The sequence below is a fragment of the Halobacillus sp. BAB-2008 genome (assembly GCF_000328325.1).
Classification (GTDB): Bacteria; Bacillota; Bacilli; order Bacillales; family Halobacillaceae; genus Halobacillus.
The window spans coordinates 1-57,671 of record NZ_ANPF01000080.1 but is presented as its reverse complement, the minus strand read 5'-3'; the positions used below and the strand labels follow the sequence as shown (position 1 = coordinate 57,671).

Annotated in this window: 57 protein-coding genes, 1 pseudogene, 2 riboswitches and 1 other annotated feature (1 of these 61 running past the window's edge); of the genes and pseudogenes, 8 read left to right on the top strand and 50 right to left on the bottom strand. The window is 47.5% G+C overall.

What is annotated here, in order from left to right:
• From D479_RS16795 to D479_RS20830, 12 genes are all read right to left on the bottom strand, one after another.
• Window positions 1–392: the 5' portion of a DUF1538 domain-containing protein gene (locus tag D479_RS16795; RefSeq protein WP_008639360.1), read on the bottom strand. The gene continues 301 nt to the left of window position 1, outside the view; only the first 392 of its 693 coding nucleotides appear in the window; its start codon is at window positions 390–392; its stop codon lies off the left edge, out of view.
• 140 nt (window positions 393–532) lie between these two features.
• Window positions 533–1,189, bottom strand: a complete 657-nt coding sequence (locus tag D479_RS16790; protein ID WP_008639358.1) for a DUF429 domain-containing protein — start codon at window positions 1,187–1,189, stop codon at window positions 533–535.
• A complete protein-coding gene (locus D479_RS16785) occupies window positions 1,177–2,265 on the bottom strand; it encodes an MFS transporter (RefSeq protein WP_277422412.1) in 1,089 nt (362 codons plus the stop codon). Before D479_RS16785 ends, D479_RS16790 begins: the two co-directional genes overlap by 13 nt.
• Window positions 2,266–2,270: 5 nt before the next feature.
• On the bottom strand, window positions 2,271–2,432 hold the full coding sequence (locus tag D479_RS20835; protein WP_008639353.1) for a hypothetical protein: 162 nt from the start codon (window positions 2,430–2,432) through the stop codon (window positions 2,271–2,273).
• Between the two features lie 66 nt (window positions 2,433–2,498).
• Window positions 2,499–2,759: a binding site (T-box leader), on the bottom strand.
• A 53-nt stretch (window positions 2,760–2,812) separates the two neighbouring features.
• Complete coding sequence (locus D479_RS16775; RefSeq protein ID WP_008639343.1) at window positions 2,813–3,664, bottom strand: VOC family protein; 852 nt, start codon at window positions 3,662–3,664, stop codon at window positions 2,813–2,815.
• A 111-nt stretch (window positions 3,665–3,775) separates the two neighbouring features.
• On the bottom strand, window positions 3,776–4,279 hold the full coding sequence (locus D479_RS16770; RefSeq protein WP_008639341.1) for a GNAT family N-acetyltransferase: 504 nt from the start codon (window positions 4,277–4,279) through the stop codon (window positions 3,776–3,778).
• A 50-nt stretch (window positions 4,280–4,329) separates the two neighbouring features.
• Window positions 4,330–5,346, bottom strand: a complete 1,017-nt coding sequence (locus tag D479_RS16765; RefSeq protein WP_039871690.1) for a ThiF family adenylyltransferase — start codon at window positions 5,344–5,346, stop codon at window positions 4,330–4,332.
• The gene (locus D479_RS16760) at window positions 5,346–6,107 is read right to left on the bottom strand and encodes a thiazole synthase (protein WP_008639336.1); all 762 of its coding nucleotides are present in this window, start codon (window positions 6,105–6,107) and stop codon (window positions 5,346–5,348) included. Before D479_RS16760 ends, D479_RS16765 begins: the two co-directional genes overlap by 1 nt.
• 7 nt (window positions 6,108–6,114) lie before the next feature.
• The gene (thiS, locus tag D479_RS16755) at window positions 6,115–6,318 is read right to left on the bottom strand and encodes a sulfur carrier protein ThiS (protein WP_008639334.1); all 204 of its coding nucleotides are present in this window, start codon (window positions 6,316–6,318) and stop codon (window positions 6,115–6,117) included.
• Window positions 6,302–7,423: a glycine oxidase ThiO gene (gene thiO / locus D479_RS16750; protein ID WP_008639333.1), complete on the bottom strand. Its 1,122-nt coding sequence runs from the start codon at window positions 7,421–7,423 to the stop codon at window positions 6,302–6,304. The genes thiS and thiO overlap by 17 nt, the downstream gene beginning before the upstream one ends.
• Window positions 7,420–7,995 carry a thiamine phosphate synthase gene (locus tag D479_RS20010; RefSeq protein ID WP_008639332.1) on the bottom strand — a complete coding sequence of 192 codons (576 nt, stop codon included), beginning with the start codon at window positions 7,993–7,995 and terminating at the stop codon, window positions 7,420–7,422. The genes thiO and D479_RS20010 overlap by 4 nt, the downstream gene beginning before the upstream one ends.
• An 89-nt stretch (window positions 7,996–8,084) precedes the next feature.
• Window positions 8,085–8,194: riboswitch (TPP riboswitch) on the bottom strand.
• Between the two features lie 79 nt (window positions 8,195–8,273).
• Window positions 8,274–8,435: a hypothetical protein gene (locus tag D479_RS20830; RefSeq protein WP_193743894.1), complete on the bottom strand. Its 162-nt coding sequence runs from the start codon at window positions 8,433–8,435 to the stop codon at window positions 8,274–8,276.
• 167 nt (window positions 8,436–8,602) lie between these two features.
• Between D479_RS20830 and D479_RS16740 the strand changes: the two genes are divergently transcribed.
• Window positions 8,603–9,613, top strand: coding sequence for an LLM class flavin-dependent oxidoreductase (locus tag D479_RS16740; RefSeq protein ID WP_008639330.1), 1,011 nt, complete (start codon window positions 8,603–8,605; stop codon window positions 9,611–9,613).
• A 44-nt stretch (window positions 9,614–9,657) separates the two neighbouring features.
• Here the strand turns inward: D479_RS16740 and panF are convergent, their stop codons facing one another.
• The 16 genes and pseudogenes from panF to D479_RS16665 form a co-directional block, all read right to left on the bottom strand.
• Entirely contained in the window at window positions 9,658–11,124 is a 1,467-nt protein-coding gene (gene panF, locus D479_RS16735; RefSeq protein WP_008639328.1) for a sodium/pantothenate symporter, read from the bottom strand.
• Window positions 11,121–11,402, bottom strand: coding sequence for a YhdT family protein (locus D479_RS16730; protein ID WP_008639326.1), 282 nt, complete (start codon window positions 11,400–11,402; stop codon window positions 11,121–11,123). Before D479_RS16730 ends, panF begins: the two co-directional genes overlap by 4 nt.
• Window positions 11,403–11,682: 280 nt before the next feature.
• The gene (locus D479_RS16725; protein ID WP_008639324.1) at window positions 11,683–12,897 is read right to left on the bottom strand and encodes a NupC/NupG family nucleoside CNT transporter; all 1,215 of its coding nucleotides are present in this window, start codon (window positions 12,895–12,897) and stop codon (window positions 11,683–11,685) included.
• A 124-nt stretch (window positions 12,898–13,021) separates the two neighbouring features.
• Window positions 13,022–13,960, bottom strand: coding sequence for a nucleoside hydrolase (locus D479_RS16720; RefSeq protein WP_008639322.1), 939 nt, complete (start codon window positions 13,958–13,960; stop codon window positions 13,022–13,024).
• 105 nt (window positions 13,961–14,065) lie between these two features.
• Window positions 14,066–14,889 (bottom strand): annotated as a pseudogene (locus D479_RS16715) (hypothetical protein).
• Window positions 14,890–15,003: 114 nt separating this feature from the next.
• Window positions 15,004–16,146 carry a mannitol-1-phosphate 5-dehydrogenase gene (locus tag D479_RS16710; RefSeq protein WP_008639318.1) on the bottom strand — a complete coding sequence of 381 codons (1,143 nt, stop codon included), beginning with the start codon at window positions 16,144–16,146 and terminating at the stop codon, window positions 15,004–15,006.
• A gap of 5 nt (window positions 16,147–16,151) precedes the next feature.
• Entirely contained in the window at window positions 16,152–18,230 is a 2,079-nt protein-coding gene (locus tag D479_RS16705) for a PRD domain-containing protein (RefSeq protein WP_008639316.1), read from the bottom strand.
• An 89-nt stretch (window positions 18,231–18,319) separates the two neighbouring features.
• Window positions 18,320–20,224, bottom strand: a complete 1,905-nt coding sequence (locus D479_RS16700; protein WP_008639314.1) for a PTS mannitol transporter subunit IICBA — start codon at window positions 20,222–20,224, stop codon at window positions 18,320–18,322.
• A gap of 235 nt (window positions 20,225–20,459) precedes the next feature.
• Complete coding sequence (locus D479_RS16695) at window positions 20,460–21,785, bottom strand: 2-hydroxycarboxylate transporter family protein (protein ID WP_008639313.1); 1,326 nt, start codon at window positions 21,783–21,785, stop codon at window positions 20,460–20,462.
• 128 nt (window positions 21,786–21,913) lie between these two features.
• Window positions 21,914–22,621, bottom strand: a complete 708-nt coding sequence (locus D479_RS16690; protein WP_008639312.1) for a response regulator — start codon at window positions 22,619–22,621, stop codon at window positions 21,914–21,916.
• Window positions 22,614–24,224, bottom strand: a complete 1,611-nt coding sequence (gene dcuS / locus D479_RS16685; RefSeq protein ID WP_039871680.1) for a DcuS/MalK family sensor histidine kinase — start codon at window positions 24,222–24,224, stop codon at window positions 22,614–22,616. The genes D479_RS16690 and dcuS overlap by 8 nt, the downstream gene beginning before the upstream one ends.
• Before the next feature lie 124 nt (window positions 24,225–24,348).
• Window positions 24,349–25,377 (bottom strand): aryldialkylphosphatase, encoded by a 1,029-nt coding sequence (locus D479_RS16680; protein WP_008639310.1) that lies wholly within the window; start codon window positions 25,375–25,377, stop codon window positions 24,349–24,351.
• A 131-nt stretch (window positions 25,378–25,508) separates the two neighbouring features.
• A complete protein-coding gene (locus D479_RS16675; RefSeq protein WP_008639309.1) occupies window positions 25,509–26,234 on the bottom strand; it encodes an exonuclease domain-containing protein in 726 nt (241 codons plus the stop codon).
• Between the two features lie 2 nt (window positions 26,235–26,236).
• A complete protein-coding gene (locus D479_RS20005; protein WP_051989404.1) occupies window positions 26,237–26,596 on the bottom strand; it encodes a putative nucleotidyltransferase substrate binding domain-containing protein in 360 nt (119 codons plus the stop codon).
• Window positions 26,593–27,198, bottom strand: a complete 606-nt coding sequence (locus tag D479_RS20000; protein ID WP_051989403.1) for a DUF294 nucleotidyltransferase-like domain-containing protein — start codon at window positions 27,196–27,198, stop codon at window positions 26,593–26,595. Before D479_RS20000 ends, D479_RS20005 begins: the two co-directional genes overlap by 4 nt.
• A 22-nt stretch (window positions 27,199–27,220) precedes the next feature.
• Complete coding sequence (locus D479_RS16665) at window positions 27,221–28,477, bottom strand: ammonium transporter (RefSeq protein ID WP_008639306.1); 1,257 nt, start codon at window positions 28,475–28,477, stop codon at window positions 27,221–27,223.
• A gap of 392 nt (window positions 28,478–28,869) precedes the next feature.
• Between D479_RS16665 and D479_RS16660 the strand changes: the two genes are divergently transcribed.
• Window positions 28,870–30,393 carry a BCCT family transporter gene (locus tag D479_RS16660; RefSeq protein WP_008639305.1) on the top strand — a complete coding sequence of 508 codons (1,524 nt, stop codon included), beginning with the start codon at window positions 28,870–28,872 and terminating at the stop codon, window positions 30,391–30,393.
• Window positions 30,394–30,419: 26 nt separating this feature from the next.
• Here the strand turns inward: D479_RS16660 and D479_RS16655 are convergent, their stop codons facing one another.
• From D479_RS16655 to D479_RS16640, 4 genes are all read right to left on the bottom strand, one after another.
• On the bottom strand, window positions 30,420–30,788 hold the full coding sequence (locus D479_RS16655; protein ID WP_008639304.1) for a hypothetical protein: 369 nt from the start codon (window positions 30,786–30,788) through the stop codon (window positions 30,420–30,422).
• 142 nt (window positions 30,789–30,930) lie between these two features.
• A complete protein-coding gene (locus D479_RS16650; RefSeq protein WP_008639303.1) occupies window positions 30,931–31,134 on the bottom strand; it encodes a hypothetical protein in 204 nt (67 codons plus the stop codon).
• A gap of 98 nt (window positions 31,135–31,232) precedes the next feature.
• Window positions 31,233–33,371: a type IA DNA topoisomerase gene (locus tag D479_RS16645; protein ID WP_008639302.1), complete on the bottom strand. Its 2,139-nt coding sequence runs from the start codon at window positions 33,369–33,371 to the stop codon at window positions 31,233–31,235.
• 108 nt (window positions 33,372–33,479) lie between these two features.
• A complete protein-coding gene (locus D479_RS16640) occupies window positions 33,480–34,103 on the bottom strand; it encodes a putative glycolipid-binding domain-containing protein (protein ID WP_008639300.1) in 624 nt (207 codons plus the stop codon).
• 263 nt (window positions 34,104–34,366) lie between these two features.
• Between D479_RS16640 and D479_RS16635 the strand changes: the two genes are divergently transcribed.
• Window positions 34,367–35,488, top strand: coding sequence for a DUF2515 family protein (locus D479_RS16635; protein WP_008639299.1), 1,122 nt, complete (start codon window positions 34,367–34,369; stop codon window positions 35,486–35,488).
• A gap of 20 nt (window positions 35,489–35,508) precedes the next feature.
• Here D479_RS16635 and D479_RS16630 read toward each other — a convergent pair whose 3' ends face one another.
• The 15 genes from D479_RS16630 to D479_RS16560 all read right to left on the bottom strand — a co-directional run bounded on the left by D479_RS16630 (window position 35,509) and on the right by D479_RS16560 (window position 46,719).
• Entirely contained in the window at window positions 35,509–35,901 is a 393-nt protein-coding gene (locus D479_RS16630) for a VOC family protein (protein WP_008639298.1), read from the bottom strand.
• Between the two features lie 46 nt (window positions 35,902–35,947).
• On the bottom strand, window positions 35,948–36,706 hold the full coding sequence (locus tag D479_RS16625; RefSeq protein WP_008639297.1) for a class I SAM-dependent methyltransferase: 759 nt from the start codon (window positions 36,704–36,706) through the stop codon (window positions 35,948–35,950).
• Window positions 36,684–37,181 (bottom strand): hypothetical protein, encoded by a 498-nt coding sequence (locus D479_RS16620; RefSeq protein WP_008639294.1) that lies wholly within the window; start codon window positions 37,179–37,181, stop codon window positions 36,684–36,686. Before D479_RS16620 ends, D479_RS16625 begins: the two co-directional genes overlap by 23 nt.
• A gap of 121 nt (window positions 37,182–37,302) precedes the next feature.
• Window positions 37,303–38,595: an NCS2 family permease gene (locus D479_RS16615; protein ID WP_008639293.1), complete on the bottom strand. Its 1,293-nt coding sequence runs from the start codon at window positions 38,593–38,595 to the stop codon at window positions 37,303–37,305.
• 72 nt (window positions 38,596–38,667) lie between these two features.
• A riboswitch (purine riboswitch) is annotated at window positions 38,668–38,768 on the bottom strand.
• A 126-nt stretch (window positions 38,769–38,894) separates the two neighbouring features.
• Window positions 38,895–39,119, bottom strand: coding sequence for a YqkE family protein (locus D479_RS16605; RefSeq protein WP_008639291.1), 225 nt, complete (start codon window positions 39,117–39,119; stop codon window positions 38,895–38,897).
• A complete protein-coding gene (locus D479_RS16600) occupies window positions 39,116–39,445 on the bottom strand; it encodes an iron-sulfur cluster biosynthesis family protein (protein WP_008639289.1) in 330 nt (109 codons plus the stop codon). Before D479_RS16600 ends, D479_RS16605 begins: the two co-directional genes overlap by 4 nt.
• 64 nt (window positions 39,446–39,509) lie before the next feature.
• Window positions 39,510–40,784 (bottom strand): UV-damage repair protein UvrX, encoded by a 1,275-nt coding sequence (locus D479_RS16595; RefSeq protein WP_008639287.1) that lies wholly within the window; start codon window positions 40,782–40,784, stop codon window positions 39,510–39,512.
• A gap of 144 nt (window positions 40,785–40,928) precedes the next feature.
• Complete coding sequence (locus D479_RS16590; protein ID WP_008639285.1) at window positions 40,929–41,114, bottom strand: hypothetical protein; 186 nt, start codon at window positions 41,112–41,114, stop codon at window positions 40,929–40,931.
• Window positions 41,107–41,313, bottom strand: coding sequence for a hypothetical protein (locus tag D479_RS16585; RefSeq protein ID WP_008639283.1), 207 nt, complete (start codon window positions 41,311–41,313; stop codon window positions 41,107–41,109). The genes D479_RS16590 and D479_RS16585 overlap by 8 nt, the downstream gene beginning before the upstream one ends.
• 58 nt (window positions 41,314–41,371) lie before the next feature.
• A complete protein-coding gene (locus tag D479_RS20825) occupies window positions 41,372–41,524 on the bottom strand; it encodes a hypothetical protein (protein WP_008639281.1) in 153 nt (50 codons plus the stop codon).
• Between the two features lie 27 nt (window positions 41,525–41,551).
• Window positions 41,552–42,619, bottom strand: a complete 1,068-nt coding sequence (locus D479_RS16580) for a hypothetical protein (protein ID WP_008639280.1) — start codon at window positions 42,617–42,619, stop codon at window positions 41,552–41,554.
• A 2-nt stretch (window positions 42,620–42,621) separates the two neighbouring features.
• Window positions 42,622–44,091 (bottom strand): HAMP domain-containing sensor histidine kinase, encoded by a 1,470-nt coding sequence (locus tag D479_RS16575; RefSeq protein ID WP_008639278.1) that lies wholly within the window; start codon window positions 44,089–44,091, stop codon window positions 42,622–42,624.
• Window positions 44,088–44,792, bottom strand: coding sequence for a response regulator transcription factor (locus D479_RS16570; RefSeq protein WP_008639276.1), 705 nt, complete (start codon window positions 44,790–44,792; stop codon window positions 44,088–44,090). The genes D479_RS16575 and D479_RS16570 overlap by 4 nt, the downstream gene beginning before the upstream one ends.
• Window positions 44,793–44,954: 162 nt before the next feature.
• Window positions 44,955–45,749: an SDR family oxidoreductase gene (locus D479_RS16565; protein ID WP_008639274.1), complete on the bottom strand. Its 795-nt coding sequence runs from the start codon at window positions 45,747–45,749 to the stop codon at window positions 44,955–44,957.
• A 4-nt stretch (window positions 45,750–45,753) separates the two neighbouring features.
• Window positions 45,754–46,719, bottom strand: a complete 966-nt coding sequence (locus D479_RS16560) for an MBL fold metallo-hydrolase (protein WP_008639272.1) — start codon at window positions 46,717–46,719, stop codon at window positions 45,754–45,756.
• Between the two features lie 215 nt (window positions 46,720–46,934).
• Here D479_RS16560 and D479_RS16555 point away from each other — a divergent pair, with 215 nt between their 5' ends.
• The gene (locus D479_RS16555) at window positions 46,935–48,464 is read left to right on the top strand and encodes an AbgT family transporter (protein ID WP_008639270.1); all 1,530 of its coding nucleotides are present in this window, start codon (window positions 46,935–46,937) and stop codon (window positions 48,462–48,464) included.
• 58 nt (window positions 48,465–48,522) lie between these two features.
• On the opposite strand, the gene D479_RS16550 is transcribed toward D479_RS16555, so the two are convergent.
• Window positions 48,523–50,145 (bottom strand): M20/M25/M40 family metallo-hydrolase, encoded by a 1,623-nt coding sequence (locus tag D479_RS16550; protein WP_008639268.1) that lies wholly within the window; start codon window positions 50,143–50,145, stop codon window positions 48,523–48,525.
• Window positions 50,146–50,224: 79 nt separating this feature from the next.
• Here D479_RS16550 and D479_RS16545 point away from each other — a divergent pair, with 79 nt between their 5' ends.
• The 4 genes from D479_RS16545 (at window position 50,225) to D479_RS16530 (ending at window position 54,566) form a co-directional block, all read left to right on the top strand.
• Window positions 50,225–50,971, top strand: a complete 747-nt coding sequence (locus D479_RS16545; protein ID WP_008639260.1) for a glycerophosphodiester phosphodiesterase — start codon at window positions 50,225–50,227, stop codon at window positions 50,969–50,971.
• 156 nt (window positions 50,972–51,127) lie between these two features.
• Window positions 51,128–52,144 carry an NADPH dehydrogenase NamA gene (gene namA / locus D479_RS16540; protein WP_008639257.1) on the top strand — a complete coding sequence of 339 codons (1,017 nt, stop codon included), beginning with the start codon at window positions 51,128–51,130 and terminating at the stop codon, window positions 52,142–52,144.
• Between the two features lie 121 nt (window positions 52,145–52,265).
• Window positions 52,266–53,192 (top strand): ribonuclease Z, encoded by a 927-nt coding sequence (rnz, locus tag D479_RS16535; protein WP_008639255.1) that lies wholly within the window; start codon window positions 52,266–52,268, stop codon window positions 53,190–53,192.
• 12 nt (window positions 53,193–53,204) lie between these two features.
• Window positions 53,205–54,566 carry an aldehyde dehydrogenase gene (locus D479_RS16530; protein WP_008639253.1) on the top strand — a complete coding sequence of 454 codons (1,362 nt, stop codon included), beginning with the start codon at window positions 53,205–53,207 and terminating at the stop codon, window positions 54,564–54,566.
• A 97-nt stretch (window positions 54,567–54,663) separates the two neighbouring features.
• Here D479_RS16530 and D479_RS16525 read toward each other — a convergent pair whose 3' ends face one another.
• Window positions 54,664–56,898 (bottom strand): ABC transporter permease, encoded by a 2,235-nt coding sequence (locus D479_RS16525; RefSeq protein WP_008639251.1) that lies wholly within the window; start codon window positions 56,896–56,898, stop codon window positions 54,664–54,666.
• The gene (locus D479_RS16520) at window positions 56,895–57,596 is read right to left on the bottom strand and encodes an ABC transporter ATP-binding protein (protein WP_008639249.1); all 702 of its coding nucleotides are present in this window, start codon (window positions 57,594–57,596) and stop codon (window positions 56,895–56,897) included. The genes D479_RS16525 and D479_RS16520 overlap by 4 nt, the downstream gene beginning before the upstream one ends.
• Window positions 57,597–57,671: the final 75 nt, after the last annotated feature.

The following is a 57,671-nucleotide window of genomic DNA, read 5'->3' as shown; positions in this document are numbered from 1 at the left end:
AACAGGGCCACACCAAGAGCTACGGCTACTATGAGGATATTCCTCGGAATGTCACCTCCGGATACTTGATCGACCTGTGTAGCGAGAACGCGGACATCCGGCTCCGCCACGGTCACAACTAAACCGAGGATGAAGCCAAAGCCTACGATTACCCCTACCTTCTTTGTTTTCGACAAAGCAGAACCGATCCACTCACCAACAGGCAACAGTCCGATCTGCACACCAAGCAGAAAAAGGATAAGACCAATGCCTACAAAGACGACACCAGCGAGGAATTGAAAGAAAACTTCCATAGGAAGCCAGATGAGGGAAAACTGGAGAATGGTTACAACCAAGGTTATGGGAAGAATCGACAGAGTCACTTCCATCACGGTCTCTTTAATATTGTCCATCGCAAACCTCCTTAATTCCGAATATTCAGTAAATTAACGGCGTACGTTTGATAAGAATTTATCTTATTATATCATGAAAAGAATGGAAACATGACCGGATATACTAAATACCTGCCTATCGATGGATAGGCAGGCGATTTTTAAATGCAGTAATCATAGGGATGAAGAGGCGGTTCTGCCGGATACAGCCATGGAGAGTGATAAGCAGGGTCGATCCAATGCCATGCTCCGAGCGCTGCTGCACATGCATCCACCGTGTGGGATTCTTGAGCAAAGCTTTCGGGAATACCGATTAATTGCTGGCTTTGGAACCAGCGGAGAAGCTTACTGCGAATCTGCAAATCCTTTTTATATTCCAGTACTTCGGAAAGACTGGTTCCCATTCTCGATCCAATGACCGCACCGGGGTGAACTTCTACCAGGTGGACAGGGTATGCTGTCTCTGCTGTGGTTATTTCTCGGGACAATCGAATGCCCCTTAATGTAAGGTAGACCATTTTGGTCATGGTAGGAGCCATAATGGATCCCGGTTTCATCCCTAAACTTATTATGAAACGTTTCAATTCTTTGTCCTGCTTCCTCTCTCCTCCACCGTCTTCATACGAGAGCGGTGCGTCCATCCCAATCACTACTTCCGCATGTTCCGATTTTTCTTCAATAAAAGCAAGGATTTCTTCATCTCCTGCCGGCTGTATATGTGTGTGATAACCCAATGCCTCTCCTTTCCTCTCAAAACAAACCAATACCGTATCCTTTGTATTGCTCGGACCGGATAAATCGATTCCTATATAGTACAAGATCCTTCCTCCTCTTTAATCTCTTCATTCAACAGATTGCTCCCTGCGCCGCGAATACATATTCTTCGAAGCACGACAGCTCCGCTGAACATAATGATCGTCCCCGTCAGTACGGCCAAGCGTACAGATCCCCACTCCGCAGCAATAGATATAAAAACGGTCATCATTATGATGAGGACAGCTTCCATCATGCTGTACACACTGGCAATACGTCCCATCATTCTAACAGGAACATGGTTTTGATAAAACGTGTAAAACCCTGTGTTCGCAAAAGCTAAGGAAAAGGATAGAATAAAGAAACCGGAAGCTGCACCTACAACAGTCGTTGAACATGCATAAAGCAGGTACCCGGCCGACACGAAGAGAGGGCCCGTGCTTAACAAAGAAGACGCCTTCCATTTATGCGTATATCCGGCGTTACACAGAGATCCAACAGCTATGCCCACTCCTGCAACACTTACAAGCATCCCATAAGCAGCATCGGATATATGCAGAACATCTTTCGCAAATACCGCTTCCAGAGAATCGACGGCTGCCGCCATCACCATCATGAATTGAAACCAACCATAGATGAAAAAGACCCCCGGAACATGACGGCTGAAGTGGATAACCTCTCTCCAGTCCTCATGGAACATCCGAAATGTAAGACGATGCTCTGCAGAATCATTTTCTTTTACAGAGACATCAGGGAGCAGTAACATCAATAAACCAGAGACAAGAAAGGTACCTGCGTTCACATAAAAAGCCGCCTCAGGTGGCCAAAAAAGTAAGATCAAACCGGCAGCTCCCGGACCGATAAGAAAACCGCCGGACATGACGAAACTTTTCCAAGCTTGAAATTTCTGCCTGTCGTCCTTTGGTATAAGCATTGTTGCGTAAGTAAGCGAGCTTGGTTCAAAGACAGCGCTTGCCATGTTAACGAAGAAGACAATCACATATATGGCAGGAAGCTCTGTCAGAAACGCCAGAATCAGTATAGATGCTCCTCTTATAAGATCGAGGAAGATAATCATGTATTTGTGGTTCCATCGATCAATCAAAGTACCTGCCCAAAAGTTGGTCGATAAGCTGGCCAGTGGTTTCAGAAGATACAGGCTGCTACAGCCATCGCCGATTCGTTTTTTTCGAAGACAATCAAGTTTAAAGCGATCAGGTAAATCCAATCACCGAGGTTGGAAAGTCCAATCGTTGTCAGATACAGCTTATGGTACCTTCGTGTAAAGGGAACGCGGCCGCTCTCCATAGAATTTCCTCCTTGTCTATGGTTTTTTAGAGAATAAAAAAAGAACCTCCTCTCCAAGACATTTGTCTTGGGGACGAGATCCTTATCCTCGCGGTGCCACCCCAGTTTACCGATACGTCACCATACCGATCTTTTCAAGTACGACAAACTCTGCGTTTGCTTATACCCCTGCTCTGTAACGGGAGCTCCCGTCCTTATCATCCCCTGTATGGTTCCGATAAGAGGCTCGGAGATTTGGTTCAGAAGATATCCGCCTACCCCATTTCCAGCTGCAGGGGTTCTCTGTGAAGCATCAGCTCTTCCTACTCTTCTCTTCATCGCCTTTACTATTTCTAATATTATCCACATAAACATAGTTTTTGTAAAGTCCACCTATTTTATCAATTCGTCACGAGCCGTACCCGGTTTCCAGAAGGGTCCAAAAACATGGGGGTATCCTTGCCTGTAGAACGGTATCCGAGCGCATGGAGACGTTCCGTCGTTTCATCCACCGCGCTGCGTCCGGGGAGCACAAGATCGAAATAATGGAGACCCGTTGAAGTGGAAGACGGTGCCGGCGCTCCTTCTCCTTTCCATGTATTAAGGCCGATATGATGGTGATATCCACAATCGGAGAGAAATAAAGCCTGTGGAATGGAATCTGCAACGACTTGAAATCCTAACCCTTCTACATAAAAAGTCCGAGCGTCGTCTAAATTCGATACATGGAGATGAATATGCCCGATCCGTGCTTTCTCAGGCATCCCACTCCAGTGTCCATGCCGTTCACTCAATAAGCTTCCGGCATCCAATGGTTCCGTCGTCATACCGACTCTGCCATCCTTCCAACTCCATTTCGCGGATGGACGATCATGATAGACTTCGATACCGTTACCGTCCGGATCTTCGAAGTAGAGGGCTTCACTTACCAGGTGATCGGCACCGCCTGGTTGGATACCTTCCTTCATCAAATGGGCGAGCAATCGCCCAAGATCGCTTCTCTCCGGAAGCAGAATGGCAAAATGGTAGAGACCCGCTGCATGTTCATCTTTAGGAACAATTTCGTTATTGGTACGGATGCTCAGAATACTGCGAACGCCATCTGCTGTGAGTTCCACTCCCTCCGGATTTTCCTCCTGCACTTTCAAGCCAAGAACAGCTGTATAAAATTCGAGAGATCGGGTTATGTCTTTCACCTGAAGTACGACTTTATCTATATGAACGGCCGGGTTACTGAAGAAATGATGTTCCAATCCTCTGCCTCCTTTTTCCTACCAGTTTACACGATAACCATTGCCTGACAAGAAGGCACTTTCAAGTAACTTCGTATCCTTCGAGATACTATGCCGCAGGCACCTCTTTATCTAATCCCTTGTTTTGAGAGCATACAGACAAACCTTTTTATTATTTACGACGACCTCCTTTTCATATACCATGCCTATCTTTTCTGCTACGGATATGGATGGTAGATTTTCATGATGAATGAGAGCTATCAAGCGACTTATCCCTCGTGCCCTCCCCCGTCGAACGAGGCTTTCGGCAATTTCCGTCGCATATCCCTTCCTCCAATACTCTTTCCAAATCCAGTAACCAACTTCCATCTCCTGTTGTCCTTCGACGACCTGTGGAACCAAACCGGCGTGACCTATTCGTTGTCCTGAATCTTTATGAAGTATAATCATCAGTCCATTACGCTCATCCTCAGCATACGCCCGCATTATCCATTGGAGAAACCTGCGGGTACCATCTCGATCTTTCGGTTTCCCGTCTCCTATGTAACGCACCATTTCCGGTTCTTTCACCATATGGAATAAAAAATCTTCATCCTCCTGAGTATACGGCCTGAGAATTGTACGAGTAGTTTCCATGGCTTCTCCTCCTTTTCGGTTAAAAAAAGAGACACCTCCAGTGCCTCTTTTCATGTTTCAATATATTTATGATAAAGCAATTGTGCCTTCTCTGCATCCTTCACCCCGTGAATAAGGGCTCTCCCATCCTTGAACAGGACAAACCGGTAAGTATCGACGGAAAAAGATATCAGATGGCTGTTTGCTTTCCAATCGGAAACGCGGGTGGACAACCTTCTGCGCAGGTTTTCAAACATACCGTCTTGGGGATCGATCGGTCGGACTTGAACCGTATCCCGCCCACAGAGAACGGCTGTTTTCATCTTTTTGCGTTGGATCAGGTAAGGGTAGGAGGCTGACTCCGAACAGGATGGACATTCCTCATCGGACAGACCATCCAGAGAAATCGATGCGTGCTCCCCTTCCCACACATTAAAATAAATCCATTCTCTATTCGGTATTTTACCGGTCAGATATTGTAGAGCCAACACCGTTTGATAAGAGGCGGTCATTTGTACCGCGGGACCGATGATGCCTAATGAGTCACACGAGCCTCCATCTGTGTCGATATAGTCTTTCAAACATTGGAGACAGGGAGGTTCCTCAGGATCGATAAAGGCTGCTCCTCCGCTTGCTTCCACGCACCCTCCATAAATCCACGGGATGCTGTGTTTGGCAGAGACATCATTAATAAGAAAACGGGTATGAAAATTGTCGGTAGCATCCATCACCAGGTCGACACCTTTCATAAGTTTCTCTGCGTTTCCACTATGAAACTCCTGAACGATTCCTTCCACGGTAATACAGGAATTGACTTTGACCAACCGCTGTTCTGCTGCTTTGGCCTTCGCGTGTACGGCCCGGACGTCATCCTCTGTATAAAGATGCTGCCTTGTAAGGTTGCTCCACTCTACATAATCACGATCAACTATCGTCAATTTTCCAACCCCTGCCCTTGCAAGCATGTCCGCAGCCGCGCAGCCCAGCGCCCCGGCTCCAATGATCAGCACATGTTTATTCGCCAGGGAATGCTGACCATTCTCACCGATTCCTTTAAAACGCATCTGCCTTGAATAACGATCATTTATCACTGGATCATCCCTGCTTCCGGGCTGCTTGCCGTACCATACTGCCGTTCCTCCGCACGGCCTGCTTCATACCCAAACCGACCCCCTTCTACGGCAAGCTTCATTGCTGCTGCCATCTTTACTGGATCGCATGCTCCTGCTACAGCCGTGTTAAGAAGTACACCATCCGCACCGAGTTCCATCGCCCAGGCTGCATCTTTCGGACTTCCGATTCCCGCATCAACAATGACAGGAATGTCCGACTGTTCTATGATAAAACGCAGATTCAATGGATTTACAATACCCTTCCCCGATCCGATAGGGGAAGCACCCGGCATAATGGCATGCACCCCGGCCTCCTCCAGCCGTTTCGCAAGGACGACATCATCAGAAGTATAAACAAGCACAGTGAAACCCTCCTCCAGCAATTGAACCGACGCTTTCATCGTTTCAAAGGGATCCGGCAGCAGCGTTTTATCACAGCCGATTATCTCGACCTTGATCATATCGCATAATCCGGATGCTTTCGCTAGTCTGGCAATTCGAACCGCTTCCTCTGCAGTCTTCGCTCCGGCCGTATTTGGTAGCAGGGAATACTTCTCTAAATCGATGGACTCCAGGAGGTTCGGTTCCTCTTCATTAAAGATGTTCATTCTCCGCACAGCGAAAGTAAGTATTTCCGTTCCAGAAGCCTCTACCGCTTCTTTTTGCACATCAAACGACGGATATTTTCCTGTTCCTAGCATCAATCTCGATGTGAATGTCTCGTTATTAATCTTCATTTTTCCTTCATCCTCCTCCTACGAAATGAACGATCTCCACGCTGTCCCCACTTTGAAGACGCTCTTTATCGTATTCTTCTTTATTTAGTATTTTCCGGTTAAGTTCCACAACAGAAAAACGTGTCCGAATATCTAATTGTTCCAGGAGATCAGCTACGGTGCTGTCTTCTCCTCTACATTCCACCACTTTCCCATTAACGTGTATGTTCATAGACTCCTCCAATCTGAAATCTTGCCGGTGAAAACAAACCCTCATACTTCTTTGCAAACGTGCCTTTCTCAAACAAGCTCTGAATCAGTTTTCCTGTTGCAGGAGCAAGAAGGATGCCGTTCCGGTAGTGACCCGTTGCAAAGAAGATGCCTTTCTCTTGTGGATGCTCTCCGATGACCGGGCGCCCGTCCGACGTACCAGGCCTTACTCCGGACCACCACTTCTCAAGCGGCTCCTCTCTAAGCGCCGGGAAAACGCGAAACACCTGATCCATCAAGTCGGCAATTCCGCCGGCAGAAGTCGATTCGCTGCCATCCCCTTCTCTGGAGGTGGCTCCAATAACGATGCTTCCGTCCCTCTTCGGTACGACATAAAAAGAAGGAGAGAAGTAAGTTTCCTGAAACAACAGGTTCCTCGGTTTAATAGAGAAGCATTCCCCTTTCACTGGAACCATCGGGTTTGGTAGGCCTGTTTCCCTGAACCATGGTCCACTGTCTGCCCCGGCAGCGACGACGATACGCTCTGCGAAGATCTCTCCTTCATTCGTCGTCACCTCATATCCTTGTCCGCTCTTCCTTATGCGGATGACGAAGCACCCATCCTTAACGGTGCTTCCGAATGACCGTGCGCCTCGCTTGAACGCTTCAGCCACTTTTTCCGGTTTTACGTTGCCGTCCTCCCGAATCCATAAAGCCCCGGAGGACTTAACCCACGGATGACGGATTTTCATCTCTCGATCGTCCAGCCAGGAGAGAGAGGGAAAAGATTGCTGCTTCTCCTGCAGTTCTTTCGCCTCCCTCTCATCCAAAGCGATTTGGAGCATACCGTTTGTAGTCAGCTGAATGTCGATTCCGGAACACTGGTACAATTCTGTTTGCAATTCGTTATACATATCTCTGCTCTTGACACAAAATTCATGGTACAGTCCCGGCGTCCGGTTTTCCGTGTGGACCCCCAGCATCCCTGCAGCAGCCCCTGTCGCTCGTCTGCCACCTGTACCTTTATCCAGCACACACACATCGGCCCCTGCCTTACTAAGGTGATAAGAAATAGAATGACCGATGATGCCTCCACCAACGATTACCGTATCCCAATGGTTCTTCATGAAAGAATCGCCTCCCGATAATTTTCTGCTGCCGAAATTGGATCCTCCGCGCCGAAAATACCCGACTGCACAGCCACGCCTGCTGCTCCTGCCTTCCGCAACAGAGATATATGCTGTGGCTGAATCCCTCCGATAGCGAAAACAGGAATAGCCAACCCTCCGGTAAGCTCCATCAACGAGCTTATCCCCCTGGGTGGCGCGTTCCGCTTACTGTCCGACTGAAATATATGACCGAAGAGAACATAGTCCGCGCCTGCCCTCTGTGCTGTTCTGCCTGATTCCAAACTGTGAACGGAAACCCCTCTAACCTTCCCTGTTCCTACCTTAAGATCATCCATACACCTCTCTGGATAATGGACGCTTCGATCCGTACGATCTGCAATTCCACTATGCTTGTGAACCGTCCACTTATCAGAGACATCCATCAAGTCTCTAAATGCAGCTTCATAATCCACCAAAGACTTTGAGTTATCTCGGTAAATGACAGTGTCGACATACGGATCAATGGCTGGAATTATACTCTTCAAGGTGACGGGATCCATCTCGTCTTTTGTAACGGCTAAAAGTTTCATAGCTTTGTTCCCCCCAATAAAAAATGCCACTTTCCAGAAGGAAAGTGGCATACTTGAACATACGTACACGTGAGTGCAGCGTGATTGTTTTGATATAGCCGCCACTTTCCTCCGCTGGTTTGAGCCAGTTCAGGTTCAAAGAGTCCCGAAGTATCACTTCGATCTCAGCCTTTTCTTAAAGGCACCCCTAGTGCATGTGCTTATTGATTTTGTAATGCATGTGTTCATCCTACAATACATTGAAAATTCCGTCTACCATATTTTTGCAAGGTACTCCGTCATCTTTTCCTGAATGCTCTCCGTTCTGCATAGGTAACGCACGTCCGGCAAACGACGACAGCCCTGCCTTCATCATTGTAATACCGCGATGGATCCACTGGTTTACGTCCACATATCACACAACGTTTCCTGCCAAGCCACCGGTTCAAAAAATTTTTCATTATGCTTCGTCCCCCTTATCTTCTCTGTCTTAAAAAACACCCATATCTAGTTATAATATACCAGTATTTTAGTCCCGTAAATAATAGAGAAACAAAACATTTTGAAACACGAAATAATCTTGTTAAGATATGCTATAGGATTTTCCTAAAGAAAGAAGGTAAACGATATGACGAATACATCTTTTTCCGATACAAAAATATCCGTTCTTGACCTTGTCAGTGTAAAAGAAGGCAGGTCTACGAAACAGGCTTTTGAAGATACGATAAGCTTAGCCCAACACGCAGAAAAGCTCGGTTACAACCGATACTGGATGGCAGAACATCATAACATGCCCGCCATCGCAAGTTCTGCTACGGCTCTCGCTGTCAGTCACGTCCTTCACCATACGTCTGAGATCCGCGTTGGTTCCGGGGGTGTGATGCTTCCAAACCATGCACCACTGATTATCGCCGAGCAGTTCGGAACGCTGGAAACACTATTTCCGGGACGAGTCGACCTTGGACTTGGCCGTGCTCCGGGTACGGATCAAATGACGGCAAGAGCAATGCGCAGGCATTTGGAGAGTGATCCAAATGAATTTCCACAGCAGGTAGACGAACTTAGGGGATACTTCCGGGGGGATAACCCGGTCCATGCCTACCCAGGAGAAGGAACAGACGTGCCGATCTGGCTGCTCGGGTCAAGCGGGTTCAGCGCACAGCTTGCAGGACAGCTCGGGCTGCCGTTCTCGTTTGCAAGTCACTTCTCTCCGAACAATACACACGGAGCACTGAATCTTTATCGTGGAAGCTTCAAGCCATCTGGTGAGCTGGAACAACCTTATGCCATGCTCGGCGTCCACTTGATTGCAGCGGATACCGATGAAGAAGCGACAAGGCTTGCGACTTCACTGCAGCAACAGTTCTTGAATCTCGTGCGCGGCACGACAAAACTGCTGCAGCCGCCTGTAGATGATATAGAACAAGTTTGGACGTCTCAAGAGAAAATGGCCCTTCATCAACAGCTTGGCGCTTCAATTATCGGGAGCAAAGAAACCGTTAAACGGAAGCTGGAAAAATTCCAATCCGAAACACAAGCGGACGAAATTATGATCACCTCTCCGATCTATGACCATGAAGCACGTCTTCGTTCCTATGAAATCGTCTCAGAGATTATGAAAGAAACCAATAATCATTGATGTAGAGAAAAAAGCCACGATTATTATATAATCGTGGCTTCTTTCTATACCTTCCAAAGCTTCTCTATAATTTCCTCCTGCACCCTTCTATGGCGTTCACCTGTCAAAAGACTTACCAGGACATAGATGACAAGTGCCGTAAGAACAGGCAGAATGACGGTATGCATCCCAAAAGGGTTATCCCAAAAACTGTAGATAATGATATAGCTGCCAACGCCGGTCAACATAGAAGCAAGTGCGCCGCTTGCGTTTCCTTTTTTCCAATACAAACCGAGCACGACCGGCCAGATGAACGCGGCTTCAAGCCCGCCGAAAGCGAATAAGTTGAGCCATATTAATAATTCCGGCGGCTGTATGGCCATAGCAAACACGAGTATTCCAATCATGGCAGTTACTCCGAAACTTATACGCTTTACTGTAGAATCGGAAGCATCCGGCTTTATATAGTTGATATAGACGTCTTTAACGACCGCAGAACTAACCAACAGCAACAGCGAATCAACGGTGGACATGATCGCGGCCATTGGAGCGGCAAGCACAATTCCTGCAAGCCACGGCGGCAATACTTCCATTGCTATTCTCGGCATAACGGTATCTCCTATTTCTATACCAGGCAAAACGGCGCGGGCAAAGACTCCTGTTAAGTGCATGCCAAGCATAATGACTCCGACAACGATGGTGCCGATGATCAACGCCCGGTGCATCCCTTTTGAGCTCTTATAGCTCATTGCTCGGACAGCAACCTGCGGAAGACCGATGACCCCTATCCCGACAAGTACCCAAAAAGAAGATACATACGCCGGTGTCAGGGATCCATCGGCTCCATAAGGTGATATCAAGTTAGGATTTTCCTGAGCCAGATCGTTGATGATCGCTTCCACACCGCCTCCTGCGACGATCGTACCGATTAAAATGATGACGGTACCGACGAACATGACAATTCCTTGAACCGTATCGGTAATCGCGACCGCACGAAACCCTCCGATAATGACATAGATGAGCACCGATACGGCGAACAGCGCCAGTGCCGTTGTGTACGAAAGGCCGGTCATCGTTTCAATAAGACGCGCTCCCCCAACCCATTGGGCAGCCATTGCCGAAAATAGGAAAACGATAATACTGAATGCGGCAATCAGCACGACCCATTTGCTGCGATACCTTTCCTTAAGAAAATCAATCAGGGTAACAGCCCGGATTTTACGAGCCATGATGGCAAATTTCTTACCTAAAACGCTCAGCACGAAATACCCGGTGGCTAGTTGGGACATCGATAGCAGCACCCAGCCCAGCCCCATCGTATAGGCAACACCGGGGCCCCCTACAAAACTAGATGCACTCCCATAAGTTGCTGTCATCGTCATGGCGAGGATAAAACCGCCCAGTTCTCTGCTGCCAAGAAAGTATTCTTGAAGGAAGTCAGATGCGGTCTTCATTCGTGCCGATGCATAAAACCCGATAAAGAATATGACGGCGAGAAAAACGAGGAGAGGTAGTACGACTTCCCAATTCATCGGTCTCCCTCCTCATCCAGCGGCACCTCTGTAAAGAAGCAGCGCACAGCAAAGATCACGACAACGAATATAAATCCTGTTACAGCGATACAGCTGTAGAAGAACCACGCCGGCAGACCCCATATATATTGATAATCTTCGACCGGTTCCGCCCCCAGCCCGTAAGCGAAGCCGAACCACAGGAGGAAGTTTACAACTACGATGCCGATACCAATCCATGCTTCATGGTTGGCAATACGGTACCGCGGATCATCTTGTTTGTTTCGATTTTGTTCCACTTTCCCTTACCCCTTTCTGACCATAAAGACGGCCAGCCTTGTTATGTATCGTATGGACAAACCCTTTTATAGCTTATTTTATATAAACGATTATGTCCATCCATCTACTTATCATTTCCTCCTATTACCAAACTGGAGATGAACGTGGTAAGAATACGATGGGACACCCGACGAAGCTTACCACCGTTCCCCCTTCCTTAGAGTGATTTTATCCGTTTCAATCTCTATCCGCAATGAGAATCGAAGGGCCTTTTTCGGGGACAGTCGCTACGATCCCCCCTTATAGAAACATACCCGCTATGCTTGCTGATAGAAAGTTAGCTAGAGTCGCCGCCACGACAGCCCGGAGACCCAGCCTCGCAACATCTTTGCGTCTGTCCGGAGCGAGACCGCCCAAGGCCCCTATCTGTACCCCGATTCCGGAAAGGCTGCCGAACCCTGTCAACGCAAACGTCGTTACAATCTCTGCTTTCTCACTCAACTGTTCCTTGACTTCCCCGAGACTGGTGAATGCGACAAATTCATTGGCGACTAGTTTCTGCCCGATGAAGCTTGCAGAACGGACCGCCTCCTCCCAAGGCACCCCAATTACGAATGCCATCGGTGCAAAAAGATAGCCAAGAAGCTTCTCAATCGTAATGGAAATACCGAAAAAGCCGCCGACATATCCGATGATCCCGTTCATCAGCGCAAGGATAGCAATAAAGGAAAGTAAGATAGCCCCTATATTCAAGACAAGCTTTAAACCTGCTGTTGCACCGTTCGCAATCGCATCAAAAACGTTCGCTGAATCATCATCCTCCGGCTCCACTATTTCTGCTGTTTCTACTCTGTCCTCCGTCTCGGGGACGATGATTTTGGCGAGAACCAATGCAGCTGGTGCTGCCATAAAAGAGGCTGCCAAAAGATAATCAGCACGAATTCCGAGCAGCGTATATCCAACAAGCGTAGAGCCTGCGATGGAGGTGAACCCGCCGGTCATGACTGCAAAAAGCTCTGACTTCGACATAAAAGAGATGAACGGACGGATTAGCAAAGGTGCTTCCGTCTGTCCGACAAAGATATTTCCAGCTGCATTGATGCTTTCGACTTTCGTTGTCCCAAGCAGCTTCGAGAGCATGCCGCCGATCCATTTAATGACCACTTGCATGACCCCCAGGTGGTAAAGAACAGCAATCAAAGAACTGAAGAAAATGACGGTCGGAAGGACTTGGAAAGCAAACATCGTTCCCATGCCCTCATGATCGATAAGCGGGCCGTAAAGGAAGGAAATCCCTTCTGTTGTATAATCGATCAACGTGCTTATACCAGTGGACATGGCGTCAAGGACCGCACGGCCCCCACTGGTCTGAAAGACAAGAAATGCGAAGAATAGCTGCAGGGAGATGCCGACACCGACGGTTCTCCAATTAATGAGGCGTCTGTTTGTAGACAGAAGCACCGCTAATGCTACTACCGTCAGCATGCCCCCGATTCCCCATAAGATTTGATTCATGATGTTTCCCACTCCTTCTATGGTGTGTACGTGCCTTTTGCAAAAATACCATCATATCATTAGAAGAAGTAGTTTTCCAAGAGGGGAATGAAAAAAGCATGCTCCAATAGGAACATGCCTTTGTTTATCCTTGCCGGGCAAGGTCTGTTATGTAATGGAAGAATTGATCACGATCCACTTCATAAACGAGAGAGACGTCTCTTCCATCCTCCGCAATCTCTGTTTTCCCCTGACTGGCTCCGGACTCGATGACAATGCTTTTCACAACCTTCTTCTTGACTAAATCAGGCTTTCCAACGGTCGCTGTCGTAAGTACGTCCCAAAGGAAATACGTTGAATTCGTCTGGAAGTGGACAAGCGGGGGAACCATCGCATAGCATTGACCCAGAAAGTCGATACCGATATCCTCTCGTTTGGAAGCCCAATCCTGTCGAACTTCCGGCGTCAGAGGAACCATATTTGTACTTTCAAGCGCAACTAAATCAATGGGAATGGAACTTTCCCAAACGCGGGCGGCCGCCTCCGGATCCCAGTAAGCATTCCATTCCGCCGTTCCATCATGTTCCGGTTCTTCCACATTACCTTCCTCTAGAAACGTCCCGCCCATCCAGACTAACCTTTCTATGTTGGATTCGATTTCAGGAGACAACTGTAAGGCTCTTGCAAGATCCGTCAACGGTCCAATGAATACGAGCGTCACCGGCTCTTTGCTCTCTGTCACCTTATCGACCAAATGCTCATGAGCAGGGACACCCACAGGCTCCGACTGCCTATCCGGATACTCGTTTAATAACGGTAGGGCATCTACGTAAAAAGCGTGCATCCGCCAATCCTTCGGAAAAGGATTTTTCCCGCGTGAATTGGAAGCAGCAACCTCGACCTCTTTCCCTTTTCCAAATCGGCCGATGATTTTTCTGCTTGCATAAACGGCTGGTTCCAGGTAACAATCTGCCGGAATGACTCCGACTCCAAGAAGATCCACTTCTTCCATCTGTAAAAGTAAAAACAACGACACCAAATCATCCACGCCGCCGTCATGATTCAAATAGACAGGCTTTCCCATTGACTCTCTCCCCTTCTTCTACAACAAATTTGCATCCTACCTGCTTATTCTATCAAAGGTCAGAAGGGAAAGCGAACCATTGTCAAACGACTCGGAATTCTCTGTTTAAGTGGAAAAAAGTTCGCCTTCCAACGCTTGTATGTAGCGATCAGCGGACCGTTGTACGACTGCATCCGCGTCTTTCCTTACGGTCTTATGAAAAGCGTTATATAGACGAGTGAACCTCTTTCCTTCGATTCTATCCACCATATGTCTCACTTTCTCTGCAGGCAGAGGAATCAAATTAGGATAACTGTACATGAAGCTGACCCAGTTTGTATCTTGGACGACTTGAATGATGTCGCCGGAAAGAAGGACCCCGTCCCCTTCCAATCCGTGCTCCCAGTGCAGAACGGCTCCTCCTTTGAAATGACCGCCCAGCCGGTGAAGCGTAACTCCCGGCTGTAAAGACTTCACTTCGCCCTCCCATAATTGAATGGCATCACCAGGTTCCATCACCCAGTCAGCATCATCGGCATGAATGTAAATCGGAGCCTTGAACGCTTCTGCCCAGTCTAATTGGCGGGAATAATAGTGAGGGTGAGATAAGCGATCGCACCCACCCCGCCAAGCGCGTCTATCTGCTCGATCGTCGCTTCATCCAAGTAGGTGATACAATCCCACAAGACATTATACTCTTTACCCAAGACGAGGTAAGCCGTCTGTCCAATACCGAATGACGGAGCCGTCGTAATGCTGTAAAGTCCTTTTTCCACCTGCTTTATCTCATTACGGAAGACTCCGCCGCCCACCATGTCTTTATGCGTCGTCCATTGCTGTCCATCCGGATGGACATACTGCCTCTCCTCCAAACAAATCGAACAATATTCGGGCTCTTCTTTCTGTTCCGGATACTGAACCCCGCAAGTAATACAAACAAATTTACTCATGCTCCCCCTCCTGTTCAACCATATTTTACCTTTATTAAACAGAAGTGTCTATTCAACTTTCTATGAAGAAAAAAAAGAACCGGCCGCTTTCCTCACGACTGGTTCTTTGCAGCTTTATTCCGCTGTCTTTTGTTTGTATATACGTATGACTTCCTGAGCAACGGCATGGTCTTCCTCTAAGCCGCTCACTTCTTCTAAAACAGCCGCTACCCCTTTGTCACGAATCATATTCTGCATTTCCACCGCTTCTGCATCCTCCGGATAGTCAAACTGGAGCGCTGCTGCAATGGCTTCTGCAAGCATGGTATAAGACAACCCAGCTTCCTCCGCACGGACAGCGGGCCGGATCAATCGGTCAGCCGGTCCTAATTTTCGAATAGGTGCTCTTCCTACACGGGTTACCTGATCATTCAAATAAGAATTTTGGAAACGTTCAATATTCTTTTCTATATAGGCTTCATGTGCCTGTTCTTCCAACCCGTATCGATGTATGAGATAGGCTCCCGTTTCTTTCAACGTAGCATGGACCTGTTGTTTGATAGCCTCGTCAAGGAGAGTTTCATGAATCGTTGCTTTATCCGAGAGATAACCGAGATAGGCGATAACCGCATGTCCGGTATTTACAGTGAAAAGCTTCCGCTCAATGAAAGGATCGAGTTCGTCGACGATGGTCATTCCTTCCACAGAAGGAATGGATGCTGGAGCTTCTACCACCCACTCATAATAAGGTTCAACTAGGACATCAAGAGAGCTTTGGTCCTGAATCGGTACAATCCGATCCACGGCGGAATTGAAGAAGTACACCTGTCCTTTAAGACTTGCCTTCTCCTCCTCGTCCAGCTGTTCTAGAATGTGGCGTTTCAAGATATCCGTCGCACCGATCTGGTTCTCACACGCAATGATATACAGCTTCTCATCCGACTCCTTCGTCCGCTCGACAATTCCTTTGGCAATGAGAGGGGCAATTCTTGGTAGAATGTTCGGACCGATGGCCGTTGTAACAAAGGCAGCTTCCGTAATTGCGGCTACCACCTCATTCTCCTGGGTTCTGTTATTAAGGCCGGATACGTTATTGATCCGCTCCGACTCCCCACTCTCCGAGGCCATTTTCACGTCATAACCCTTTTCCTCGTTCAATCGATCTATTACTGTATCTGCAATATCAACGAATGTGACATGGTACCCGGATTTAGCAAATAGAGCTCCGATGAATCCACGTCCTATGTTTCCTGCTCCAAAATGGACCGTTTTACTCAATGTTATCATTCCTTTATTAGTTTAGTTTGAAGATAGTCTAAGAACAACTCCTCCAATTTTTCCATTATCAACGCATGATTAGATGAGGAAAAAATCATCATTGATGTCTGATCCTCAATAAGCCCGGTGCTGATCATGCTCAATATCTCCTGCTCCCTATTGCTCAAATCTTCCGGTGCAAGCATGAGTAGTAAACTCTTCATTGCAACCCGACCGCCGTCCATCCCTTTGACGACCGCCGGCTTATCCATATGCGCCACCTGAAACGTCAGCTCTTTGACATTAGCATCACGGCAGTGGAACAGCCCCATACTCGTAGCGGGAATACCGAGTCCACCCATTTGTTCCCGTTCCCTCAACCGATTTATGACTCTATCGGGATAGTCCAGAATTCCGTCCCTGTCTGCTTGTATCACCATTTCTCGCAAAACGTCCCAGTGGCTTTCCGCTTCTTTTTTCCTGAAGACACGGAAATGGTGAAGAATGGAATCCATACTCCGGTGAACATCACGAATTTCTTGAAGAAGTGATTTTACTTTGGTCTTCACAGGCGGCGACGGCTGTTCTTCCTTAGCAGCCGTGCTCCACTCTGCCTTCGTGGTCAATTTATCCACATTATTTTGAAGATACGCTTGAATCACATCAATATCCTCTTCCTTCAGCAATGGATTTGTCAATATATACTCCACTCCTGAAAACGGAAGCCTGACCGTCGAGATGACAATATCATATCGGTTTAGATCTGCATTTTGAAAATCATGAATGGATAAAATATCCACGTCCTGAATCATCGGAAGTTCTTTTTGGATTCTGCTGGCAAGCATTTTGGAAGCCCCGATTCCCGTCGGGCAGACAACCACCGCTTTAATTCTTACCCGCTCCTCTTTCATGACGAGGGCGGAACCGAAATGGAGAACGATAAAGGCAACCTCATCATCTGGGAATTCCATGTCTTCAAATACCGTTTCCAGGCTTCGTTTGACGGCCATGAACAAGACAGGGTACTTCGCTTTTATTTCTTCTTTCAATGGATTATATAAATCCATTTGCTGCTGCAGTCGGAAGATCGAAGGTCCCATATGAGCAACAAGCCCTTGGAAAAGAGAAAAATCATCAGTCATATCTTCATGGAGATTTAATGAAACCTCCCGGATCACTTTCCTGATCATATGGCTGAGGAGAATTTTATCATCATAGATTTTCTGATCGCTCTGAACCTTAGAACCCTTAAGTACAATCGTTAAATACTGGATATCTTCTTCGGTCATCGTTATGTCTTTCTCGAACAACCTGCTTTTTATCCTCTTCACTACCCGGTGTTCCGCCATGGCCTCTTCATCCATGTCTATCGGTTCCAGAAGGTGACCTTCCTGGGTTCTTTGAATGGAAAGACATAAATGGATAAGGAAGCCGAGGTAATCCACATCCACAAGTTTCCACTGTTCTTCTTCAAACGGAACACTTACCGCTTCATCCGCAAGCAGCAGGTATCCGGCATGCAAATAGCCGAGCACATCCTCTCCTCCGTGCTTTTCTTCTTTCAAAAGATAAAACTGCTCCATGATCTCTTCATAGAAATAGGCGAGAATAAAACTTGCAAGAGCCTGACGCATGCTTGTTTCTGATGCCGAAAGCTCCAAGCCGACTCCCCTTTTTTTGGAGATGGCAATCGTGAATTTCTTTAACCAGCTCTCCAAGTCCTCCAAGTGGGCATCCAGAGTTGCAATACTCACCCCAAGTTGGTTGGAGAGGACTTGTTTCTTGAAAGAAGGCCCTTCCCGGAACAGTATGAGAAGAAGTTTCAGCTTTTTTTCTTCCGGGGTTTCATCGGTCGTATGGACGGCGGCGAGGTCCTGAATGAGCTTATAAATGTGTTCATTCCTACCGTCAATAAATAAACCTTCTTCTTTTGTCCGCTTCAATGTCAAATGGTACGTTTGAAGAAGCTTTTCAATAGATTTCAAATTTCGTTGAATTGTCCTTCCGCTTACCTCAAGCGCTGCGGAAAGAGAATAGACAGTATGCTTTCCTGATGTTCTTACAATTAAATCGATGATTGCTTTTTCCTTGGATGTAATAAACATGCGATCCTCTCATTTCTTTAAAGGTGCCGGTTAATCTTGTCCATCCATGCAAAGAGAAAGGCGGAAATTCCGCCTTTCTCAAATGTCCATCAATTGCTGCTGATAATATCCTTCAACTCTTTAGCGGTTTTAGCCTGAACCATGCGGTCAACATTGTCCTGTTCCGAACAAATAACAGCAATGCCTGACAAAATTTCCAAATGCGTTCCGTCTTTTCCGGCAATACCGAAGATCAGCTTCGCCGGTTCTCCGTTAAAGTCAACCCCATCCGGGACTTGAATAACGGTAAACCCTGATTTAATGACAGCTTTCTTCGCATTTTCCGTACCATGAGGAATAGCTACATTGTTACCCATATAAGTAGAAGTAATGGTTTCCCGCTCCAGCATAGCTTCAACATAATCGTCTTCCACACAACCGGCCTTAACGAGTGCTTCACCAGCAAAACGAATGGCCTCCTCTTTTGTGGAAAAGTGCTGGTTCATAAAGATGTTCTCCTCTTTCAAGAGCTCCTCCTCTTGACCGGAAGTCTGTTCTGTCTTTCCATCATTTCCAGCAGCCGGCTCTTTGTTGTCTACCTTGTCGCTGGTGTCTTTCTTCAAGCTCGTAATCAGTTTCTCATATTCCGGGCTTGATAAAAAGTTATCTACGGAAATATGATGAGCGGATGGAAGCTTGCTTTTGGCACGTGGTGTCAATTCTTCCTGTGTAATTACGATTTCCGCATCCGAAGGAAGATTGCTTATTGATGTGTTCGTTACTTTAATATCAAGATCGGCTTCTTTCATCTTTTTACGTAAAAGAGAGGCTCCCATTGCACTTGATCCCATACCTGCATCACAGGCGAAAACAACCTTGCTGACCTCTTGAGGAAGGGTACCCTGATTCAATTGTCCGGAAACAGAGCTCTTTTTCCCTTTCATTTCTTCCATCTTCTTTGTAGCTTGATCGATATCCTCTTCTGCAGCCTTACTTGATTTCAATATGACGGCCGAGACGAGGAAAGAGACGGTTGTCGCTACCAGGATAGCGACAATGTTTGCCACGTACGACACGCCCTGCGGCGGTGTGACGGCAAGAATAGCGAAAATACTACCAGGGGAAGCTGGTGACACCAAGCCTCCGTTTAAGAGGACCAGCGTAAAGATTCCGCTCATGCCTCCCAGAATTACAGATACAAAGAGCAGCGGCTTCATCAGCACATACGGGAAGTAGATTTCATGAATACCGCCAAAGAAATGGATGATACCTGCTCCAGGTGCCGACCTCTTTGCTGTACCTTTTCCAAAAATCATGAAAGCGAGTAAGACACCAAGACCCGGCCCCGGGTTTGCTTCCAATAAGAACAGGATGGATTTTCCGCCTTGTTGAACCTGTTCCAGCCCGATCGGAGAAAGAACGCCGTGATTGATGGCGTTATTTAAGAACAATATTTTTGCAGGTTCTATGAGAAGACTTGTCAAAGGAAGCAATCCTGCTCCAACCAGCCAGTCCACTCCTGCTACCAGGACTTCTGTAAAGGCGTCAACGGCCGGACCAATACCGAGATAAGCAAGGATGGCCAGCAGGCCACCGAGTATCCCTGCGGAAAAGTTGTTGATGAGCATTTCAAATCCTGCCCGAATTTTACCTTCGATCATCTGGTCGAACTTCTTAATCACCCATGCTCCGAGCGGCCCCATGATCATAGCACCCAGGAACATCGGTGTTTCCGGTGCCCCGACGATCACTCCCATCGTTGCAATGGCACCTACCACTCCTCCACGTTGATCATGGACAAGCTTACCGCCTGTATAACCAATCAATAGAGGCAGCAGATAATAAACCATAGGATCCACCAGATTGGCAAGGCTTTCATTTGGGATAATACCAGTAGGAATAAATAAAGCCGTAATTAATCCCCAAGCAATAAAGGCGCCGATATTAGGCAATACCATTGAACTGAGGAAGTTACCAAACTTCTGAACTTTTACTTTAATGTTTGATTCTGCCACTTTCCTCTTCCTTTCATAAATCGTTTATCGTTACATGTTTTATGATAGGATAGCGCTTGCATATTCACAAGAAAGAGGAAAACCAACTTTGTCACCCGGCGGGTGACAAAAGTTGGTTTTCCTCATGTACTTCTTTTCCACTTATATAATCATTCGTCTTCGCTCAGCCTTTTGAGGGTGTAGTCTACCTATAAAAAGGAAGACCGCTCTGCCTATTCACAAAGCGGTCTTTATCTTATATAAACAAGGGAACAAGCAGACCGGCAAGAAGCAGAATCAGCGCTCCTCCAAGACGGGAAGAAATCTGCGCAAAAGGCATAAGCTCCATACGCTTCGAGGCAGAAAGAACAGCCACATCTCCCGTACCACCCATATTCGCCATACACAGACCAGCTGTAATGGCGGATTCTATTGGATAGAACCCGACCAGCTTTCCAAGCAGACCGGCGCCGATGATCGCACCGAAGACTACCCCGAAAACAGTTAGAATGTAAGGAAGTGTCAACGCTTCGATGACAGTATTTAAATCCGTATAAGCGATACCGATTCCAAATAACAGGGCAAGCGTCCAATTGGATGCAACAAATTTATACCACTGACTGGCACCGTCCAGGACCGTTTGCGGAATGACATCCGCTATTTTGGCTACAGCTACCAGGATAATCATTAACGCATATGGATGAAGAGGAATGAAATCGCCAAGAAGCCCCCCCAGAGAGAAGAATGCTATGGCAGCAAGCATTCCGACACCCATTTTCTTAATGTCGTACGTATGCTTTTCTTCCTTTATTTTGAAACCACTCATCAACTGTCCGTTACCGCTTAAGGAAGGAACCTTTCGACCGAGCATATCCAGCATACTGGCAAGGACGATAGCAAAAACATTGCCCAGAGCGAGTGCGGGAACAAGCATGGAAATATAGTATCCCGGGTCATTTCCCATCAACTCCGAATAAACCTGACTCATTGGCACAGCACCTGCTCCCATACCCCCGCCCATGATCGGCATCGTAATGACTAGTACCGCATCTCGAATGGAAAAACCGGCGATTGCACCAAGCAGGCCGGCAAATAATGCTGCACCAATCAAAGAACCGAAGATCGGAACGAAATAGCGCAGCCCGACTTTAACAAGTACCTGCTTATCCATACCGAGAATACTTCCTGTAATGAGTGCGGCGATGTAGAAATTAAGAAAACCGCCATCCGTCATGAACGTAGTCATGCTGTCGACCGAAGCCGCCGGGAGCCAGTTCATATAGACCATAAATGCTGCTCCGAAAATGGCTACGATCGCTCCCCCGCCAAGGAACGTTTTAACGATCGGTGTATGGTCGCCGATCCAACCAAGTAGTTCTCCGAGAACGATCATCAGGAGAAGACTGCCGATCATACCACCGGGAAGATTACCAGTATATAAACTAACCAACGTGATTACAGCAAAAATTCCGAACCATACTACCGGTAACCCGAAGATTTTCGGCGTTCTTTTCTCCTGCTTTAATTCCGTGACATTTCCTGTCTGCTTTTGATCATACATATTACCTGCTGTTTGCGCCATTTCACCACTCCCTTTATAGTAAGCGTTTTCAATTGTTGAACCTATCATAAGAAATTCTGTTATTTATGAACATATTGTGAAATTAATTTATTTATTGAAACTAAAAAAAGCAGCTGCGGAAGCTGCTTTCATAAGTATGGATGGAGGACATGATCCTGCCCTTCTTTCGTCTGATAGAGATATATCGGACGCCCTACACCGTAACTGAGCGTCTCCTCCAGGTATTGTATTCGACTCAAAAATTTCAAATACTTACGGATCGACACCCTTGAAATGGCGGTTGCATCCGAGAGATCTTCCGTCGAGAAGGTTTCCCCCTTTCTAGCCTGAATTGCTTTATGAACGCGGTGAAGCGTGTTCTTCGTCAACCCTTTCGGGAGTTCTGCCGGAAGAGGAGACGCTTCCGACGAAGGCCGCAGCCATGAATCCAGATCTCTTTGACTCATATGGTCTTTCTGAATCCATTTACTCCGCCGCCCTTTATATCGCAATACGGCCTCTTCAAACCTTTCAAATTCAAACGGCTTGATCAAATAATCAATGGCACCATAACGCATCGCTTTTTGTATATGTTCCCTGTCGGACGCTGCCGTTATCAGGATGACATCGACATTCGCATTACGGTTGCGAATTTCTTTCAACAGTTCCAAACCGTTCATTTTGGGCATGTATATATCCAGAAGTACCAGATCAACCGCTGCATCTTCCAAATATGGAAGAACGTTCTCACTTTCTTTGATGACTTTTACCGTCGTAAAACCTTCCATTTGGTGGATATACTGCTTATTCAATTCTCCCACCATGGGATCGTCTTCCACGATCAGAACTTTAATCATGATATTTCCCTCCTGGTTCATATGGCAGAAGCACCGTAAAGGTCATGCCGCCCGAATCGTTCCTCTCCATTTCCAGCGTACCACCTTCTTCTTCGACCGTTTTATTAACCAAGAACAGGCCGAAGCCTCTGTGGAATCCTTCCTTGGTTGAAAAACCCTTCTCCAGAATTTTATTTTCAGCTCCCCTTGGGATCCCTGTTCCTTGATCTTCTACAGCAGCCTCCAGCAGGCCGTCGATATAAGAAAGGAAGACGCGGATCCGTTTACGACCGCTGTTTTCGGAACTTTCGATTGCGTTATCGATTAAATTACCTAGAATGGTAATTAATTTGTGTGAAAAAGCCGGATCTTTAGATGGCGGGATCTCCGTCTGGCACTCGATGGTCATTCCAACCTGCGCTTCCCTCGCATAACTGATCTTGCCGATAAGAAAACCTGCCAAGGCGGAATCTTTAATATACTTCGTCACATGACCGACCTCATGCGCCTGATGCTCCACAAGGGTTCCGATGAACTCCTTCAACTGTTCATATTCTCTCATTTCGATTAATCCAAGCAGGACGTGAAGTTGATTCATGAACTCGTGGGACTGGGCTCTCAGCGTGTCTGCATAGAGCTTAACGCCGGTCAGTTCCTCTGCCAGCCTGTTCACTTCCGTCTTGTCTCTGAACGTCGCAATGGCACCGATCACTTCCTCTTGAACGATTAACGGGACCCTGTTTGTAATAATGGCCACCCCGTTGATTACCTGCTCTTCATCCAATTCGCCCTCTTTCGTACTTAAAACCCGCTCCAAAGAAGTTCCCGGCAGAAAATCATGGATGACCATCCCAATCGGTTCTTTGGCGCCGAGACCCGCTTTTCGAAAGATCCGCCGCGCCGACTCATTGACGATCACAATTACTCCATCACGGTCAATCGCAATAATACCTTCTCTCACCGAGTGAAGCATTTGGTTACGCTCTTCATGAATTCTTGCAATGGCATAGGGCTCCAGTCCGAATAAACTCCGTTTAATATACCAAGCCAGCAGAAAAGCACCAGCGATACCGATCAGCACACCGATGATCGATCCAATAAGAATCTGCCGCTGGTTTTGATGAATTGATTCTTCCACCGCCTCAAGAGAAATACCGACGGACACCGCTCCGACTTGTTCGCCCTTTCTGTTTATTACTGGAGCAAAAGCGCGCAGCGACTGCCCGAGTGTACCTTCCGACTTCGATACGTAAGTCTTCCCTTCGAGCACCCTTTGCTCATCTCCTCCTTGAAACGGCTTTCCAATCAAGGATTGGTTTGGATGAGAAAGGCGGATCCCGTTCATATCCATGACAACAATAAATAACACATCAGAAGCTTCCTGTACCGACATGGTATATTCCTGTATATCCATGTCCGCTTCCCCATTCTCCAGTTCCTGCTGAACCAGTCTCGACTGGGCCACTGTCTTGGAAACGATCCCGGCCTTTTCTTCCAGCTGGTTCTCTATGTCACTGCCGGTCGACCGGGTAATTAAGAGATCTGTAATCAACAAAGATAAGAGCACGACAAGGCAGACGAATATCATAATAATCGTGCTGAGTTTCATGCGTGGTTTTGACATAGGACCCCCTCATTTCCGACCTAAGTTTAATCGACTTTCTATATCATACCAAAAGAATACTGCGATGAAACCAGGAGGACCGTCAAAAAAACACCGGTTCCTGTTTTCGGAACCGGTGTACGATCTAATTTATATGCTTTGTTTCAAGCCTGTCCATTTTTCCTTCCACCGCTCCTCCTCCAAATAAGCGGGCAGCATTGGAATGAAATATCGTAGTTATCTGTTCTGATGAAAGGATCCCCTTCTCAAGGAGCTCCGGGAGGATATTTTTAAAAAGATGATCAGGATGCCAATTGGCAAGCAGGGATTGTAAAGTTTCCGGAAGAACGGGCTCCCTTCCCCACCATGTGTTTACCGTATCGTGAGCAAGAAACAACTGATCTTCATAGCCCATGCCTACAAGGGCCGTTAATACAGCAAGCCTCTCTTCATCTTCCGGTGCGCCAACAATGCCTTGAAGCCCAAAACGGTCGAGTGCCACATACGCTCCCTTTTTCAATACTTGTAAATGCTGATTTAAGTCACTTGTGCCACACATATGACCAATGACGACCTTCTCCGGAATCGCGCCCTCGTCCGTCAGGAAGTTTATCTGCTCCGGTCCCATCGTTCCCTCCTGTGTATGTGTCAAAAGGACAATCCCCGTCTCTTTTTGAACCCGCACCGCTGCCCGGAAAAACATCTGCTCATACTCCGTGATCCGGCCCTTGCTTGATGCCAATTTAATGATCCCGGGTTTAATTCCCGTGCCTTCGATCCCTTCCGTAATCTCTGTCATGAACATACTATAGATATCTTCTTCCGCTGTACCGAGCTGTTGTCGAAACTGGAAGTAAGGCGTTGCTCCTTCTCCTTCATAATAAAACCCCGTCGCGCAGATGATATGAAGGCCTGTAGCTTCAGACACCGCTCTCAACAACTTCACATCTCTCCCGCACTCATTGGGCGTGGGATCGACAACCGTTTGGACGGCGTGTTCCATCATCAAAGCCGCCGTTTTTATGCCCTGTGCTTTCTTCTCGTCAAAATCGAAGCCGCCAAGTGTCAAGTCCCCGTGAAATCCAGGATATCCGAAAAAAAAGTGCTCGTGAATCAACGTTTTACCCAATTGATCCACATGTACAAGTCCTCGTACCGTCTCCACCTTACTCACTTTTGCTCATCCCCTTTACATACTAACTGGTTGGTATGTAAAGGGGTAGTATGCATTAAATATAGTATAAGTAAAGAAAGGAAACAACGTTTATTTGAATAACCGAACAGCACAAAAAAGTTTTTGTGCTGTCAATCTTCCATATTGGCAAGTCTTTCGTAGACATCGTTCAAGTTGGAATATCCCTGCCCTTGAACGAGCCGCGCGCTTTCCACCCAAATTTCCGCTGCTGCTACCGCATCGTGCAGGGCATGGTGCCTCTGTTCATTCGTTATACCATAAACGTCACAACAGGCATCCAAACTAAGTTGGTGTTCCTCACTAAGGGTGAGTCTCGTCAGAAAAGAAGTATCGACGAGTCGATGCTGAAACTTCTTCTTTAAAGCAAGCCACGTGGCATGCTGCATGAACTGTTTCTCATGGGATGCATGATGTGCTACGAGTACATCATCCTTAATATACGTATAAAACTCTCGAAGGACCTCTTGGAGAGACGGGGCGCCATGGATCATTTCTTCCGTAATTCCCGTAAGCTGCGTGATTTCATCCGATGGCGGAACCTCTGAGGAGACGAGGGAATAGAAGGTATCCTCCTTCACTACCTCTCCTCTTTTGACCTTTACGGCGCCTATGGACAGGATGCGGTCCCCGTTATATGGATGAAATCCGGTTGTTTCTAAGTCAAAAACTGTAATCGGAAGGTCATTAAACGGAAGAGAGAGCACATCCTTCTCTTTCATTTGACGCTCCAGACTTCTCATATAGGCCACGCTCGTCGGATCCTTCTCATTCAAGGAAGAGAAACCGCTCCCCAATCTCCCGGAAAGATCCTTTACGAATTGAAAGAAGGGGTTCATACTTATCCTCCTCCCCTTATGTGGTGCCGCGTTTCTGACACCAACTGCTTCCCATGCTTCATCCATCGCTTTAACAACCGTTTCTCTTCCTTATCCAAAATAGAAGGAGAAATCAGATGTACGTTTTCATAATGATCCGCATCCCGACCCCATTGAATTCGGTATTCCAACAACTTCCGAAAGTCATCTTCATACTCGGAGAGGCTTGGATAATACGATAACAGCGCACGGAATCTCTCCAGGGTGGAAGGTGGATAGATGCCTTCACATAGTGCCAGAATTCTCAAGGCGTTCACATAAGGAAAATAAACGGTTTCTTTCACGTTTATTTTCCCTTTGCCCTCCCCTGTCTGTTCCGTCAAAAGCTGACCAAATACTCCTGTCCCTTTTTCATGAATTCCATATTTTCATACAAGCGTTTATAAAGGTGAGGGGCCTTGTGCAATTGTGAGAACGCATGGGCTTTTACCTCTTCCAAAAGAACAGGATCCCCATGCAGCACCCTCGAATCAAAAAATATTGTAAAATGGCGCAGCGTCTGCCAATCTTCCGCTTCGAGCCAACTGCGAATTTGTTCCTTGAACCTAACTGTACTTTGACACCATAGCGGATTGGAAGCCATGACTTCTCCTTCACACCGATCATAACCAACAACTTCCAACCCACGGCTCACTTCTTCTCCAAGACGCAGGAAGTATCCCTGTAGATGGTCCTCTCCTGAAAAAAGAATGCCGTGATCCTGATCGCTCCAAACCGACTGCTCACCTCTGCCGGCACTACCCATTAAATAGAAAGCAAAAGGAGCAGGGGGATCCCCCTGCTCTTTCGCTACCTGCCGCCTGGCCAGACGAAACGTCCTTGTAATCAAACGATCATGAAGTGCGTGCAGTTCCTTATGGCCATAAAGAGCAGACTGCAATCTCATATCCCGATACTCTCTTAAAGCTTCATAAGTATCCAACATCGTATCCCTTCCCGATTCTTATTTAAGCACCCGTTTTCGGAGGTGTCAGGTTCTCTGGATATCCATATCCTCCATGCTCACTCAAGTCAAGACCCATAATTTCTTCCTCTTCCGTTACGCGCAAGCCTCCCATCGATTTATCCATTACCTTCAGGATAATATAGGAAACGATGAATGCATAAAGTCCACAGCTTACGACACCTAAAAGCTGGACTCCAAGTTGTTCAAACCCGCCGCCGTAAAACAACCCGGGGCGCCCGACGGTCGCCAATTCCGGAGTAGCGAAAAGACCGTTGGACAACGTCCCCCATACTCCGACCGTTCCGTGAACAGAAAGAGCAAAGATAGGATCGTCAATTCTACGTTTGTCAAAGAAACGCATACTGAAGAATACAAACGCACCGCCAATCAAACCGATAACGACAGCCGCCCATGGCTCAACAAAGGCACAGGAAGCCGTAATGGCGACCAACCCTGCCAATGCGCCGTTCAGCGTTGTCGGCACATCTGCTTTACCCGTGATCACCCACACCATCAGCATGGCTCCAACCGCACCTGCCCCAGCTGCAAGCTGCGTGTTCAAAGCAACATATCCGAAGAAAGCATCTGCCACCCCGAAGGTACTTCCCGCATTAAATCCGAACCATCCCACCCAAAGAAGCAGTACCCCAAGCGCCGTGAATACTTGGTTATGTCCCGCAATTTCATTGGATGATCCGTCCTTATTGTATTTGCCGATCCTCGGTTTAAGGATCATCGTAGCCGCAAGCGCGGCCATGGCACCTGTCAAATGGACGACTGTCGATCCTGCGAAATCCTGCTTTCCATGCTCGGCTAGCCATCCGCCGCCCCAGATCCAGTGAGCAATGACAGGATAGATGATAACGGAAAACAAAACAGCGAATATGACATAAGCGATCAACTTGGCACGCTCAGCGAACCCCCCAAAGGCAATAGTCATAGCAATGGCCGCAAAGGCGAGTTGGAACATGAAATCAACCGAACCGGCAAGCCCCTCGCCCATCGTTGTGGCATCACCGAAAAAGAAATCAGAAAATCCAATGATGGCATTGCCCTCACCATAGATAAGACCGTAACCGACAGCCCAGAAAACTAAAGAAACAATCCCTACAGTGAAAACTGTTTTGCCCGCAATGTGTCCCGCGTTCTTCATTCTCGTTGAGCCTGCTTCCAGTAAAATGAATCCTCCCTGCATCAGTAATACGAGGATTGTACAAACGATGATCCATAAATTATTCATAAGAAACGTTGAATCCATCAGCCCATCTCCTAATGTTAGATTTTATTACATTGTATGTTAGTTAAGAGTTTAGCAAATACTGAAAATTTTCACAATACCTATGTTAACTTTTTTTACATGACCTTAAAAAAGAGACAATTTCGTTTTATTCTTAAAGAAAACGGACGATTACAGCACGATTTAGAGGATACGAGAAATAGGTCGTCGAGGTGCATAACCATCTCCTGTAAAGCTTCCCTACGTGATTTTGCCGTTTTCTAATCTTATGTTATGCTCTTAAATGTCGCTCAAATTTACGAAAAAATAAGTATGTCAGGCATCATGAATAGACACTGGTTTTCTTTATACCTAAACAGGGTATGAGGAAGTTTGAAGCGTCTGCTTACATACACGTATGAGGTGAAAGAAGTTTGAAAAATGTATCTAGTGTATTTTGGTATGGCATCGCCATCTGTGCGCTTGTCATCATTTGGGGGGCTGTCGGCCCTGAACATTTACAACATGTAACAGAATCAATAACTGCGTTTGTTTCCGATCGTTTCGGCTGGTATTATCTACTTCTCGTCGTTTTGATTTTAATTTTTTGTGTGTACCTTATTTTCTCGAGGTTCAATACGATTAAATTAGGAAAGGAATCAGACGAACCCGATTTCAATCTTCCGACATGGTTTGCTATGTTATTTAGCGCAGGGTTGGGAATGGGACTTGTGTTCTGGACGACCGCCGAACCCATTTCCCACGCATTCATCAACAGCCCGATTGCTAAAGAAGGAAGTGACGAAGCGATTAAGCAATCGCTTCAGTTTTCATTTTTCCATTGGGGCATCCACGCCTGGGCGATTTACGCCTTGACTGCCCTCGTCCTTGCCTACTTCCGTTTTTACAAAGGTTACTCCGGCCTGATCAGCCCGACCCTCATTCCTCTCTTCGGTGAAGAACGAATGAACGGACCGCTCGGGAAGGCCGTGGATACGATGGCTGTTGTAGCTACTGTCGTAGGGGTCGCAGCCATACTAGGTTTCGGTTCTGCTCAAATTAACGAGGGACTCGCCTTTCTGTTCAACGTTCCGACCAACTTCACGGTACAGCTGATTATCCTTACTGTATCAACAGTCCTGTTCCTTGCGTCAGCATGGTCCGGTGTAAGTAAAGGAATCAAATATTTGAGTAATGCCAATATGGGACTCGGTTTCCTACTTATGATCATGCTGTTCATCGTTGGTCCGACCCTGTACATCCTGAATATGTTTACTTCTTCTATCGGGAGTTATATCGCAAATTTCGTAGATATGAGCTTCCGGATCGCTCCCCTTGATGAAGACGGCCGAAGCTGGATTAATGACTGGACTCTCTTCTATTGGGCATGGTGGATCTCCTGGGCACCATTCGTCGGTATATTCATTGCCCGTATATCTAAAGGAAGAACCGTTAAAGAATTCATGCTTGGGGTTCTACTCGTCCCATCATTGATCTGCTTCATTTTCTTCACCGTTTTCGGTGTTTCTGCATTGAACCTGGAGCAGTTGGGCATAGAGAAAATCTCACAATTCCCAGTTGAAACGGCGACGTTTGCAACGTTACAGCATTATCCCCTCGGTACAGTTATGTCATTCCTTACACTGTTTGTCATAGCAATATTCTTCATTACATCCGCCGATTCAGCGACATTTGTCCTGGGGATGCTTTCTACAGGGGGATCCATGAACCCTCCGGGATTCGTCAAAATCCTTTGGGGTGTTTCGCTGTCAGCGATGGCAGCCATCATCGTGTATTTCGGCGGAACACAGGGGCTGCAAAACGTCCTGATCGTCGCTGCTTTTCCATTCTCCATTATTCTTATGTTAATGGGCGTATCTTTCTATAAAGCAATAAACGCTGAAGTAAAAAGAAAGAAACGAAAGAGAAAACGCACCCATAAAAAAGAGCTGTCCTAATAAGGACAGCTCTTTTTTTCAGTATTCTACTCTCCTAAACAAGGCTTGGAGAGGCGGTTTGTTTCCTGCGGTACATAGAACCCTTCTACTTTAAACCCTTTCCGTTCCAGGAAACGCACGGCCAGGTTCCTCTCCACCTTATCCGCGCAGATCAACACAACGCGGGTCGACGAAATATTCGGGTAATACCTTCGCAGATACGCAAGCGGGAGAAGCAGCGTGCCGTCGCACGCCTCCTTGGAGGACACTTGGTAATCCCTCGTATCCACGACGATGACTCCCTTTTCAAGTGAGGAAGAGGGGTGCCTGTTGAAATCCTTCAAGCCAAACACAGGTAAATAGCGCTTGGAAAACAGGATTAGGATTAATAATGGAATAATGACAGCTAATATCATACAATCACGCCTTTCCATCCACACACTATATACCCAATAGGTAATGAAGTCAAAGAATAGACACTCCCTTGATCCATCTATTCAAATGAAGTCTGCAAAAGACGAAAAGAGTACCAGCTTTATGCTGGTACTCTTCTTCCATTCATCTGTTCCCGTCTTCGAATTTTTCTTTATAAGCTGCGAGCGCTTGTGATATCGTCTCTACAATAGACGTATCATTATGAAATGCCAGACGTCTGTACTCTTGAAAATCTTCCGGATAAATACGGACAGATTTATATTGCTGCTTTTTCTTCCCCATCGCCTGACTCATTTCATCAGTGGACTTTTCTTCCTTATCCGGCATTTCCTATCCCCATCCTTTGTTACGTATCCCCTGTATCTATCTCTTCCTGAACATTATACATTATTTGTAATAAATGTTAAGTAAATATGGATGAAGGGTTACTTATTGTCTTTCGTTTTATTCTCAAAATCAAATTTTATCTTGTTCTTTTCATCCAGAAGCAGCGCTGCATTAAATTTTTTCTTCCCTTTGAAACCCTTCAGAACTCTCGTCTTCCGTTTCTCGCAGAGCGTTTTAATCATATGCTTTGTAAGCGTCTTTCCGGCGATCCGCTTTGGAAAAGAAAGCTTACATCCCTCTTTATAGGCGGAGCATCCGTAGAACCGTCCTCGATCCATCACGCCTCCCTGCTTACAGGCTGGACATTGCGCGATGGCTTCCCCCGTTCTTGTTTGAGCAGCTGCGCGTACTTTCACTTTTTCTACTTGACCTGGCGTTTCTTCTATAAGCTTATGAATGAATTGTCCCGTCTGCTTAAGAAATGAGTCACTGGAACCTTGTCCGTTCCCGATTTTCTTCAAATACGTCTCCCACTTCGCCGTCATGGCCGGACTCGACAATAATGTACCGTCGATCGCTTCGCAGAGCATACGGCCTTTCTCTGTAATGCTGACGATGTTCTTCTTCACTTCGATGTACTTCTGTACTTTAATTGTCTCGATGATCCCTGAACGGGTGGCCTCTGTTCCTAGCCCTTCCACCTCTTTCAAAATCTCATGATCCGCTTCATCCTCGATATACTTTCCGCACGTCTTCATCATGTTGATCAGCTGCCCCTCGGTGTACGGCTTCGGCGGCTTCGTCATTCCTTCTTTAATATGTACAACAGCTTCCACGCCTTCATCCGGCTTTACAGGCGGGAGGATGTCCTCGTCGTTTGTTTTCTTCCCAGTCGGAAACAATTCCTTCCAGCCCTTCTGTACTTCTACTCTCCCAACGGAGGTGAACAGCAGTTCCTGAACTTCCGTCTTAATCGTTGTCTCTTCATAAATATAATCCTCATGAAACATGGCGAGTGTCGTCAGGACTACTTCTTTGTATAAGTTTGTCTCATCGCGTGTGAGGCGTTCTATAGCAGACGCAGTCGGCACCTTCTTCGTGGGGACGATAGCATAGTGTTCCTGTACTTTTCCATCATCGACGTACCGCTTCTTTGGATAGGTAGAGGACGGTTGGAACGTCACTCCCATCGACTGCTGATACCCTTCCAGATTATTGCGCAGGTAACTGAACTCACTTTTTGTTATGTGCTGGCTGTCGGTTCTCGGGTAGGAGACCAGCTTCTTCTCATACAGCTTCTGCACGGTCTTCAACACATGGGAAGGGCTGTACTTCCATTTTCGGTTCGCCGTACTCTGCAGGGTCGATAAGGAATGAAGCTTCGGAGATTTAATATGTTTTCGTTTTTTCTCCACCGTCTGCACGCTTCCTGCTGCCCGGGCACCTTCCTCGATGTTATGTTTTATTAACAGCTCCTCCACGACATCTTTCTTATCTGCTTTAACCTCAGCCATCCCTTTATAAGTCCCCTGCCGGGATGTAAAGGTCCCTTCGAGCTGATAAAAGGGGGTAGAAACGAATTGCTCTATCTCCATCTGCCTTTGGTAGATCATATAAACGGTCGGGGACTGCACCCTTCCGATCGAGAGACTTCCGGCAAAACCTTTTTGCTGCATTAAAAGAGAAAACAACCGGCTCGCATTAATGCCGACGATCCAGTCGCTGATCTGCCTTGCCTTGGCTTCCTGGAACATTAACAGATCCCGTTCGTTCGACTGGAGGTTTTGGAATCCTTTCCTGACTTCATCCTTCTCCAGGGAATTGATCCACAAACGCTTAATTGGTTTATGACGTACCCCTGTGAGACGGAGTATACTATAAAAAATATTCGATCCTTCCCGATCGACGTCCGCAGCATTAATAATCATGTCCGCCGCCTGGAACCAGCTCTTCACCGCCCGGAATTGAGCGCTTTTTCCTGCCTGTACCTTTTCACGGAAATTATCAGGAATGATCGGCAGTTCGTCCAATTTCCACGTTTTCCATTCTTTCTTATAATCGTGGGGTTCCTTTAATTCTGCAAGATGACCAATCCCCCAAGTGATAACAGCCCCTTCCGGAAAAATGGGGTCCGGTTTAATGACAATATGGGTTTTCGTTTTTTCTTTCACTTGAAAGGCGTCTGCATATGCCTTCGCCTGGGAAGGCTTTTCCGCCAATATAACTACCGTGTTCATGAATGTTGTTTCCTCTCCTCTTAGCTGATTGGTCCACTCTGCTTTAAGTATAAAACTTCTTCCTGTATAAAACAAAAACCCCGCGGAACGGGGTAGGGAAAGCACCAGTTAATAAAACGCGTGGAAGGCCATGGTTTCATTTGTGGAAGGAGGCTTCTCCCCGCTCTCTTCCGACTGTGCAGAAGCAGCCAAGGTAAACACCCTTGGATATTCCATGACTACTCCACTTTCATCGACAAAAATCTTTGTTTCATATTCTCTGCATTTATACTGGAAAACCCGTTCTCCGCCGTCAACGCCTAAATACGTGTAGGTCTGGAGTACAGGCGCAGCCTCTTCTTTCCACACGTCGATATATACCATCTTAAACGTCCGCTTCTGCCCGATCTCCCACGACACCCGGTTGATCGGAAACATGTTGGATAAAGGGGTGATGGACAGATCCACATTCGTAGCTCCATCCATATTCTCGTCATAGCACCCATTCACATACCATTTATCTTCCTTCTCCGTCTGGACGACAAACGGCTCCTCCCTGTCCTCCTTATATATTTTCACCTTCTTCGTCTTCCAGTCGGATCCGAGCTTGATCGAATATCTGATTCGTACAGGACGCTCTTCACGGACCAGCAGGACCGTCCCTTCCGCCTGCATGTAATCTTTCTGATGCTTGATCGTCACAAATTCTGCTCCCTGGTCTTCAAAATTAGTCCACAACAGCTTTTGTTCCATCCTATCCCTCCTTCGATTTTTCAGCTTTCATCCAACGCTTCACTTATTCCTTCCCCTGCGAAGAAAACAAAGGAATAAATGGGACATAACCTCCTCTGCCCTTTTCATATCCTTGGATAAACGGATAAGAAAACGCCTGTTCCTTATTCTTTGACATTCGTCATCGAGTGCAAAATAACCTTCCTTTTTTTACATGAAAAGGAAGGTTTCGCGGATACTATGTAGTATAAAAAAACGGCAAGGTGAGAGAGGAGACGACAGGCATGCTGGACGGCGGTCGCTGGTTGAAGAAACAATTGAAACAAACGCTGAAAGCGAAGGGCGTGAGTCACCCCTTATCGATGAAGGATAAAGAGATCATCGAAGCCATCCGGAAAGAGACGGTAACGGCGAACCGGAACAACTGCACCAGAACTGCAGCATATTTCCAGTATTATCGAAACAACCCGGAAATGCACTGGTCCCTGCTCGCTCACCTTGTTTCCAGAAATGCAGGGTGGAACATGACGGACCTTAAGGGGGAATATCTCCCTGTATTATTATCAGGAAAAGAACAAGTCGATTTCTTCGTGTTTTTGGAGCGGGGAAACTGGCTTATTTTTCAGGATGCTTATCCGCAATTGCTGTTGTATCAACACAGCAGGCAGATCGGCAGACCTCTCTTCCACCTGCTCGCTCCCCTCGGAATTTCTGCGTTCATGCTTCCTTTTTGGGAGAAGTTCTGGGACGATGGGAACAGTGAAAGAATCACCAAAGCCCTGATCGTTAACGAGCAGATGTATATTGAGGAACGTGTCGTCCAGAATCATCAATATATGCAGACCGTGACGGACAAAGTCATGTTTAAGCTGCAGGACATTCTTGACTTTAATCACATCCTATTCCCTTACGAGACTCCGAACCAGAAGAAAACGAAGCTGATTGGAGGAACGGTTCATCACTTCTCTGCCGTCGATGCGCGTGTCTTCTTCGGCAAGTCTTTATACCATACTCTTTTCTCTGTAAAGTCACGATTGGAGCAGATTACAGCGTGGTCAGAAGCACATGTGCATTCCGGATCACGAAGCGATTACTGGCCGGACTTGTTCAGCCTTGTAAAGGAAACACCACCAGGGAAGGTTCATGAGCTGTTAGAAAGTCCATGCAGAAGAAAGCATAAGGGTCCTAAAATATACAGCCCTCCACTTGAGCAGGCATGGGAAGACTGGACACATCAGGAAGCAGAGCCTGGAGACTGGTTCCGAAATTTAACCACCCTTCGCTGGATGAAAGCGAAAACAAAAGAGTTGGACGAGGACATCGAGTCCAGCTATTGTCGAACGATTGAAGAGGTGGAGATGGCTGTCACTGCCAAACACACCTTTAAGAGGGAGGAAGAAGCCTGATTTGCTTCCCGCCCCCTCCCTCACTTATACTCTCCACTCCCACTCCATACATCAATCCTGTTACCGTCCAAATCGAAGAAGATAAAATTTCTGCCCGGGTGCCCCCTGTCTTCCAACTCCCCAACCGAAACGCCCGCGGCGATTAAACGGGTTCGAAATTCCTCCAACTCTGTGACCCCATCCACTTCCAGCGTAAGAGACGGACGCACAACTCCTTCCGCGTCAATAAAATCAGACGTCTGCCCCGATGGAGAACGTACAAGAAAGAAGCTCAAATTGGCAAAGTCGAAGATCGCTTTATCTCTATCCACAAAATGACTGCGGATGCCCACCTTCTCTTCATACCACTCCTTCGCTCTCTTCACATCACAAACTGGTAAATAAATGGTTCCCACCCGCATCCTGCCCTTCAAAAAATCACCCTCCTCTTCTATACAACCTTAACGAAGCGCTCGGCACCTAAAGCCTAACATTCACTGCCCTTGTCGCCATCATCGTCTTGATGTAAGAATCGACCAGCCTCCCGTCCCCGAAGTTGTCTTCATACATATCCGTGATTACGAAGCCGGCATCCATCTGTCCCTGGAGCTGGTCCTCCAGCGTATGGCCGAATTCGAGCGCTTCGCCTTCTCGTACTTCTTCCTCCAGCGGAGAATATGGAATCTTATGTACCACTTCCAACTTGCCTGCCGCTTCTTTTTCCTCATCGAACAGATATAGCACTGGATTCATAAACCCGGAGATAAGCACCCCTTTTTCTTTCAGTACGCGGGAGGCTTCCCCCCAAACGGGACGAATGTCAGGAATAAATACATTAGACACGGGATGGATGATCAAATCGAACGTTTCATCACGGAAACAGGACAGATTTGTCATATCCCCTTTCACTGTTTGCAAAGAGAGCGATTCGGCTTTTGCAACTTTACGATCCTGCTCCAGCTGCTTCTCCGACAGATCGAAAACCGTGACGTCTGCTCCTGCGGCTGCAAGTACCGGGCCCTGCTGCCCTCCCCCTGAAGCTAAACAAAGAACCTTCCGCCCCTCCATGGAAGGTGGGAACCAGTTTCTCGGTATTTGCTTATCTGCCGTTACCCCGATCGACCAGACGCCTGCCTTCGCTTCTTCCACAGTAAGAGAGGAAACCGATGCTGTGTAGCGGACTCCTTCCTCAACCTTCTTGTCCCATGCTTTGCTGTTATGTTCTGTTACATGCTCCACGTTCTTCCCCCTCTTCCTCATTTGTATGTAAGAATGACATCGATACACGCTTTCCAGACAATCCGTCAAGCTCTCTAAGCAGCGTTTCCCTATCCTCTTTTTTCATATTCTCTAAATATATTTCTTCTTCTTCTCTGTCTTTTCCTGTTTGTAGCACGAGAATTTCTCCGTCAACCAGCTGCATCCTTGTAATCTCTTCAAAGGGAACAGAGATATTCCTGTCGATCCAATTAGCCCGGATCTTCAAGTGGTCTTTCCCAAGGGAGACATATACCCGTTCCGGCATCTTTCTGTAGTAAATGAATTTAGCGATTCCCAGCACAAAAAGAAATCCACTCGCAAGCATATAGAATGGTTCCACCCTGTCGTGTACGTATAATGAAAAAACTACGGTCAGCATGACGCCACCGATTTCCAAAAAAGACTGGTTCGATTTCTTGATCCAGGTTTCTCTGTTACTGTAAAGAAAACGCATCGCACGCATCCCCCTTTTCTTTTCTATACGGGTGACGGCTGATCATCGTTTCAATTATCCGAATTGTCTCCTAATTTAAATCAAAAAAACCCCCGGAGTTCTACTCCGAGGGCTGTCCCTATTATAAAAATATAAAATAAAGCAGAAACAGAAAAGCGAGAACGTACATAATCGGATGGACTTGTCTCCAATTTCTGTTCGCAATCATAGCAAACGGGTAAAGAATAAACCCGAGCGCAATCCCTGTCGCCACACTGGACGTGAGCGGCATCATAATGATCGTCACGAAGGCAGGGACAAAGATTTCAAATCGATCCCAGTTGATTTCCTTCACTTCTGTCGCCATCAATGCCCCGACAATGATGAGAGCCGGAGCTGTGACTTCCGGCGTGATGACGCCGAGAAGCGGGGAAAAGAATAAAGCAATGAAGAAACAGACGGATATGACGACACTGGTGAAACCGGTCCGTCCACCGACTGCAACGCCTGCTGATGACTCGACGAAGGACGCCGTCGTGGAAGTACCGGAGACCGCTCCCGCAACACCAGAAGTGGAGTCGGCGAGAAGCGCACGACCGGCATTGGGAATTTGGTTATCCTTCATAATTCCCGCCTGGCTCGCCACGGCAATAAGGGCACCAGCGGTATCAAAGAACGCCACGAACAGGAACGTGAAGATGACAGCCAGAATTTCAGGCGTCCAAATATTCCCGAGGTTTTCAAACGCGACACCGAACGTAGGCTCAAGACTGGGCACCTGTCCGACAATTGAATCCGGAACAGCAACCAGTCCCGCAAGCATCCCGACGATACTCGTGATGACGATCCCGTAGAAGATGCCTCCACGCACACCACGAACCATCAGCATGAGCGTAATGATGAACCCGAAGGCAGCAAGGGCTGTTGTAGGTGTTGTGAACTGACCGATCGAAACAATCGTCGATTCCGCCCCGACGATGATGCCGGCGTTCTTCAAACCTATAAATGCGATGAAGAAGCCGATTCCTCCGGCAATAGCATGCTTTAAATCCTTGGGAATAACGTTTATAATTTTCTCACGGATCTTAAAAAGACTCAAAATAACGAAAATGACACTGGCTACGAATACCCCTGTCAATGCGATTTCCCAGTCAATCCCCATTCCGATAACAACAGAAAAAGTAAAGAAAGAGTTCAACCCCATACTCGGAGCGATTCCTACCGGGAAATTCGCCAGCAGTCCGATCAACAGTGAACCTACGATGGCTGACAGGGCAGTCGCCGTAAACAGCGCCCCTTTATCCATACCTGCCTGGCTCAATATGGTCGGATTAACGACCAGAATATAAGCCATGGACAGAAACGTTGTAATTCCAGCCATGGTTTCTTTGCGGTAGTTCGTACCACGGTCCTGGAACTGAAAGAAGTTTCTCATGATGTACCCTCCTATAATGCAACAAAAAAAGCACCGGTCCCAGCACCAGTGCTCATCCATAGGAAAAAGGAATCAACATTCACTCTTCCCTGTAGACAAGCTATTTCCGGTAGCTGGTAGAAACGCTCAGGCCATATTCCTGAACTTATACAAGGTACTTCATGTATCAATTTATAACGAGAATCATAACAACGAAGGGGCTGTGGGTCAATCGTTTCCGTCGAAGTCCGGGAATTCCCGCTTTTCTGACTACGGTTCATCGATCTCCTTCCAATGAAAAAAGCCCCCGGGATGGGGACTCATTTTTTAAATTTCTTCCAATCCATGTCACTCTCGTTGAGCAGCTCTTCAAAGCTTTTGTTCGCTTCTCTTTGTTTCCGTTCAGCGATCCGGCGTTCCTTCTCTTTCGCTTCACGGATCTCCTCCTGCTTTTTCAGCTCGGCCTTTTTAGACTCCAGCTTCGTCCAAACATCGGCACCAAGCTGATCCGCCAGTGTTCCACTCGTTTGTTTCTTCTTGCTCATACCGCAGCTCCTTTGACCGTTTTAATCGGGATGATCGGATTTAGGATACCGTCCGGGCTGGACAGGCGGAACGTTCCCTTGGCAAAATCCAGCTTCATTTCCTGCTTGAAAAAGACAGACTGCTGGTCGTCGATGACGACAGGATACGCTTCATTTTCCACTTCTTTATCCGTATCGTACCGTTTATCATCAAAGCGGATCATAGGAAGCCCGTTCACACCGCAGCCGCAGCCTTCGGTATCATAAAACAGCCGAATAATCGGACGCTCCGTTTCTTCCATCCGCTTCAGTTGTTCCATTGCTTCGTCTGTTATCCTTAATTTCATCTTTCATCCCTCCTGTTCCTCTATTTTAAAAAATCCGGGACGTTCGTGCAATCGTTCTGTTTCTCTATTCTGCATAGTGACCTCCGACAAGCCGGCTCCGATGGCGGGCCGTGCCCGCATCGGTCCATGACACGGCCCGCAGCAGCATATCCTGACCGTACCGCTCCCTTATTTCATCCATTACATACCCAAGATCCCTTTTCCTGTCCCGGGCGTGCTGAAACAAATCAAGCTGGATGTCCGAGTCTTCCGTTATATTCCCAAGCGAAATGGAAATCTTACGTACGACCCCGCCGTTATAATAGCGGCTGAACAAGACGAGACATGCCCGGTAAAGGTCCATCGTAATACTCGTCGGATGCTCGACGGAAACCGACCGGTGGAAACCGGACCCGCCTTCCGTTTTGCTGTAGCCGATACCGAGGGAAATCGTTCGTCCCGCATGCCCTTTCCGCCGGGCGCGACGGGCGACTTCCTCGCACATCTCCAAGATGACGTACTTAACATCCTCGGGCTTATGATAATCCCTCAAGAGAATCTGACTCTTCCCGTAGCTGACCTGCCCCTGGATGATCGGTGCCCCGGGATCGGACAGATCGACACCGTTTGCATGGTAAAAAAATTGATTGCCCATGACCCCGAACGCTTTCTCCAGCTGTTCCAACGGAAACTTCGCCAGCTGGCCGACAGACCAGATCCCCATCCGGTTGAGCCGCCGTTCCAGACGAGGACCGATCCCCCACATCTCGGACAATGGTGCCACCGGCCACAGCTTCTCTCTGAAGTTGTCATACGTCCAACGGGCAACACCCTTTTTCTTCGCTTCCAGATCCAGGCACAGCTTCGCAAGCAGCATGTTCGGACCGATGCCGATCGCTGCATCCAGATGGAACGTTTCCTTCAGCTCATCTATAATCATTTGGGCAGTTTCTTCCGGATTGCTGAATCTCCCTTCTCCGTTCCCCACTTCAAGAAAGCTTTCATCGACGCTGTAGGTGTGGATCTTCTCTTTCGGCACGAATTTATGGAACAAATCCGTCACTTGCGTGGAAATCTCTAAATAGGTTTTCATTTGAGCGGAGACGATGACGATTTCCGGAACGGAGGGAATTTCGAACAGGCGGCTGCCTGTTCGGATGCCGTACTTCTCCTTCATAGCGGGCGTCGCCGCCAGAACGACACTTCCCCTGCGCTCCATATCTGCAACGACCGCGAGCGGACATATCAGCGGGTCGAGTCCCCGCGCGACAGCCGCGCAGCTGGCATAGAAACTCTTCATATCGACACAGAGGATCCCCCGGTCTGGATAACTACCGTAATCGATGTTCGGATTTTTCATACCTGCTCCTCCTTTTCCTCTACATACTATTATGCGAATATATGTTCGCATTTGCAAGTGGCAATTACTGTTAGAGGAAAACTGACAAAAAAGAAAAAGTCCCCTTTCCTGCAGAAGGATAAGGGGGACCTTTATGAGAAACCATTACTTTTCCCGGCTTCTATGTACCTTTTCTGCCCGGGCCACGCTCAAAAACGCTGCGATTTGAGCAAGCACAAGGTAAAAGACAAAATACTCACTGGAAAGGACTGCAGATAAAACAGAAAGAAGACTGAAAAGGGACGCCGCACAAAATCCCGTTATCGTCTTCTTATCTATCCCTTCAGCCATAGTGACCGATCCACTTAAGCAAAAGCACCCCGACGCATGTGACGACCGCCCCCACTGAAAATACGAGCAGCATCACCCGCTTGCTCCTCGTTTCCCACCAGGCTAACCCGGCGGTGGCGGCGGTGAAGAGCATGCCGAAAAGAAACGAAGCAAATGGACTTGTCGGAATAATCCAATCGTACCAATGAACAACTCCCATCGATTCAACCTCCTGCCATCAATCGTACCGATACTGCTCCTTACAATCATTTACCTGCTTAGAGAAGCGAAACCGTGAGGACCGCAGCAGATAAAGTACCTACAGCTGTAAGAATGATGATTTTACGGTGACCCTGCCTGTCCGAAGGTTTGAGCAGCTCTTTTATTGCTGCTGCCCATATCCAGATAGATGCGATAGCAATCATCCCCATATTTACTCTCCATCCTTTCCTCGACCGTCATTCCAACGCCTCGGCAATGGCAAATATTTCTTCCTTTGTCAGCTCCGGGTCTTCCACAAGGAGCGAATACCGAAGTCCACCTTCTTCCCAAAGGAGGTTTGTAATGACATCTTCCGTAAAGACGCCCTTCATCCCTCGGACTTCCACTATTTCTTCCCCGCTGAAACCGGCAGAAAGGTTGTCTTCCGGAGCTTCAAAAGAAGTCAGTGTGAACTGCCCGTATCCATCTTTGCTATAGGATTGATTCACCTCGGTACGCTTTAGCTCTTTGCTGGAGAAACGATCAACAGCTGTTAATTCATAGGCCTCATCCTTGACCTTCAAAACAGGCTGACCGTAGATTTCCTCTGCCTCTTCAAGAGACGTCTCCTCCGTTAAACCGAGATCATCCATCTCTTTCACCTCGACACCCTGAGGAAGGTCCATCGTAAAGGTACGGTCGTCGAAGGAAGGGTCCACATCCAATTCCGTCACCGTATATTCCGTCTTAAGATCCTCACTATGGGCGACCATTTTGATAATGATCCAATGCTTATCGGAAATCCAATACTCCTCGTTCCCGCGGAATCCCCCGTCCTCTTTCGGCACGGCTTTGATATGGTACGTTCCAAATCCGTTCACTTCTTCCTCCCCAATGAGCTCGACGTCATGGGTTTTCCTTGTCTCTTGAAGCATTTGCTGCAGCTGCTCCCGTTGAGACTCCCCGGAAAGCATTTGTTCTGTCCCGGGACTGTCTATGGTGAATGCTTCTCCCTGCTCTTCCGAATAAAACATAGTTGTCTTCCCATCATTCAACGACTGGACAGCACCACCCTCCGTATCTGCGATGACCTTGATCCGATTATTAGCAACATCCGACCACTGTTCCATTGTAGAGCGGTCAATGGTATCGTCTCCTTTTTGGACATCCATCTCCATTTTCATATAATAGCGATCCAACTGATCTTCTTTTTCGACCGCATTTGCTACAATCTGATCCGGCGAGTACGCTCCGCCCGACTCAGCGGAGCAAGCCGATACGAGACACACACCTGCTGTAATGACTCCAATTAACCACTTCCTCACGTTTAACCCTCTCCTTCATGTACTTGATTGAACAACATAGCAATGATCATCCCGCGCCCGGGCACGGACCAAAGCTTCATCTCTCCTTCATGGCTTTCAGCAATCATATGGGCGATGCTTAATCCAAGCCCCGATTGTTTGCCGTCATCCGACGTCCGGGAAGCTTCTCCTTGATAAAATGGCTTGAGTACCGATTCCAGCTGCTGTTCCGCAATCGCCGGCCCTTCATTCTGTACAAGCAAGAGCGCTCGGCCCTTTCTTTCCTGGAACATCTCTTCTGCTGCCTCCGGGAAAACCCACCCGGGCAGCGGCTCCTTTTCGCCAAGGACGGCGGCAAAAATGGTTTTTCCCTCCGGCGTATAGCGCAGGGCATTGCTCATAAGATTATCGAGGTAACGAATCATTTCCCTGGCGCTCATCCGCACCGTTCCTTCGATTCTCTCTTCTTTTAGAAACAGGACTCCTCGGGCACGGGCCATCTCATCGTAGCCCTCAAACAACATATCAAAGAATTCTTCTGCATCCACTTCAGGCCGCTCCATCTCATAGCTGCTGGACTGAAACTTGGCGAATGTCGTCAAATCCTCAATCAGACCTTTCAAGTGATTGGATTTACCTGCGAGGATCTGCAGGTATTCTTTCCTTTCCTGTTCCGTCAACCCTTCTCCCTGCAGAGCCTCCGCATAGGTCTGTAAAGATGTCAGGGGCGTCTTAATATCGTGGGAGAAAGAAGCCATCATGAGCTGCTTTTCTTCCTGCTCCCGGACGGTTTCTCTGTTGGCCGCTTCCACCTGCTCCTGCATGCTTTCGAAATGAGTCATTAACTGGCCGAGCTCATCCTTCTTCTTATCCGGGAAACGCACCGTCGTCTGGTAATCTGCAAAGCGGTCCATACCAGAAATTAAACGCTTTAAGGGAAGGTTCCACTTGCGGTGCAGCATCCAAAGCACCCCGGAGTAAATGAGTAGAAATAAAACTCCGGATAATGCAAGAATACCGATGCGCCTGTTCTTCACCCCTTCCACCCATTCCGAACGGTCGATCCGGATGTCATAGATCCCTTTTATCTCCCCGTCAACGAATACCGGCTTTTTTACGGAAAGGGACTGAAAAGATAAGTCATAGTGATAAAGACCCTGCAGCAGCGATTGACGGGGCTCGATCCGTAAATCATTGGATTCAGAATTATAGACCATCAACCCATCCGATCGAAACAGCTTAACGGCTACGTCGGAATCATTCGTCACCGCTTCCCATTCTCGATTAAATTCTTCGCGTGGTCTGCGCTCATACCAGTCCACGGACTGTAATGATGCTTCCAGTTCATGGATACGCTCTGTTAACTCAAACGTATCCGCCACCCTTTTCTCATGGTTCCATTCCTGCACCCAGAGAAAAAAGCCATACGCGCCGGCGAGCGGGAGGATCATGACGAGCAGATAGGTAATCATCAGCCATGTCCTTATTTTCATGAGAGGACTTCCCCGATAAAACGATAGCCGGTTCCCCAGACGGTCTCGATCCATATCGGTTCTTTGACATTTTCCCCGAGCTTATTTCGAAGACTCTTGATATGGACATTGATCGTGTTATTACCATTAAGCTCCACCTCTCCCCAGATGTGTTCGTACAGTTCCGCTTTGGTGAAGGTACGAAGCGGATGTTGAATGAACAACCGGAGCATCGCGAACTCCTTAGCCGTCAGCATAACTTCCTTCCCTGCCACTTTCACCGTCCTCTTCTCCACATCCACTGCAAGCTCACCGGAGTACAAACACTCCCGTGACAGTTCCTGTTCCGGGTTTCTGTAGCGGTCATACCTGCGCAAATGGGACTGGACTCTGGCTGTAAGTTCCATCAGACTGAAGGGTTTGGTAACATAATCATCCGCACCGAGGTCGAGGCCTTTGATTTTCGATTCTTCTTCCTGCCTGGCACTGATGATTACAATCGGCAGATCGCTTTTCAGACGGATGTTTCTGCAAAGGCTGTATCCGTCCATTTCCGGAAGCATCAAATCGACCAGTATCAAATCATACGCCTTATCGTGAAAATCCTCCCATCCCTCCTGTCCAGTCGAAGCCCATGTCACCTCCATCCCCTGCCGTGTGAAATGGTCCTTTACAATTCTCGCAATTTCTTTGTCATCTTCTACCAGTAAAATAGCAGCCATTCTGTTCCCCTTCCTGACACTTTCATTGTAGACACGAATCCGGTACACGCACCCGATTTAATAAATCCTTTATTTTATCCTTCTTCAGCTTCTGAAACGAACGAATGGAATAACAAGAAAAAAGCTCCCGCCCCTCCGCTGCAAACGGAAGAGAGGAAGCCATTATTTCTTCTCAAACTGCTTTTTCATCACTTTCTCAATCGTTCCCGGTGACAGTGCATAGAGTTTGCTTCCTGCATTCATCCAGGCAGGCATATTGATTTCCCGGCATTTGGTAAACAAGTGGTCGACGACGGTTCTAGCGACATGGTTGGGGTCAAGCATCATTTGTTCGACCGCCTTCTGGTAGGTACCCGCCGGATCCGCCTGTTCGAAGAAGTTGGTCTGGACAGGTCCAAGATTGACAGAAGTGACGAACACTCCCTTCGGTTCCACCTCCATGCGCAGCGCATTCGTAAAGCCAAGCACAGCATGCTTTGTCGCTGCGTAGACCGACGATTTCGGTGTCGCCATTTTCCCGGCCTGGGAAGCGATGTTGACGATATGCCCCTCCCCTTTTTGAAGGAAATGAGGCAGCAGCTGATGGGTGGAACGGAACAAGGAAGTCACATTTACCGCAACCATCCGTTCAATATCCTTCCACTTCGCCTGTTCCACCAGATCGAAAACGGCCATCCCTGCATTGTTTACCAGTGCATCGATCGATCCATGGTCATAGCAGATCTGGTCGATGACATCTTTCCACTCGGCATCCATCGATAAATCTGCCGTATACCACGGGCATTCGATAGAGAAAGATTCCTCAATCTTCTCAGCAATGATCCGAAGTTTGTCGGTTGACCGGGCGACAAGAATTGGTACGCCCCCCTGCATGGCCGTATGGATCGCTATGTATTGGCCGATGCCGCTGGAAGCACCGGTTATCAGCACTTTCTTTCCTTTTACAAGTTCATTCACAAGATCATTCCTCCACTACATATCGTTTTCGTCCTTCTGTTACCTGTGTCTTGACGTCTCCATGATGCTCCAAATAATCGAGCTGGCCAATACTCTCCGACATCGTAAGCCCGAGTTGGGATTCCACATGTTTCGGAAACAGCCGTTCACACACTTCATATGCCGTAAGCGGAACTTCCCTTACCATTTCTTTCACCTTTCGTGCTCGTTTCTCCTGCTTTTCCAGCCTCTCTTTGATCAAAGGGACGTGACCGTCAAAGATCTTCCCATGCCCCGGGTAAATGGAAGTAATAGGAAGATCAAGCAGTCGCTCCAACGATTCCCTGTACTGCAGAAGTGGACGAGGACGTGGATCCCCGTCACAGAAACCTGGCTCAAGCAGAGGGTTGGAGGAAATGTGAGACAAAAGAAGATCGCCGCCGATGAACGCCCCGTCTGCTTCCCGTAAGAAAGAAAGATGACTCTGGGCATGCCCCGGTGTCTCTAATGCCTTCCAATTGTCATGACCAGGAAGCGTATCCCCCTCCTGCAGAGTGCCGGTTAACGTGCCGCGGGCGGACCATTTCAAGGATTTACGCAGCCCTTGAAGCATCGGTAAAAACCTCTCCGGAACGCCAGATTCTATATACATAGCTTTGAAAAACCTCTCATAACGCTGCAAGTATTCTTCCTCACGCTCCAGCCAAGGCTTAAGTTTAGGGTGTGCTATAATGGAGTCGAGTTTCGGAAAGCGCTCGATGAGCCCCATATGGTCCGGGTGGTGATGGGTGAGGATGACCTGCTCGATATCCTCCGGTGCATATCCCAACTCTTTGAGCCGCTCTTTCAAAACCGTCCAGGCCTCTTCCGTTTTCACACCCGCATCTACGAGTGACAAGCGGTCTCCTTTCAATAAATATATGTGTACATCACCGACCGCATAAGGCGTAGGTAAAGTGATTTGTGAAATGGTATCTTTTAACGTACGCATATCAAACCCCTCCTAACTGAATCATCATTCATTTCTATTGTAGCATGTTTATGTATATTTTTCCCTTGTGTAACAATTCGTAATACTTCTTGAACTCAAAATGTTTTTTCTAGTGGCACTTTTTCCAAATGCCTTCAAATACAAATAATTATTTTATATACTTTAACGCGTTATCGTAAATAAATAATACCACAGTAAAAAGTAGGAGGAAAAAAATGGACCAAACAGAAAAGAAAGGGCTTACGATGCGGATGCTTGACGGAATCGAGCGGATCGGCAACAAACTCCCTCACCCTGTCACATTGTTCGCAATTTTTGCATTGTTAGTCATCATCGCTTCGTGGATCTTCTCTTCCATGAACGTGGAAGTGGAAGATCCGGCAACAGGAGAAACGCTTCAAGTCGTCAACCTGCTGTCAGGCGATGGGATTCAATATATATTTGACAGCATGGTGGAGAACTTTGTAGGTTTCGCTCCGCTCGGAACCGTCCTTGTCACGATGCTTGGAATCGGTATCGCGGAACGGTCCGGACTTATTAGTGCCATGCTTCGTGGTCTCGTCACATCGGTACCGCGGTCTTTGATGACGGCTGCTCTCGTTTTTGGAGGAATCATGTCGAGCATGGCAGCGGACGCCGGGTATGTCGTTTTGACACCGCTTGGAGCCGTATTGTTCGCAGGTCTTGGACGCCATCCCCTTGCAGGACTGGCAGCTGCGTTCGCCGGTGTATCTGCCGGGTTCAGCGCCAACCTGCTCTTGACATCCCTTGATCCACTGCTCGGTGACCTTACTATTCAGGCGGCAGCTACGATCGATCCTGAATACGCAGACACCATTCTTTATACGATGAACTACTACTTCATGATCGCTTCCGTATTCGTCCTGACAATAATCGGAACAATCGTAACGGACAAGATCGTCGAACCGAGGTTAGGAACGTATAAAGGAGACATAGGCGAGGACGAGGCTCAATATGTCACTCCTATCGAGAAAAAAGGAATGCTCGGTGCCCTCATCGCTTTCATCGTAACGATCGGACTTTTGTCCCTGCTCGTCTTACCATCCTGGGGGCCGCTTCGTGATCCTGATGACTTTCTTGCCTCTCCGTTCTTCCAAAGCCTTGTACCTGTCATTTTGATCATGTTCATCGTACCTGGTTATGTTTATGGACGGATTACGAAAGAAATCAAGAACGACAAAGACGTTGCCAACCAGATGTCCGATACGATGGCTTCGATGGGGATGTATATCGTACTCGCTTTCACAGCCGGTCAGTTCGTCGCATATTTCAACCACACCAATCTTGGGAAAGTCATCGCCGTAAGCGGTGCAGAATTCCTGGATTCTATCGGATTCACAGGAATCGGTTTAATCATTGCGTTCATTTTCGTAGCAGGGTTCATCAACTTGTTTATCGGAAGTTCTTCTGCCAAATGGGCGATCATGGCTCCCGTCTTCGTTCCATTAATGATGAACCTCGGGTATTCCCCTGAGCTCACGACATTGGCATACCGAATTGCTGATTCAACGACAAACATCATCTCTCCGTTGATGCCGTATTTTGCAATCGTCATTGCTTTTGCACAGAAATACGATAAGAAGGTGGGAATCGGAACATTGATATCCACCATGCTTCCTTATTCGATTGCTTTCTCCATCATTTGGATCGTCATGCTGCTGATCTGGATGTTCATTCCAGGCGCGGAAATCGGCCCGGGTGCCGGCATCTATTATAATGGATAAACCACAGGAAGAAAGCGCCGGAGAATAATCTCCGGCGCTTTTTTATTACCTTTATCTACTATTCCTGCGTTCGAAAAAGTTCATGGATCGTATGAGTCAGAATCACCGGAAGTTTTTCAAAGCTGTAGCTCAATTCCAGCCGCTCCGTCCATTGGTGCGGATCCCTGCCGAGCGGACCGACATTAAGGATCGGCATCGTGATCATTTCCATCGCCTCTGCCGGCCATTCAAATCCATTGCCGTGAATCGGCATCTGTTTCGTAAGGTCCTGAAGCGAACTTGCCGTCGAAGCTGGTCCTATGAAACTTAAATCCGATAACCCCGTGAAATATTCGACCATCTCCAACTCTTCTCCATAATGCTCCCTGGCATAATCCATCGCTGTCTTCGCCGCATGTTGAATGTAAGGATCGTCATGAGACGATACAGACGGATAGAACGGCGGACTGTAGAAAAGGACGATCATCGGACTGATATCTTTACATATGGATGCAAGGCTCTGCACGAGTGTTGTGGAAAAGTCCCTGTCTCCCTGATCCCTTAAGTTCACTAACCGGTTCTGGCGACGGTCGACTTCCGCCTTTCCAAAACGTTTGACGGCTTCCTTATACAGCTGATCATAAGTCAGAATCGTAATATCAGGCTGGAAGGAAGAGGTTTGCGTTCCTTTTAAATAAAAGGAGGCTTGATGATGATAGTGATGGATAATTTTCGCCCGGGCCCGCTGGGCGGCCTGAAGCAGCTTCTCATTCAGCTCCTGAATCGTCTGCTTCATATAGAGCACGTTGTACATCGTAACGGCTGCCTGTGGTGTTTGCACGGAATATTCATGCTTTAAGTCCCGCTGCATCAAACTGATAGGAGGCGGCGTGCGCTCTCCACCGACATTCTCGATGAATGCTTCATTCAACTCCAGCTCCTGGGCGAGATAACTCATCATCAAGTTTGCGTTCAAACCGCCGAAGGGCTCACCGACGTGCGTTTCTTTCCCGTAGCATAGAAAGCCCGGGAGCGTCTTGCCGATCGATCCTGTATAAAGATAATAGGCAGGGTCCCCTGGGTACTTGCTGAACATAGGCTCGCCATTCAAAGCGGCTTTAAAGTTCAAGTTCTCTTTTTCTTTTATCTCGGCAAGTGCCGGGAGAGCGGCAAGCATCCCTTCGGAGTTCACCTCTTCATCCGGCACAGCAACAAGCAGCAGATTACCGTCAAATTCACCCGCCATCGCTTTTTCCAACAGGGACAGGTGAACCGTAAGTCCCGCTTTCATATCCATGGCTCCCCGGCCGAAGAGCCAGTTTCCGGTCTTTAAATCCCGCGCTGCTTCCTTCGGCAGGTCGTCGATGTTCTTAAGGAACTCCTGCGTCAATTCTCTCGGATAAAAAGCCAGGTTCTGATACGATCCGTAATCCTCGATCCCAACGACATCGACGTGGGCGATCAACACGATCGTATCTGCGGCCTCGTCCTTTTTCACAAGTGCAGTCAACAGTTGACGTCCGTCATCCAAGGGATGCAGTTTCAGGTGATCGGGCTTGTTTTGATAATAATTCCGATCCTCTAAAATATAATATAAGTATTCAATGATGGCGATTTCTTCGTTGCTGTTGGTTATGCTCGGGTATTCTACCAGAGAGCATAGCAATTCGGTCAATTGTTCCCTTGTCTGCCACAGGGTCATGGTCAACACTCCTTATTGACTTTTACTAGTTTTTCCCACACAATCAAACACAAAGTCTATCTGGAAGAGGTGCATCTTTATGAAAACATTGATCTTTGCGCATAGAGGAGCAAGCAAATTAGCGCCGGAAAATACGATGCCCGCCTTCGAGATCGCTGCGGAGTCAGGCGCAGACGGAATCGAAACAGACGTGCAGCTGACCAAAGATCAAGTTCCCGTGTTAATACACGATGAAAACCTCCGCCGGACGACAAATGGGACAGGGTTTGTTCAGGACTACACGTATGCCCAGCTGCGTCTGCTTGACGCCGGAAGCTGGTTTTCCCCTGAATATTCTGACACCTATATTGTATCATTAGAAGAGTTCCTGCGGTGGTTCCATGATAAACCTATGTTTTTGAATATAGAATTAAAGACAAATGTCATTCCTTATAAGAATATAGAACAGATCGTCTACGATACTCTGAAGCGGCATCAGGTGCTCGAAAGGACGGTCTTCTCCTCTTTCAACCCGGACTCCCTTGTGAGACTGAAAGAGATCAACCCTTCTGTTCCAACTGCCTTTCTCACCTCTACGAAAATGCGGGATTTGTGCCAGTATGCGAAATCCATAGGAGCCGATGCTCTTCACGTTAAGCACCGGCTATTGGACAAGAAGCTCGCTAAGAAATGCCGGAAGGAAGGATTGGACCTGCGGATCTATACGGTAAACAGGCCGGCGTTGATGAAAAAATGCTACCAGCTCGGTGTGAACGGTATCTTTACGGACGTCCCGCACCAGGCTTTGGAATACAGGGACCTGGCAAAAGAAAAAGTTCGAAAATAACCTCCCGTCTGAAGCGTCTTGGAGAAGACAGCCTCCTCCCTGCCTTCTGCACCGAGCCTAATTATTCGCACGATCGATCGTCCTTTGATATTTTATACTTATGGTGCCTCCCGTTCTATACGAGGGTACACCTCATCATCCATAGGAGGATCGTTCATGAAGCACAAACTATTTCACCCTTATACAGTAAAAGATGTTACATTGAAGAATCGAATCGTCATGTCACCTATGTGCATGTATTCAGCTCACGACCAGGACGGAAAAGTCCAGCCTTTTCACTTGGCTCATTATGAGAGCCGTTCGGCAGGACAGGTAGGACTGGTCATCATTGAAGCAACTTCCGTCCTCCCGGAAGGGCGTATCTCCCATGAAGATCTCGGAATATGGGAAGACGAACAAATCGAAGGATTGAAGCAGATAAATGAAGGCATCCATCGTCACGGTGCAAAAGCAGGCATCCAACTGGCCCACGCCGGCAGGAAGGCCAATTTACGCGATGAGATTTTCGCACCGACGCAAGAAGCATTCAGCGCTTCCATGAAAGTACCTACGGAAATGTCGAAAGCGGATATCGACAGGACCATCGATGCCTTCAGAGAAGCCGCTTCCCGTTCCAAGCGCGCAGGATTCGATATTATCGAACTTCATGCGGCTCACGGATATTTGATCAACCAGTTCCTTTCTCCACTTACAAACAAAAGGACTGATGAATATGGTGGAAGCCGTGCCAACCGATACCGCTTCCTTAAAGAAATTATCAAGGGCGTTAAAGAGGTATGGGATGGACCATTGTTCACACGCATCTCCGGTGAAGAGTACCGGGAAGGCGGAAATCAGATGGAAGACTTCATCTATTTCTCCGAGGAAATGAAAAAACAGGGCGTGGACCTGATCGATGTCAGTTCAGGAGGAGTCGTTCCGGCAAGCATCGAACCGTACCCTGGATACCAGGTGAAATTCGCTGAACAGGTGAAAGAAGGTGCCTCTATCGATACAGGGGCTGTCGGGCTGATTACGACTGGAAACCAGGCCGAAGAAATTCTCCAGAACGACCGGGCGGATTTGATTTTTCTTGCGAGGCCTCTTCTGCGCAACCCATACTGGGCCAAGCAGGCTGCCGATGAGCTTGGATATCCCCTAGAAGGACCGATTCAGTACACAAGAGCATGGTGATCCGCTCTTTAAGGAACGAACCTGCCGCGCTTTCAGCCGGCAGGTTTTTTCTATTTTAGAAGTGTGTTCCCCGCCCCCAGGTGGTATGATGGGGGTAGATGGTAGTAGGAGTGAATGTATGATGGAATTATTTTTTCTCGGAACGGGATCAGGAGTCCCCTCAAAAGAACGCAACGTCTCTTCTCTGGCACTCCGCATGCTGGAAGAGCGCGGTACGACATGGATCTTTGACTGCGGTGAAGGAACGCAGCATCAAATCTTGAACACGAACCTCCGCCCTCGGCGCATTGAGGTCATTTTTATCACCCACCTGCACGGAGATCACATCTACGGTCTTCCCGGTCTGCTGAGCAGCCGGTCTTTCCAGGGTGGCGAATCGCCTGTAACCGTTTACGGCCCGGCAGGATTGAAAGAGTATATCGACTGGAGTCTTCGGCTCAGCGGCACCCACCTCCGCTATCCGCTCCGCGTAGTGGAAGTAAAGGAAGGGATGCTTTTCGAAGACGATCAGTTCATTGTAGAAGCGGTCAAATTACAACACGGCCTCGAAAGCTACGGGTATCTTTTGAAAGAGAAAGACAGATTAGGAGAACTGCAGCCACACAGATTAAAGGAACTCGGCATACAGCCCGGGCCGATTTACCAGACGATCAAAGAGCAGGAAACGACCCGATTGGAAGACGGCCGGGTTATCCATCGTTCCGACGTGCTCGGCCCTGCGGAGAAGGGCAGAAAGCTGGCCATTCTCGGGGATACCAGATACCTCCCCTCCCTTGCAGATAAACTTCAGCTTGTAGATGTCCTCGTTCACGAGGCGACGTTTGCCGGTGATGAAGAACAGATGGCATATGACTATTATCATTCCACAGTCAAGCAGGCTGCGTCACTGGCAGATGCAGCGGGAGCAGGCGAACTTATTCTCAACCATGTATCCTCAAGGTATCAAGGGAAAGCCGTGGAACAGTTGGCGGAAGAGGCACGTTCTATCTTTCCGAACACGACGATCGCCCATGATTTCTATCGTCATACTATAAGCAGAAACCGTTAAGGGGGATAATTTATGCAAACCATCGTGCAGCAGCAGAAAGCATGGTTCAAAGAGGGACATACAAAAAGCTATTCCTTCCGTAAAGAACAGCTTTTAACAATGAAGAAGATGCTGTCAACCTTTGAGAAGCCGATTCTGGAAGCGTTAAAATTCGACCTGAGCAAATCCGAATACGAAGCTTACGCATCTGAAATCGCCTTCTTAAAAAGCGAAATAGATCATCATCTCAAACAGTTGAAATCATGGATGGAACCGCAGAAAGTAAAAGCGCCGTTAACTCACACCGGCTCCAAAAACTTTATTATGAAAGAACCATATGGTACGGTGCTCATCATCGCGCCTTGGAATTATCCGGTTCAATTAGCGCTTGCCCCTGTTATCGGAGCGGTCGCAGCCGGAAACACAGTAATCATAAAACCATCGGAATTGACGCCTACGGTTTCCTGGGTATTAAAAAAAATGATCGAACAATACTTCCCCCCTGCATTCATAGCCGTCGTCGAAGGGGACAAAGAGGTTACCCAGGAGCTTCTCGATCAGCCGCTGGATTACATCTTCTTTACCGGCAGCGTGCCTGTAGGAAGGATCATTATGGAGAAGGCAGCGAAACGTCTCATCCCAGTCACACTTGAATTAGGCGGGAAAAGCCCTGCCATCGTCCATAAGGATGCATCGATCGACCTGGCAGCGAAACGAATTGTCTGGGGTAAGTTCACCAATGCAGGGCAAACGTGCATTGCACCGGACTATCTGTACGTCCATCATGAAGTTAAGGCGGAGCTTATGAAATCTCTGCAGGCGTATATTCAAGAATTCTACAGCTCCAATCCTTTAAATAATGAAGAGTATACAAAGATTGTAAACAAGGCACACTTCGATCGTGTCGCTGCCTACCTGGATTCCGGAACCATCGTATCAGGTGGCGCCGTTAATGAAAGGAATCAAAAAATTGAGCCTACGATCCTTGACCAAGTCTCCTGGCAGGACCCTGTCATGCAGGAAGAGATATTCGGGCCGATTCTTCCTATCCTGACGTATGATTCCCTGGAAGAAGTCACAGGACAGATCACAGAAAAACCAAAGCCGCTTGCCTTATATTACTTCGGAGAGTCGGAAGAAGATCAGCAGGAGATCCTGTCTTCCATTTCATTCGGTGGCGGATGCATTAATGACACCCTTTATCACATTATCAACCCCCACCTCCCATTCGGAGGGGTTGGAGAAAGTGGAATCGGCAGTTATCATGGACAAGCAAGTTTTGATACGTTCTCTCATTCGAAGAGTATTACGAAACAAACTACGAAATTCGACCAAAGTTTCCGCTACCCCGGCTCTAGTTTGGGACTATCCATCATGAAACGGATATTCGGCTGATCATACAATACAAAAAAGTCAAGGGATACTTCCCTTGACTTTTTCTTGCTTCTTTTATTCCAGAAGCATTTCCTTATGTTACAAACAGGCCTCCTCCCTACTCTGCTTGTTTACTGAGTGCTTCCTGAAGCGATACTTTCCTTAATTTCCGTTTGGATAAAAACAGGGAGAACCAATAGGTAAAACCGATGGCCGCCAGCCCGATGGCCCCCATCCACACGTTCACATCCGTCGGGAGAAGGAATCCCGTTTCTTCCACCAATGAATTCATCGTCTGTTCCAGGGACCAGCCGGCAAGTGGAATGGAAACAAAATAGGCGAGAAAAACGACAGGCGTGTAAACACGCAGCAGCAACTTGGAAATTTCTTCATCACGATATCCCATGACTTTAAGCAAGGAAATGGAGGAGCTGTTTTCCTCGACGATTAAATGGATCAGCAATGTCAATATAAGTACACCGATAAAAAATGCGAAAGCTGCCATAACTAGTACAGAACTGCGAGTAGCTCCTGAAGTGGCTTCAAAGCTGTCCATCAGCCTTTGTTTGTCCTCAACCATATAGATATCATCGGCGGTTTCCGGTTTCCGGTCCTGCCATACCCCCGTATATCCGTTCTCAGGAAGACCGAGCTTTTCATTCATCTGTGTCCTCTCGAGAAACACGTTGTTTCCGATGTACATATCGGCAATACCGGTGACCTTTGCACGCAGTTCGCCGCCTTCTCCATGAAAGGTAACCGTATCCCCTTCCTTCACCTTCAGTACGGCAGCCAAAGGTGCGCTGAGAATTGCTCCCTTTTTCAAACGCTCGTTCATATTCTCTCCTCCGGCCTGAAGCCGCATGTGATCTGTTTCGGGATCTATGCCGAAACCGTTGATCGTTACGTCTGTTCCCTTGACGGATAGATTTGTCATTGTGAAAGGACTGGCCTCTTCTTCCGGATCCGCAGTCTTGATTCCTGAATAGTGGACAGCATAATTATAAGCCTGTATTTCTTCGTATGTTTGCTCTACCAGTCGATCCATGCTTTGAAAGGTGATGAGACCGATAAGCAGCAGGACCGACGAGAAAATAACCCCGGCGAACACGTACAACGCCCTCGCTTTACTGCGAATGATCAGCCGCAGCCTGAAACGCCGCAGGAAACTTCCATTTCTCACAAAGGGCAGCTTTTCCAACCAGGATTTCTTCCCTCTGCTCATCTCCTTCGGACGAAGCAGCGTCAAAGGGTCACTTTGAAGCGCACGCCAAATGAGTGTCGCTGTAGATAATAAAAGGAGCACCACCGGTACAAGAAGGCCGATGATAAGAACAGAGAGATTCCAGGTAAAGGTTTCGAAAGCCGGCAAGTTGAAATAAACTGCGTACAAATCAGATAACGGCAGGGATAACAAGGAACCTGCAGCCACTCCTAAAAGGGTACCGGATAAACCAATGACCCAGGCATAGGTCAAGTAATGCTTCATCAACTCTCCCCTCCTGTACCCCATCGCCATCAGCGTACCTAACTCCCGCCGTTGCATATCGATCCTGCGCTTCATCAAAAGCAGCACCATAAATACGGAGAGAGCAAGGATGACCAGCGGGAGCGTCGTTACCATACGTTCCGCCCCTTCGATCTCTGTCTCGACGTACTGAATTCTTGCATTCTCATCAGCCGGAACGTACTGCAGGACGGAAATATCCTGACGAATGGCTTCCATGAATCGATCCGGGTTTTCTACGGACATCCCGAGAACCTCTGTCCTTGCGTTTCCCGGAAAATGATTGATGGTTTCTTCGGTGGCAACACCGATACCAAATGCCTCTGCATGGCTCAGCACGTCCGTCTGCTCCTTGACCATGTAGATATAATCAGGCAAATATACAAAACCAGTGACTTCTAAAACGCCTGCCTCCGTTTCCAACTCATCTCCGATGGAAATTCCATTGGCCTCTGCAAAAACCGGTGCGATGGCAACTTCACCGGCATTATTCGGCATCTTTCCTTCTGAAAGGTAGGGCTTATTTATCTTTTCCGTAGGAGTAAGGAGGCGAAGCGTAGACGATTCGGATACCTGCAGATCTTTAAATTTCCGCTTTTCAAGCGTTGCTTCATATTTATCAGTCCAACTGGTAAGCAGGCGGGCCGACGGCTCTTCGCTCGTAACTATATGAAAAGACTCCTGCCTGTAATCCTCTATAAATGTTTCATTTCTTTTATCCAAGGCAGCGATTGCCATAGATAAACTGACGTAAAGCATGACCGCAAGCATAAGCAGGAGCATGACCCCGCCGTATTGAAACTTCCTCTCTTTCAGGGTACGAAGCACAGACTTCCGAAGAATCATGACCACTTCACCTTCTCCGGATCAACAGGTTGTTCGTTCTTATACGTCTCTACGATTGCTCCGCTTTTCATTCGGACGACTTTATGCGCCATTTCTCCGATTCCCTGATTATGGGTGATAATCAGCACCATCGTTCCGTATGTTTCTTGAACGAAGCGGAGCAGTGCCAGGACTTTCTTTCCGGTTTCTTCATCCAAGGCACCAGTTGGCTCATCACATAAAAGAACTTCCGGGTTTTTGATCAAGGCACGCGCAATGGCGACACGCTGCTGTTCTCCTCCACTCAGCTGATAAGGGAATTTATCCCTCTTATCATACATCCCGACCTTGCCAAGTATTTCTTCCATATCAAGCGGTCGGCTGCTCAGTTCTCTTCCGACTTCAATATTTTCTTTCACTGTTAAAGTCGGAATCAAGTTGTATTGCTGAAATATGAACCCCGCATGTTTTCTTCGATATTCTGTAAGTTCTTTGTCTTTGCAGGTGCTAAGGTCCAATCCGTTCATGATAACCGTCCCTGAATCACAGCGGTCTATGCCTCCGATCACATTTAATAAAGTCGATTTCCCGGACCCTGAAGGCCCTAAAATGGCTATGATCTCGTTATCATCAATATCTAATGTCACATGCTTTAACGCTTCTATTTTCACTTCTCCGCTTTGATACGTTTTCTCTACGTTCTGGACTGAAATAGCCATCCGCGCACCCCTCTAATTAAAATATGAAATATAATATTTACAATGTTTCATTTCAAGTGTACCTCATGCAGGAGA

Excerpts from the sequence above, each read along its gene's own strand:
- D479_RS16665 (WP_008639306.1), bottom strand. The coding sequence starts at position 28,477 with ATGGATTCAACGTTTCTTATGAATAATTTATGGATCATCGTTTGTACA.
- D479_RS16635 (WP_008639299.1), top strand. The coding sequence starts at position 34,367 with ATGCTGGACGGCGGTCGCTGGTTGAAGAAACAATTGAAACAAACGCTG.
- D479_RS16620 (WP_008639294.1), bottom strand. The coding sequence starts at position 37,181 with ATGCGTTTTCTTTACAGTAACAGAGAAACCTGGATCAAGAAATCGAAC.
- D479_RS20835 (WP_008639353.1), bottom strand. The coding sequence starts at position 2,432 with ATGGAGAGCGGCCGCGTTCCCTTTACACGAAGGTACCATAAGCTGTAT.
- D479_RS16640 (WP_008639300.1), bottom strand. The coding sequence starts at position 34,103 with ATGGAACAAAAGCTGTTGTGGACTAATTTTGAAGACCAGGGAGCAGAA.
- D479_RS16555 (WP_008639270.1), top strand. The coding sequence starts at position 46,935 with ATGGACCAAACAGAAAAGAAAGGGCTTACGATGCGGATGCTTGACGGA.
- D479_RS16645 (WP_008639302.1), bottom strand. The coding sequence starts at position 33,371 with ATGAACACGGTAGTTATATTGGCGGAAAAGCCTTCCCAGGCGAAGGCA.
- D479_RS20010 (WP_008639332.1), bottom strand. The coding sequence starts at position 7,995 with ATGAAACTTTTAGCCGTTACAAAAGACGAGATGGATCCCGTCACCTTG.
- D479_RS16570 (WP_008639276.1), bottom strand. The coding sequence starts at position 44,792 with ATGGCTGCTATTTTACTGGTAGAAGATGACAAAGAAATTGCGAGAATT.
- D479_RS16605 (WP_008639291.1), bottom strand. The coding sequence starts at position 39,119 with ATGAGCAAGAAGAAACAAACGAGTGGAACACTGGCGGATCAGCTTGGT.
- D479_RS16585 (WP_008639283.1), bottom strand. The coding sequence starts at position 41,313 with ATGGGAGTTGTTCATTGGTACGATTGGATTATTCCGACAAGTCCATTT.
- D479_RS20000 (WP_051989403.1), bottom strand. The coding sequence starts at position 27,198 with ATGTTGGATACTTATGAAGCTTTAAGAGAGTATCGGGATATGAGATTG.
- D479_RS16615 (WP_008639293.1), bottom strand. The coding sequence starts at position 38,595 with ATGAGAAACTTCTTTCAGTTCCAGGACCGTGGTACGAACTACCGCAAA.
- D479_RS16740 (WP_008639330.1), top strand. The coding sequence starts at position 8,603 with ATGACGAATACATCTTTTTCCGATACAAAAATATCCGTTCTTGACCTT.
- D479_RS16760 (WP_008639336.1), bottom strand. The coding sequence starts at position 6,107 with ATGAAGATTAATAACGAGACATTCACATCGAGATTGATGCTAGGAACA.
- D479_RS16720 (WP_008639322.1), bottom strand. The coding sequence starts at position 13,960 with ATGGGAAAGCCTGTCTATTTGAATCATGACGGCGGCGTGGATGATTTG.
- dcuS (WP_039871680.1), bottom strand. The coding sequence starts at position 24,224 with ATGTCAAAACCACGCATGAAACTCAGCACGATTATTATGATATTCGTC.
- D479_RS16725 (WP_008639324.1), bottom strand. The coding sequence starts at position 12,897 with ATGAATCAAATCTTATGGGGAATCGGGGGCATGCTGACGGTAGTAGCA.
- panF (WP_008639328.1), bottom strand. The coding sequence starts at position 11,124 with ATGAATTGGGAAGTCGTACTACCTCTCCTCGTTTTTCTCGCCGTCATA.
- D479_RS16600 (WP_008639289.1), bottom strand. The coding sequence starts at position 39,445 with ATGAAATTAAGGATAACAGACGAAGCAATGGAACAACTGAAGCGGATG.
- D479_RS16655 (WP_008639304.1), bottom strand. The coding sequence starts at position 30,788 with ATGATATTAGCTGTCATTATTCCATTATTAATCCTAATCCTGTTTTCC.
- thiS (WP_008639334.1), bottom strand. The coding sequence starts at position 6,318 with ATGAACATACACGTTAATGGGAAAGTGGTGGAATGTAGAGGAGAAGAC.
- D479_RS16530 (WP_008639253.1), top strand. The coding sequence starts at position 53,205 with ATGCAAACCATCGTGCAGCAGCAGAAAGCATGGTTCAAAGAGGGACAT.
- D479_RS16770 (WP_008639341.1), bottom strand. The coding sequence starts at position 4,279 with ATGGAAACTACTCGTACAATTCTCAGGCCGTATACTCAGGAGGATGAA.
- rnz (WP_008639255.1), top strand. The coding sequence starts at position 52,266 with ATGGAATTATTTTTTCTCGGAACGGGATCAGGAGTCCCCTCAAAAGAA.
- D479_RS16675 (WP_008639309.1), bottom strand. The coding sequence starts at position 26,234 with ATGAACCCCTTCTTTCAATTCGTAAAGGATCTTTCCGGGAGATTGGGG.
- D479_RS16690 (WP_008639312.1), bottom strand. The coding sequence starts at position 22,621 with ATGATTAAAGTTCTGATCGTGGAAGACGATCCCATGGTGGGAGAATTG.
- D479_RS16560 (WP_008639272.1), bottom strand. The coding sequence starts at position 46,719 with ATGCGTACGTTAAAAGATACCATTTCACAAATCACTTTACCTACGCCT.
- D479_RS20830 (WP_193743894.1), bottom strand. The coding sequence starts at position 8,435 with ATGAAAAATTTTTTGAACCGGTGGCTTGGCAGGAAACGTTGTGTGATA.
- D479_RS16525 (WP_008639251.1), bottom strand. The coding sequence starts at position 56,898 with ATGATTCTTCGGAAGTCTGTGCTTCGTACCCTGAAAGAGAGGAAGTTT.
- D479_RS16650 (WP_008639303.1), bottom strand. The coding sequence starts at position 31,134 with ATGCCGGATAAGGAAGAAAAGTCCACTGATGAAATGAGTCAGGCGATG.
- D479_RS16590 (WP_008639285.1), bottom strand. The coding sequence starts at position 41,114 with ATGGCTGAAGGGATAGATAAGAAGACGATAACGGGATTTTGTGCGGCG.
- D479_RS20825 (WP_008639281.1), bottom strand. The coding sequence starts at position 41,524 with ATGGGGATGATTGCTATCGCATCTATCTGGATATGGGCAGCAGCAATA.
- D479_RS16550 (WP_008639268.1), bottom strand. The coding sequence starts at position 50,145 with ATGACCCTGTGGCAGACAAGGGAACAATTGACCGAATTGCTATGCTCT.
- D479_RS16595 (WP_008639287.1), bottom strand. The coding sequence starts at position 40,784 with ATGAAAAATCCGAACATCGATTACGGTAGTTATCCAGACCGGGGGATC.
- D479_RS16575 (WP_008639278.1), bottom strand. The coding sequence starts at position 44,091 with ATGAAAATAAGGACATGGCTGATGATTACCTATCTGCTCGTCATGATC.
- D479_RS16705 (WP_008639316.1), bottom strand. The coding sequence starts at position 18,230 with ATGTTTATTACATCCAAGGAAAAAGCAATCATCGATTTAATTGTAAGA.
- D479_RS16520 (WP_008639249.1), bottom strand. The coding sequence starts at position 57,596 with ATGGCTATTTCAGTCCAGAACGTAGAGAAAACGTATCAAAGCGGAGAA.
- D479_RS16545 (WP_008639260.1), top strand. The coding sequence starts at position 50,225 with ATGAAAACATTGATCTTTGCGCATAGAGGAGCAAGCAAATTAGCGCCG.
- thiO (WP_008639333.1), bottom strand. The coding sequence starts at position 7,423 with ATGAAGAACCATTGGGATACGGTAATCGTTGGTGGAGGCATCATCGGT.
- namA (WP_008639257.1), top strand. The coding sequence starts at position 51,128 with ATGAAGCACAAACTATTTCACCCTTATACAGTAAAAGATGTTACATTG.
- D479_RS16695 (WP_008639313.1), bottom strand. The coding sequence starts at position 21,785 with ATGGCGCAAACAGCAGGTAATATGTATGATCAAAAGCAGACAGGAAAT.